53 protein-coding genes (1 of these 53 only partly in view) are annotated in these 56988 nt (G+C 69.5%); 39 read left to right on the top strand and 14 right to left on the bottom strand.

Annotated features, from left to right (window positions below; all coding sequences use genetic code 11):
• The 12 genes from uvrC to pgi all read left to right on the top strand — a co-directional run.
• Positions 1 to 1398, top strand: partial view of an excinuclease ABC subunit UvrC gene (gene uvrC, locus ACH4TV_RS00375; protein WP_398392667.1) — the 3' portion only. It extends 699 nt beyond the left edge of the window; 1398 of the gene's 2097 nt are visible here — the last part of the coding sequence; its start codon lies off the left edge, out of view; its stop codon occupies positions 1396 to 1398.
• Positions 1395 to 2447, top strand: a complete 1053-nt coding sequence (rapZ, locus tag ACH4TV_RS00370; protein ID WP_398392666.1) for an RNase adapter RapZ — start codon at positions 1395 to 1397, stop codon at positions 2445 to 2447. The genes uvrC and rapZ overlap by 4 nt, the downstream gene beginning before the upstream one ends.
• Positions 2444 to 3511: a uridine diphosphate-N-acetylglucosamine-binding protein YvcK gene (gene yvcK, locus ACH4TV_RS00365; protein ID WP_398392664.1), complete on the top strand. Its 1068-nt coding sequence runs from the start codon at positions 2444 to 2446 to the stop codon at positions 3509 to 3511. Before rapZ ends, yvcK begins: the two co-directional genes overlap by 4 nt.
• Positions 3502 to 4485: a DNA-binding protein WhiA gene (gene whiA / locus ACH4TV_RS00360; RefSeq protein ID WP_398392662.1), complete on the top strand. Its 984-nt coding sequence runs from the start codon at positions 3502 to 3504 to the stop codon at positions 4483 to 4485. The genes yvcK and whiA overlap by 10 nt, the downstream gene beginning before the upstream one ends.
• A 167-nt stretch (positions 4486 to 4652) precedes the next feature.
• Positions 4653 to 7604 (top strand): M14 family zinc carboxypeptidase, encoded by a 2952-nt coding sequence (locus tag ACH4TV_RS00355; protein ID WP_398392661.1) that lies wholly within the window; start codon positions 4653 to 4655, stop codon positions 7602 to 7604.
• 174 nt (positions 7605 to 7778) lie between these two features.
• Complete coding sequence (gene gap, locus ACH4TV_RS00350; protein ID WP_398392659.1) at positions 7779 to 8783, top strand: type I glyceraldehyde-3-phosphate dehydrogenase; 1005 nt, start codon at positions 7779 to 7781, stop codon at positions 8781 to 8783.
• Between the two features lie 132 nt (positions 8784 to 8915).
• A complete protein-coding gene (locus ACH4TV_RS00345; RefSeq protein ID WP_398392657.1) occupies positions 8916 to 10127 on the top strand; it encodes a phosphoglycerate kinase in 1212 nt (403 codons plus the stop codon).
• Positions 10128 to 10133: 6 nt separating this feature from the next.
• A complete protein-coding gene (tpiA, locus tag ACH4TV_RS00340; protein ID WP_398392655.1) occupies positions 10134 to 10910 on the top strand; it encodes a triose-phosphate isomerase in 777 nt (258 codons plus the stop codon).
• 104 nt (positions 10911 to 11014) lie between these two features.
• Positions 11015 to 11245, top strand: coding sequence for a preprotein translocase subunit SecG (gene secG, locus ACH4TV_RS00335; RefSeq protein ID WP_055529234.1), 231 nt, complete (start codon positions 11015 to 11017; stop codon positions 11243 to 11245).
• A gap of 244 nt (positions 11246 to 11489) precedes the next feature.
• Positions 11490 to 11825: an RNA polymerase-binding protein RbpA gene (locus ACH4TV_RS00330; protein ID WP_010352468.1), complete on the top strand. Its 336-nt coding sequence runs from the start codon at positions 11490 to 11492 to the stop codon at positions 11823 to 11825.
• A 133-nt stretch (positions 11826 to 11958) separates the two neighbouring features.
• On the top strand, positions 11959 to 13218 hold the full coding sequence (locus ACH4TV_RS00325) for an MFS transporter (protein WP_398392653.1): 1260 nt from the start codon (positions 11959 to 11961) through the stop codon (positions 13216 to 13218).
• A 44-nt stretch (positions 13219 to 13262) separates the two neighbouring features.
• Complete coding sequence (pgi, locus tag ACH4TV_RS00320) at positions 13263 to 14915, top strand: glucose-6-phosphate isomerase (RefSeq protein ID WP_398392651.1); 1653 nt, start codon at positions 13263 to 13265, stop codon at positions 14913 to 14915.
• 321 nt (positions 14916 to 15236) lie between these two features.
• On the opposite strand, the gene pgl is transcribed toward pgi, so the two are convergent.
• Genes pgl through tkt form a run of 5 tightly spaced genes read right to left on the bottom strand, consistent with a single transcriptional unit; the run spans position 15237 to position 21858 of the window.
• Positions 15237 to 15977, bottom strand: coding sequence for a 6-phosphogluconolactonase (pgl, locus tag ACH4TV_RS00315; protein WP_398395268.1), 741 nt, complete (start codon positions 15975 to 15977; stop codon positions 15237 to 15239).
• Between the two features lie 41 nt (positions 15978 to 16018).
• Complete coding sequence (gene opcA / locus ACH4TV_RS00310) at positions 16019 to 17092, bottom strand: glucose-6-phosphate dehydrogenase assembly protein OpcA (RefSeq protein WP_398392650.1); 1074 nt, start codon at positions 17090 to 17092, stop codon at positions 16019 to 16021.
• A complete protein-coding gene (gene zwf / locus ACH4TV_RS00305; protein ID WP_398392648.1) occupies positions 17089 to 18612 on the bottom strand; it encodes a glucose-6-phosphate dehydrogenase in 1524 nt (507 codons plus the stop codon). The genes opcA and zwf overlap by 4 nt, the downstream gene beginning before the upstream one ends.
• Before the next feature lie 4 nt (positions 18613 to 18616).
• Entirely contained in the window at positions 18617 to 19735 is a 1119-nt protein-coding gene (gene tal, locus ACH4TV_RS00300; protein WP_398392646.1) for a transaldolase, read from the bottom strand.
• 35 nt (positions 19736 to 19770) lie between these two features.
• Entirely contained in the window at positions 19771 to 21858 is a 2088-nt protein-coding gene (gene tkt / locus ACH4TV_RS00295; protein WP_398392644.1) for a transketolase, read from the bottom strand.
• 344 nt (positions 21859 to 22202) lie between these two features.
• Here tkt and ACH4TV_RS00290 point away from each other — a divergent pair, with 344 nt between their 5' ends.
• From ACH4TV_RS00290 to ACH4TV_RS00275, 4 genes are all read left to right on the top strand, one after another.
• Positions 22203 to 23171 carry a heme o synthase gene (locus tag ACH4TV_RS00290; protein WP_398392642.1) on the top strand — a complete coding sequence of 323 codons (969 nt, stop codon included), beginning with the start codon at positions 22203 to 22205 and terminating at the stop codon, positions 23169 to 23171.
• 139 nt (positions 23172 to 23310) lie between these two features.
• Complete coding sequence (locus tag ACH4TV_RS00285; protein ID WP_398392640.1) at positions 23311 to 23667, top strand: hypothetical protein; 357 nt, start codon at positions 23311 to 23313, stop codon at positions 23665 to 23667.
• Between the two features lie 213 nt (positions 23668 to 23880).
• Positions 23881 to 24987, top strand: a complete 1107-nt coding sequence (locus ACH4TV_RS00280) for an amidohydrolase family protein (RefSeq protein ID WP_398392638.1) — start codon at positions 23881 to 23883, stop codon at positions 24985 to 24987.
• A 19-nt stretch (positions 24988 to 25006) separates the two neighbouring features.
• A complete protein-coding gene (locus tag ACH4TV_RS00275; RefSeq protein WP_398392636.1) occupies positions 25007 to 25774 on the top strand; it encodes a nucleotidyltransferase domain-containing protein in 768 nt (255 codons plus the stop codon).
• Here ACH4TV_RS00275 and ACH4TV_RS00270 read toward each other — a convergent pair whose 3' ends face one another.
• The 3 genes from ACH4TV_RS00270 to ACH4TV_RS00260 form a co-directional block, all read right to left on the bottom strand.
• Positions 25775 to 26791: a heme A synthase gene (locus ACH4TV_RS00270; RefSeq protein WP_398392634.1), complete on the bottom strand. Its 1017-nt coding sequence runs from the start codon at positions 26789 to 26791 to the stop codon at positions 25775 to 25777.
• A gap of 69 nt (positions 26792 to 26860) precedes the next feature.
• On the bottom strand, positions 26861 to 27577 hold the full coding sequence (locus ACH4TV_RS00265) for an ABC transporter permease (RefSeq protein ID WP_398395266.1): 717 nt from the start codon (positions 27575 to 27577) through the stop codon (positions 26861 to 26863).
• Between the two features lie 62 nt (positions 27578 to 27639).
• Positions 27640 to 28563, bottom strand: coding sequence for an ABC transporter ATP-binding protein (locus ACH4TV_RS00260; protein WP_398392632.1), 924 nt, complete (start codon positions 28561 to 28563; stop codon positions 27640 to 27642).
• A gap of 228 nt (positions 28564 to 28791) precedes the next feature.
• Between ACH4TV_RS00260 and ACH4TV_RS00255 the strand changes: the two genes are divergently transcribed.
• From ACH4TV_RS00255 to ACH4TV_RS00220, 8 genes are read left to right on the top strand one after another with little or no spacing between them, the layout of a single operon-like run.
• Entirely contained in the window at positions 28792 to 29577 is a 786-nt protein-coding gene (locus tag ACH4TV_RS00255) for a helix-turn-helix transcriptional regulator (RefSeq protein WP_398392630.1), read from the top strand.
• Positions 29574 to 30998 (top strand): Fe-S cluster assembly protein SufB, encoded by a 1425-nt coding sequence (sufB, locus tag ACH4TV_RS00250; protein WP_398392628.1) that lies wholly within the window; start codon positions 29574 to 29576, stop codon positions 30996 to 30998. The genes ACH4TV_RS00255 and sufB overlap by 4 nt, the downstream gene beginning before the upstream one ends.
• 58 nt (positions 30999 to 31056) lie before the next feature.
• Positions 31057 to 32244 (top strand): Fe-S cluster assembly protein SufD, encoded by a 1188-nt coding sequence (gene sufD / locus ACH4TV_RS00245; RefSeq protein WP_398392626.1) that lies wholly within the window; start codon positions 31057 to 31059, stop codon positions 32242 to 32244.
• On the top strand, positions 32244 to 32573 hold the full coding sequence (locus ACH4TV_RS00240) for a non-heme iron oxygenase ferredoxin subunit (protein ID WP_398392624.1): 330 nt from the start codon (positions 32244 to 32246) through the stop codon (positions 32571 to 32573). The genes sufD and ACH4TV_RS00240 overlap by 1 nt, the downstream gene beginning before the upstream one ends.
• Positions 32574 to 32580: 7 nt before the next feature.
• Positions 32581 to 33348, top strand: a complete 768-nt coding sequence (gene sufC / locus ACH4TV_RS00235; RefSeq protein ID WP_398392623.1) for a Fe-S cluster assembly ATPase SufC — start codon at positions 32581 to 32583, stop codon at positions 33346 to 33348.
• Positions 33345 to 34601, top strand: a complete 1257-nt coding sequence (locus ACH4TV_RS00230) for a cysteine desulfurase (protein WP_398392621.1) — start codon at positions 33345 to 33347, stop codon at positions 34599 to 34601. The genes sufC and ACH4TV_RS00230 overlap by 4 nt, the downstream gene beginning before the upstream one ends.
• Before the next feature lie 15 nt (positions 34602 to 34616).
• Entirely contained in the window at positions 34617 to 35084 is a 468-nt protein-coding gene (sufU, locus tag ACH4TV_RS00225) for a Fe-S cluster assembly sulfur transfer protein SufU (RefSeq protein WP_398392619.1), read from the top strand.
• On the top strand, positions 35081 to 35413 hold the full coding sequence (locus ACH4TV_RS00220) for a metal-sulfur cluster assembly factor (RefSeq protein WP_107017666.1): 333 nt from the start codon (positions 35081 to 35083) through the stop codon (positions 35411 to 35413). The genes sufU and ACH4TV_RS00220 overlap by 4 nt, the downstream gene beginning before the upstream one ends.
• 107 nt (positions 35414 to 35520) lie before the next feature.
• Here ACH4TV_RS00220 and ACH4TV_RS00215 read toward each other — a convergent pair whose 3' ends face one another.
• Complete coding sequence (locus ACH4TV_RS00215; protein ID WP_398392617.1) at positions 35521 to 36384, bottom strand: AbfB domain-containing protein; 864 nt, start codon at positions 36382 to 36384, stop codon at positions 35521 to 35523.
• Positions 36385 to 36608: 224 nt separating this feature from the next.
• On the opposite strand from ACH4TV_RS00215, the gene ACH4TV_RS00210 reads away from it, so the two are divergent.
• The 4 genes from ACH4TV_RS00210 (at position 36609) to ACH4TV_RS00195 (ending at position 39109) form a co-directional block, all read left to right on the top strand.
• Positions 36609 to 36929: a DMT family transporter gene (locus ACH4TV_RS00210; RefSeq protein ID WP_398392615.1), complete on the top strand. Its 321-nt coding sequence runs from the start codon at positions 36609 to 36611 to the stop codon at positions 36927 to 36929.
• Positions 36929 to 37468, top strand: coding sequence for a TetR/AcrR family transcriptional regulator (locus ACH4TV_RS00205; RefSeq protein ID WP_398392613.1), 540 nt, complete (start codon positions 36929 to 36931; stop codon positions 37466 to 37468). The genes ACH4TV_RS00210 and ACH4TV_RS00205 overlap by 1 nt, the downstream gene beginning before the upstream one ends.
• Before the next feature lie 288 nt (positions 37469 to 37756).
• Positions 37757 to 38746 carry a 2,3,4,5-tetrahydropyridine-2,6-dicarboxylate N-succinyltransferase gene (gene dapD, locus ACH4TV_RS00200; protein ID WP_398392611.1) on the top strand — a complete coding sequence of 330 codons (990 nt, stop codon included), beginning with the start codon at positions 37757 to 37759 and terminating at the stop codon, positions 38744 to 38746.
• Positions 38747 to 38884: 138 nt separating this feature from the next.
• Positions 38885 to 39109 carry a hypothetical protein gene (locus ACH4TV_RS00195; protein WP_398392609.1) on the top strand — a complete coding sequence of 75 codons (225 nt, stop codon included), beginning with the start codon at positions 38885 to 38887 and terminating at the stop codon, positions 39107 to 39109.
• Positions 39110 to 39220: 111 nt separating this feature from the next.
• Here the strand turns inward: ACH4TV_RS00195 and dapA are convergent, their stop codons facing one another.
• Entirely contained in the window at positions 39221 to 40126 is a 906-nt protein-coding gene (dapA, locus tag ACH4TV_RS00190) for a 4-hydroxy-tetrahydrodipicolinate synthase (protein WP_398392607.1), read from the bottom strand.
• 172 nt (positions 40127 to 40298) lie between these two features.
• On the opposite strand from dapA, the gene ACH4TV_RS00185 reads away from it, so the two are divergent.
• From ACH4TV_RS00185 to ACH4TV_RS00165, 5 genes are all read left to right on the top strand, one after another.
• Positions 40299 to 40430, top strand: a complete 132-nt coding sequence (locus ACH4TV_RS00185; RefSeq protein WP_398392605.1) for a hypothetical protein — start codon at positions 40299 to 40301, stop codon at positions 40428 to 40430.
• Positions 40427 to 41122 carry a hypothetical protein gene (locus ACH4TV_RS00180; protein WP_398392603.1) on the top strand — a complete coding sequence of 232 codons (696 nt, stop codon included), beginning with the start codon at positions 40427 to 40429 and terminating at the stop codon, positions 41120 to 41122. Before ACH4TV_RS00185 ends, ACH4TV_RS00180 begins: the two co-directional genes overlap by 4 nt.
• A 92-nt stretch (positions 41123 to 41214) precedes the next feature.
• Entirely contained in the window at positions 41215 to 41919 is a 705-nt protein-coding gene (locus ACH4TV_RS00175) for an antibiotic biosynthesis monooxygenase (protein WP_398392601.1), read from the top strand.
• 92 nt (positions 41920 to 42011) lie between these two features.
• A complete protein-coding gene (locus tag ACH4TV_RS00170; RefSeq protein ID WP_398392599.1) occupies positions 42012 to 42665 on the top strand; it encodes an ArsR/SmtB family transcription factor in 654 nt (217 codons plus the stop codon).
• Between the two features lie 29 nt (positions 42666 to 42694).
• On the top strand, positions 42695 to 43435 hold the full coding sequence (locus ACH4TV_RS00165; RefSeq protein WP_398395264.1) for an SRPBCC domain-containing protein: 741 nt from the start codon (positions 42695 to 42697) through the stop codon (positions 43433 to 43435).
• Positions 43436 to 43485: 50 nt separating this feature from the next.
• Here the strand turns inward: ACH4TV_RS00165 and ACH4TV_RS00160 are convergent, their stop codons facing one another.
• The gene (locus tag ACH4TV_RS00160; RefSeq protein ID WP_398392597.1) at positions 43486 to 45315 is read right to left on the bottom strand and encodes an endonuclease/exonuclease/phosphatase family protein; all 1830 of its coding nucleotides are present in this window, start codon (positions 45313 to 45315) and stop codon (positions 43486 to 43488) included.
• A 492-nt stretch (positions 45316 to 45807) separates the two neighbouring features.
• On the opposite strand from ACH4TV_RS00160, the gene ACH4TV_RS00155 reads away from it, so the two are divergent.
• The 5 genes from ACH4TV_RS00155 (at position 45808) to ACH4TV_RS00135 (ending at position 53005) form a co-directional block, all read left to right on the top strand.
• A complete protein-coding gene (locus ACH4TV_RS00155; RefSeq protein ID WP_398392596.1) occupies positions 45808 to 47271 on the top strand; it encodes a hypothetical protein in 1464 nt (487 codons plus the stop codon).
• A 430-nt stretch (positions 47272 to 47701) separates the two neighbouring features.
• The gene (locus tag ACH4TV_RS00150; RefSeq protein ID WP_398392594.1) at positions 47702 to 49132 is read left to right on the top strand and encodes an alkaline phosphatase PhoX; all 1431 of its coding nucleotides are present in this window, start codon (positions 47702 to 47704) and stop codon (positions 49130 to 49132) included.
• A gap of 475 nt (positions 49133 to 49607) precedes the next feature.
• Positions 49608 to 51200, top strand: a complete 1593-nt coding sequence (locus ACH4TV_RS00145; protein WP_398392592.1) for a TROVE domain-containing protein — start codon at positions 49608 to 49610, stop codon at positions 51198 to 51200.
• A gap of 119 nt (positions 51201 to 51319) precedes the next feature.
• Complete coding sequence (locus ACH4TV_RS00140; protein ID WP_398392590.1) at positions 51320 to 51967, top strand: GntR family transcriptional regulator; 648 nt, start codon at positions 51320 to 51322, stop codon at positions 51965 to 51967.
• Positions 51968 to 51988: 21 nt separating this feature from the next.
• Positions 51989 to 53005: a 1-aminocyclopropane-1-carboxylate deaminase gene (locus ACH4TV_RS00135; RefSeq protein WP_398392588.1), complete on the top strand. Its 1017-nt coding sequence runs from the start codon at positions 51989 to 51991 to the stop codon at positions 53003 to 53005.
• A gap of 4 nt (positions 53006 to 53009) precedes the next feature.
• Here the strand turns inward: ACH4TV_RS00135 and ACH4TV_RS00130 are convergent, their stop codons facing one another.
• Together ACH4TV_RS00130 and ACH4TV_RS00125 are read right to left on the bottom strand one after the other, a co-directional pair.
• Entirely contained in the window at positions 53010 to 54284 is a 1275-nt protein-coding gene (locus ACH4TV_RS00130) for a GDSL-type esterase/lipase family protein (RefSeq protein ID WP_398392587.1), read from the bottom strand.
• 16 nt (positions 54285 to 54300) lie between these two features.
• Positions 54301 to 54924 carry a TetR/AcrR family transcriptional regulator gene (locus ACH4TV_RS00125; protein WP_398392585.1) on the bottom strand — a complete coding sequence of 208 codons (624 nt, stop codon included), beginning with the start codon at positions 54922 to 54924 and terminating at the stop codon, positions 54301 to 54303.
• 80 nt (positions 54925 to 55004) lie between these two features.
• Between ACH4TV_RS00125 and ACH4TV_RS00120 the strand changes: the two genes are divergently transcribed.
• Positions 55005 to 55496, top strand: coding sequence for an FBP domain-containing protein (locus ACH4TV_RS00120; RefSeq protein WP_398392583.1), 492 nt, complete (start codon positions 55005 to 55007; stop codon positions 55494 to 55496).
• Between the two features lie 74 nt (positions 55497 to 55570).
• Here ACH4TV_RS00120 and ACH4TV_RS00115 read toward each other — a convergent pair whose 3' ends face one another.
• Entirely contained in the window at positions 55571 to 56758 is a 1188-nt protein-coding gene (locus ACH4TV_RS00115; RefSeq protein ID WP_398395262.1) for a TerD family protein, read from the bottom strand.
• Positions 56759 to 56988 lie beyond the last annotated feature (230 nt).

Raw genomic sequence — 56988 nt, 5'->3', positions numbered from 1 at the left:
CGCGACGACATCGAGGCCCTGAAGAAGGCCATGGAGAAGAGCGCGGTCGTGCTCGCCGACGCGACCGACGCGGACCTGATCGCGGTCGCCGAGGACGAGCTGGAAGCGGCCGTGCAGATCTTCCACGTACGCGGTGGGCGGGTACGCGGCCAGCGGGGCTGGGTGACCGACAAGGTCGAGGAGATCACCACCAGCGCTCTCGTCGAGCACGCCCTCCAGCAGCTCTACGGGGAGGAGAAGGGCGACTCCGTACCCAAGGAGGTCCTCGTCCCCGCGTTGCCCGACCCTGTGGAGCCCGTCCAGGAGTGGCTGGCGGCGCGGCGCGGGTCGGGCGTCTCGCTGCGTATCCCGCAGCGCGGCGACAAGAAGGCCCTCATGGAGACCGTGCAGCGCAACGCCCAGCAGTCGCTCGTGCTGCACAAGACCAAGCGCGCCTCCGACCTCACCACCCGCTCGCGCGCGCTGGAGGAGATCGCCGAGGCCCTCGACCTGGACGGCGCCCCGCTGCGGATCGAGTGCTACGACATCTCCCATCTCCAGGGCGACGACGTGGTGGCCTCCATGGTCGTCTTCGAGGACGGCCTCCAGCGCAAGAGCGAGTACCGGCGCTTCCAGATCAAGGGCTTCGAGGGGCAGGACGATGTCCGGTCCATGCACGAGGTGATCGGCCGCCGCTTCAAGCGCTACATCGCGGAGAAGGAGAAGACCGGCGAATGGGCGGACGGCCAGGAACCCGGCCAGGAACCCGGCCAGGAACCCGGCGAGGAGCTGAAGGACGACGAGGGGCGGCCCAAGAGGTTCGCCTATCCGCCGCAGCTCGTCGTCGTCGACGGCGGGCAGCCGCAGGTCGCCGCCGCCCAGCGGGCGCTGGACGAGCTGGGCATCGACGACATCGCCGTCTGCGGCCTCGCCAAGCGCCTGGAGGAGGTCTGGCTGCCCGGTGACAACGACCCGGTGATCCTGCCCCGCACCAGCGAGGGCCTGTATCTGCTCCAGCGTGTGCGGGACGAGGCCCACCGCTTCGCGATCACCTACCAGCGCGTCAAACGGGCCAAGCGCTTCCGGGCGAGTCCCCTGGACGACGTGCCCGGACTTGGCGAAACCCGGAAACAGGCGCTGCTCAAGCATTTCGGCTCGGTGAAGAAGCTGCGGTCCGCCACAATCGACCAGATCCGCGAGGTTCCCGGCATAGGCCTCAAGACGGCCGAGACGATCGCCGTGGCCCTCGCACAGGCGGCCCCGGCCGCACCCGCCGTCAACACGGCGACCGGAGAGATCATGGAAGACACAGCAGGCACTGCGGACACGCAGAACGGGGAACCCGGGACGAGGACGGGTTCCGCGGGGGAGTCCGTGTCCGCGGGCGCCCCGGACGAGCGACGGGGGCAGGAGAGATGACCGAGCACGAGACGCCGAAGGCCGAGCACACAGCGGAAGGCCAGGCAGGTCACAAGGAAGCGGGCGACGATCGCTCGCGGCACGCCGAGGGCCCGGCACCGGGCGACACGGCAGGCCAGGAACCGCCGGGCCAGAAAGACGGAGAACAAGTGGGTACGGGCATCGAGACAGCAGGGGCACCCGAAGCGGCCATCCCCGAGCTGGTGATCATCTCCGGCATGTCCGGAGCCGGCCGCTCGACGGCCGCCAAGTGTCTGGAGGACCTCGGCTGGTTCGTCGTCGACAACCTGCCGCCCGCGCTGATCCCCACCATGGTGGAGCTCGGCGCCCGCTCCCAGGGCAACGTCGCCAGGATCGCGGTCGTCGTCGATGTACGCGGCAGGCGCTTCTTCGACAACCTCCGCGAGTCGCTCGCCGACCTGGCGACGAAGGGCGTCACCCGGCGGATCGTCTTCCTGGAGTCTTCGGACGACGCCCTGGTGCGCCGTTTCGAGTCGGTGCGCCGGCCGCATCCCCTCCAGGGGGACGGCCGCATCGTCGACGGCATCGACGCCGAACGCGAACTGCTGCGCGAGCTGCGCGGCGACGCCGACCTGGTGATCGACACCTCCAGCCTCAACGTGCACGAACTGCGCGCCAAGATGGACGCCCAGTTCGCCGGTGAGGAGGAGCCCGAGCTGCGGGCCACGGTGATGTCCTTCGGCTTCAAGTACGGCCTGCCCGTCGACGCCGATCTGGTCGTGGACATGCGGTTCCTGCCCAACCCGCACTGGGTGCCGGAGCTGCGCCCGTTCACCGGCCTCAACGAGGAGGTGTCGGCGTACGTTTTCAACCAGCCCGGCGCCAAGGAGTTCATCGACCGGTACGCGGAGCTGCTTCAGCTCATCGCCGCCGGGTACCGTCGCGAGGGCAAGCGCTATGTGACCATCGCGGTCGGCTGCACAGGCGGCAAGCACCGCTCGGTCGCCACCTCCGAGAAGCTCGCCGCCCGCCTTGCCTCGCAGGGCGTGGAGACCGTGATCGTGCACCGGGACATGGGACGGGAATGACGGGACGTACACCGCGGCTGAGCAGGCTGCGCCGGGTGACCCCCGAGAGCCGCGGAGGCCGGTCCGTCGAGGCCCGCGGGGCCAAGCCGCGCCGCCGGGGCGCCCAGCCCAAGGTCGTCGCCCTGGGCGGTGGCATGGGCCTGTCCGCCTCGCTCGCCGCACTGCGGCGGATCACCGGCGATCTGACCGCCGTCGTCACGGTGGCCGACGACGGCGGCTCCAGCGGCCGGCTGCGCGACGAGCTGGGCGTGCTGCCGCCCGGCGACCTGCGCAAGGCCCTGGCCGCGCTGTGCGGCGACGACGAATGGGGCCAGACCTGGGCCCGCGTCATCCAGCACCGCTTCCAGTCCAAGGGCGACCTGCACGACCACGCGGTCGGCAACCTGCTGATCGTCGCCCTGTGGGAGCAGATCGACGACCACGTCCAGGCCCTCGACCTGGTCGGCAGGCTCCTGGGCGCGCACGGCCGCGTCCTGCCGATGTCCGCCGTACCCCTGGAACTGCAGGCCCTGGTCAAGGGGCACGACCCGGAGCGGCCCGACGACGTCGACACCGTACGAGGGCAGGCGACCGTCGCGCTGACGCCCGGCGAGGTGCAGTCGGTGCACCTCGTGCCGCACGACCCGCCCGCTGTCCCGGAGGCGGTCGCCGCCGTCCTGGACGCCGACTGGGTGGTCCTCGGGCCGGGCTCCTGGTTCTCCTCGGTGATCCCGCACCTGCTGGTGCCGGAGCTGCTCGAAGCGCTCACCGAGACGAAGGCGCGGCGGGTACTCTCGCTGAACCTCGCGCCGCAACCCGGAGAAACCGATGGCTTCTCTCCGCAGCGTCATTTGGAGGTTTTGGGACGACACGCCCCTAAACTCGCCCTGGACGTGGTGCTGGCCGACGAGGCTGCCGTGCCCGACCGCGACTTGCTGACCGATGCCGCCAAGCGGCTCGGCGCCGCGGTCGAGCTGGCGCCGGTGGCCCGGCCCGACGGATCTCCACGGCACGATACGGAGCTGTTGGCCGCCGCGTACGACCGTATTTTTCGGATGCATGGAAGGATCGGCCCATGGCGATGACGGCAGCGGTGAAGGACGAGATTTCCCGGCTCCCCGTCACCCGTACCTGCTGCAGGAAGGCGGAGGTCTCTGCCATTCTGCGGTTCGCCGGCGGCCTCCACCTGGTGAGTGGGCGCATCGTGATCGAGGCGGAGCTGGACACCGCGATGGCGGCGCGCCGCCTCAAGCGGGACATCCTGGAGATTTTCGGCCACAGCTCGGAACTGATCGTGATGGCACCCGGCGGACTGCGCCGCGGCTCCCGTTACGTCGTCCGGGTGGTCGCCGGCGGCGACCAGCTGGCCCGCCAGACAGGGCTCGTGGACGGCCGTGGGCGCCCGATCAGAGGGCTGCCCCCACAGGTGGTCTCCGGGGCCACCTGCGACGCGGAGGCGGCCTGGAGAGGGGCCTTCCTGGCCCACGGCTCGCTGACCGAGCCAGGACGTTCCTCGTCCCTCGAGGTGACCTGCCCGGGCCCCGAGGCCGCGCTCGCCCTGGTCGGCGCCGCCCGCCGCCTGTCGATCGCCGCCAAGGCCCGCGAGGTGCGGGGCGTCGACCGGGTAGTCGTCCGGGACGGGGACGCGATCGGCGCCCTCCTCACCCGGCTCGGCGCGCACGAGTCCGTGATGGCCTGGGAGGAGCGGCGGATGCGCCGCGAGGTCCGCGCCACGGCGAACCGGCTCGCCAACTTCGACGACGCCAACCTGCGTCGCTCCGCGCGCGCGGCCGTCGCCGCCGGCGCCCGCGTCCAGCGCGCGCTGGAGATCCTCGCCGACGACGTGCCCGAGCACCTCGCGGCGGCCGGCCGGCTGCGTATGGACCACAAGCAGGCCTCCCTGGAGGAGCTCGGCGCCCTCGCCGACCCGCCGCTGACCAAGGACGCCGTCGCGGGCCGTATCCGCCGGCTGCTCGCCATGGCCGACAAGCGCGCCCAGGACCTCGGCATTCCGGGGACGGAGTCCAGCCTCTCCGAGGAGATGGCCGACGTGGGCTGACGAAGCCTCAAGGAAGGCTGACGGACCCTCAACACGCCGGTGCCGGTACCCGCTTCGGGTACCGGCACCGGCGTTTGTCCGGCCTCGGTGCCCCCTTGACTGGATCATGAACTGTCATGAGCCTGGCATCTGTCCGCCATTGTGGCGGGTCATCGCTAGGGGGGTTCATGAGACGAAGAGCGAGAACGATCCTCGCTGTCGGCGCACTCATGCTGGGCGGCGCGGGACTCGCGCCCATCGCCGTGGCCGCGGAGGACGCCGGTACACCCGACGCCGAAGAGGTCAAGGTCTTCCGCGCCGAGGTCACGAAGGAGCAGATACCCCTGCTCCTCGCGACCGGCCAGGACGGCCACGAACTCGGGGAACAGGCACCGGAGAAGGGCACGGCCACGGTCGAGGTCTACCTCACCGACAAGCAGGCCGAGCAGCTGGAGGACAAGGGCGTCGACCTCACGGAACACACGCTCACGGCGAAGGCACGCGCGCGCGTGGCCGCCGCCGGCGACGGCGTCTTCCGGCCGTACAGCGGCGCCGGCAACCTCCAGGAGGAGATCCTGCGGACCGCGCAGGAGAACCCCTCCCTCACCAAGGTCGTCTCCATCGGCAAGACCCTTCAGGGCCAGGACATCCTCGCGCTCAAACTGACCAAGGGCGCGAAGAAGACCAAGGACGGCGCCAAGCCGTCCGTCCTGTACCTGTCCAACCAGCACGCGCGTGAATGGATCACGCCGGAGATGACCCGGCGCCTGATGCACCACTACTTGGACAACTACTCCAAGGACCAGCGCATCAAGAAGGTCGTCGACACGACCGAACTGTGGTTCGTCCTCTCCGCGAATCCCGACGGCTACGACTTCTCGCACCAGGCCGACGGCGACCGCCAGTGGCGCAAGAACATGCGGGACGTCAACGGCGACGGCACCACCACCATCGGCGACGGCGTCGACCTCAACCGCAACTTCGCCTACCAGTGGGGCTACGACGACGAGGGTTCGTCCCCGTTCCCCACCAGCCAGACCTACCGCGGCGCCGGCCCCAACTCGGAGCCCGAGACCCAGGCACTGGACGCCTTCGAGAGGCGCATCGGCTTCGAGTACGGCATCAACTACCACTCCGCCGCCGAACTCCTCCTCTACGGGGTCGGCTGGCAGGTGGCGACGCCGAGCCCCGACGACGTCCTCTACGAGGCGCTCGCCGGGACACCGGAGAACTCCGCGATCCCCGGTTACCACCCGCAGCTCTCCTCCGAGCTGTACACCACCAACGGCGAGGCGGACGGCCACGCGGCCAACGTCAACGGCACGGCCATGTTCACCCCGGAGATGTCGACCTGCCAGACGGTGTCGAACCTCTATCCGGACGACGCCTGGAACGCGGCCGACTGCGCCTCGGTCTTCACCTTCCCGGACGACGAGAAGCTGATCCAGCAGGAGTTCGCCAAGAACATCCCGTTCGCCCTGTCGCTCGCCGAGTCCGCGGCCAGGCCCGACCAGCCGAAGTCCGCGGTCGGCATCGAGGCCCCGGACTTCACCCCGGCACCCTTCACCACCTCGTACTCGCGCGGCGCCGACCAGGAGATCTCGGTCGTCGCACGCAAGTCCGTACGCGACAAGGAGCTCAGGTACCGCGTCAACGGCGGCCGTACCGAGGACATGGCGCTCAAGGCGTGGAAGGGCGGCGAGACCTTCGGCGGTGACGACAACCTGTACTTCGACGAGTACCGCGCCAAGGTCGCCGACGGCGACCCGGGCGACAAGGTCGAGGTCTGGTTCACCGGCGAGACGAAGGCCGGCAAGCCCACCGAGAGCACGCACTTCACGTACACGGTCGCCGAGCGGCCGCGCGCCGACACACTCGTCGTCGCAGAGGAGGGCGCGACCGCCACGCAGGCGCAGGCCTACGTCGACGCGCTGAAGGCCAACGGCAGGAAGCCGCTCGTCTGGGACGTCGCCGCACTGGGCGCGCCCGACGCGCTCGGCGTGCTCGACCACTTCAAGACGGTCGTCCACTACACGGGCGCTGTACGGCCGGGCAACGCCACCCAGCTCCAGCTGCGCGCCTACCTCAACGAGGGCGGCAAGCTGGTCGAGGCCGGCGAGAGTGCGGGAGGCTCCGTCGACCTCGGCGGGGGCACCCTTTCGAATGACTTCAGCCAGTACTACCTGGGCGCGTACTCCCGTACGACCACGCCGTCGGTCACCTCGTTCAACGGCTCCGGGAAGCTCACCGGCTTCGCGGGCCCCCTCGGCGACGCGCCGGGCAACCCGCTGAACACGGCCGGATCGTTCGGCGTCACCTCGGACACCCTGCCCGTGGAGACGTACCCGCAGTTCGAGAGCGCGGGTGCGGGTCAGTACCCGGGGACGGTCAACCCGTACGGACCGTTCGAAGGCACCTCCATGGCGGCCGTCACGCACACCGACTACGCCTGGAACCGGCTCACCCGCACCATCGACCTCACCGGGGTGAGCGCGGCCCAGGCGCCGGTCTTCCGTACCCAGCTGCTGTGGGACACGGAGGAGGCGTACGACCACGCGATCCTGGAAGCGCACACCGCGGGGGCCGACGACTGGACCACGCTCCCTGAGGTGGGCGGTGCCACCAGTGCCGCTCCGCCGATCGAGTGCGAGGCCGGGTACTTCATCGCGTCCCACCCCGCCCTCACCCGCTATCTGACCCTGGGCGACGGCGCCTGCACGCCCACCGGCACCAGCGGCTCCTGGAACAGCTTCACCGGGGCGTCGGACGGCTGGCAGGAGGTCGGCTTCGACCTCTCCGCCTATGCGGGCAGGACCGTGGAGATCTCGCTCAGCTACCTCACCGACCCCGGCTCCGGCGGTCACGGCGTGCTCGCCGACAACGCCTCCGTCGTGATCGGCGGCACGGCCGTCGAGACCGAGGGCTTCGAGACGTCCCTGGGCGCCTGGAGCACTCCCGGACCGCCCGCGGGCAGCCCCGCGGTCATCAGGGACTGGGGTCTGTCGGGCGAGCTGTTCAAGACGTACGGAGCGGTCACCACCGGTGACAGCGTGCTGCTGGGCTTCGGCCTGGAGCATGTCACCGCGGCGGCCGACCGGACGGCACTCCTCGGCAAGGCACTGGCCGCGCTGAAGGACTGAGCTGCAGGACCAGGGCGGTCCGTACCCCTACTGGCGGGTACGGACCGCCCTGCCGCGTATGGGGCATCTCGATGTCACCACCGGGGCCGCAGAGAGGTAGGGTCGTAGGCGGTCGGGGACATCCCATACAACTCGCCGGCACGTAAGCCGGCGTACCAACGAGGAGATCGGTTCGTGACGATCCGCGTAGGCATCAACGGCTTTGGCCGCATCGGTCGTAACTACTTCCGCGCGCTGCTGGAGCAGGGTGCTGACATCGAGATCGTGGCTGTCAACGACCTGGGTGACACCGCGACCACTGCTCACCTTCTGAAGTACGACACCATCCTGGGCCGACTCAAGGCCGAGGTGTCGCACACCGCCGACACGATCACCGTCGACGGTCACACCATCAAGGTTCTCTCCGAGCGCGACCCGGCCGACATCCCGTGGGGCGAGCTGGGCGTCGACATCGTCATCGAGTCGACCGGCATCTTCACCAAGAAGGCCGACGCCGCGAAGCACATCGCCGGCGGCGCCAAGAAGGTCCTCATCTCGGCTCCGGCCTCGGACGAGGACATCACGATCGTTCTCGGCGTCAACGAGGACAAGTACGACGCGGCGAACCACCACATCATCTCCAACGCGTCCTGCACCACCAACTGTGTGGCGCCGATGGCCAAGGTTCTCCTGGAGAACTTCGGCGTCGTCTCGGGCCTGATGACCACGGTGCACGCCTACACCAGCGACCAGCGTCTCCAGGACTTCCCGCACAAGGACCTGCGCCGCGCCCGCGCCGCCGCCGAGAACATCATTCCGGCGAGCACCGGTGCGGCCAAGGCTCTCGGCGTGGTCATCCCGGAGCTGGCGGGCAAGCTCAACGGCATGGCGATGCGGGTGCCGGTCCCGACGGGATCCGTCACCGACCTGGTCGTCGAGACGGAGCGCGTGGTGACCAAGGAAGAGGTCAACGCCGCGTTCCAGAAGGCCGCCCAGGGCGAGCTGAAGGGCTACCTGGACTACACCGAGGACGCGATCGTCTCCTCGGACATCGTCGGCTGGGCGGCCTCCTGCACCTTCGACTCCTCGCTGACCATGGTGCAGGGCAACAGCGTGAAGATCATCGGCTGGTACGACAACGAGTGGGGCTACTCCAACCGCCTCGTCGACCTCACGGTCTTCGTCGGCAACCAGCTCTGAGTACCGGAGCAGGCACTTCGATGTGAGCACAGGGCTCGGGCAACGCAACGCGGCGTTGCCCGAGCCCTGTGGCACGTGCTGATCGATCCAGCCCCTCCCGGACAAAAGAGCCCTCCCTAGGAGTCCCCTTTCATGAAGACGATCGACGAACTCCTCGCCGAAGGAGTCGACGGCAAGCGGGTCCTCGTCCGCGCCGACCTGAACGTGCCGCTGGCCGAGGGCCGCATCACCGACGACGGCCGCATCCGGGCCGTCCTGCCCACCGTCAAGGCCCTCGCGGACGCCGGCGCCAAGGTCGTCGTCGCCTCTCACCTGGGCCGCCCCAAGGGCGCCCCGGACCCTGTCTTCTCCCTGCTGCCCGCCGCCGAGCGCCTCGGTGAACTCCTGGACGCCCCCGTGGCCTTCGCCCAGGACACCGTCGGCCCCGCCGCCCACGACGCGGTGAACGGCCTCCAGCCGGGCCAGGTCGCCGTGATCGAGAACCTGCGCTTCAACGCCGGTGAGACGTCGAAGGACGACACCGAGCGCGGCGAGTTCGCCGATCAGCTGGCCGCCCTCGCCGATGTCTACGTGAGCGACGGTTTCGGTGCGGTGCACCGGCGGCACGCCTCGGTCTTCGACCTGCCGGCCCGCCTGCCGCACTACGCCGGCTACCTCATCGCCACCGAGGTCGGCGTCCTGAAGAAGCTCACCGAGGACGTCAAGCGTCCGTACGTCGTCGTGCTGGGCGGAGCCAAGGTCTCCGACAAGCTCGCCGTCATCGACCAGCTGCTCGGCAAGGCGGACCGCATCCTCATCGGCGGCGGCATGGTGTTCACCTTCCTCAAGGCCAAGGGGTACGAGATCGGTGCCTCCCTCGTCCAGGAGGACCAGCTTCCGGCCGTCCAGGAGTACGTCGAGCGCGCGGAGAAGAACGGCGTCGAGCTGGTCCTCCCGGTCGACGTGCTGGTCGGTTCCGCGTTCCCGGACCTGAAGACCAAGGCTCCCGCGAACCCGACCACCGTCGCCGCGGACGCGATGCCCGCCGACCAGATGGGCCTGGACATCGGTCCGGAGTCCAGCACGCTGTACGCCTCGAAGCTCGCCGACGCCGCCACCGTCTTCTGGAACGGCCCCATGGGCGTCTTCGAGCACCCCGACTACGCCGAGGGCACCAGGGCCGTCGCCCAGGCCCTCCTCGACTCCCCGGCCTTCACGGTCGTCGGCGGCGGCGACTCCGCCGCGGCCGTGCGCATCCTGGGCTTCGACGAGAACGCATTCGGCCACATCTCGACCGGCGGCGGTGCCTCCCTCGAATACCTTGAGGGCAAGACGCTCCCCGGTCTCGCCGCACTGGAGGACTGACCCCGCATGACCACTCGTACGCCGCTGATGGCGGGCAACTGGAAGATGAACCTCAACCACCTCGAGGCCATCGCCCACGTCCAGAAGCTCGCTTTCGCCCTCGCGGACAAGGACTACGAGGCCTGTGAGGTCGCGGTCCTGCCGCCCTTCACCGACCTGCGCTCGGTACAGACCCTGGTCGACGGCGACAAGCTCAAGATCAAGTACGGCGCCCAGGACATCTCGGCACACGACTCGGGCGCCTACACGGGCGAGATCTCGGGCGCGATGCTGGCCAAGCTCAAGTGCACCTACGCGGTGATCGGCCACTCCGAGCGCCGCCAGTACCACAACGAGACCGACGAGCTCGTCAACGCCAAGGTGAAGGCCGCCTACAAGTACGGCCTCACCCCGATCCTGTGCGTCGGCGAGGAACTGGAGGTCCGCGAGGCGGGCAACCACGTCTCCCACACGCTCGCGCAGGTCGAGGGCGGTCTCAAGGACCTCCCGGCCGAGCAGGCCGAGACCGTCGTGATCGCGTACGAGCCCGTCTGGGCCATCGGCACCGGCAAGGTCTGCGGCTCCGACGACGCCCAGGAAGTCTGCGGGGCGATCCGCGCGAAGCTCGCCGAGCTCTACTCCCAGGACGTGGCCGACGCCGTACGTATCCAGTACGGCGGTTCGGTGAAGTCCGGGAACGTCGCCGAGATCATGGCGAAGCCCGACATCGACGGCGCACTGGTCGGCGGTGCCTCGCTGGACACCGACGAGTTCGTCAAGATCGTTCGGTTCCGCGACCAGTGAGTAGGCCGTAGCGGAGATCCGTCGTACCCTGACGGGGACACGGTGGCTTGCCACCGTGTCCCCGTCGTCCATCAGAATCCGAGGAAGTTGGTCCAGCCGTGGTTTTGGGGTTCTCGATCGCCCTGATCGTCTTCAGCCTGCTGCTGATGCTGCTCGTGCTGATGCACAAGGGAAAGGGCGGCGGCCTCTCCGACATGTTCGGTGGCGGCATGCAGTCGTCCGTCGGTGGCTCCTCGGTCGCCGAGCGCAACCTCGACCGCATCACCGTGGTGCTCGGTCTGCTGTGGTTCGCGTGCATCGTGGTGCTCGGCATCCTGATGAAGGTGAACAACTGATCAGTGGCTGACACCGGTCGTCAAATACCGGTACGACAGCACATTACGCACGCACATTCCGCACGTAAGGCCCCATGTTCGGTACGCCCCGCCAAGGGCGGCCTATCATGGGGCTTGCGTCTAGGTGTGGAAGCGGTAACTCCAAGCACTGGACGCGCGTTGGGCCTTACGTAGACTGAGGCGCTCGCAACGAAGCGAAAACGCCGACTCGCTTCGCGGCACCATCACGCAGGGAGTTACGACCGTGGCAAGTGGCAACGCGATCCGAGGAAGCCGGGTCGGGGCGGGGCCGATGGGCGAGGCTGAGCGTGGCGAGTCCGCGCCGCGGCTGCGCATCTCCTTCTGGTGCTCCAACGGGCACGAGACGCAGCCCAGCTTCGCCAGCGACGCGCAGGTGCCCGATACCTGGGACTGCCCGCGCTGCGGCTTTCCGGCCGGACAGGACCGGGACAACCCGCCGGCCCCGCCGCGCACCGAGCCGTACAAGACGCACCTGGCGTACGTACGGGAACGGCGCAGCGACGCGGACGGCGAGGCGATCCTCGCCGAGGCGCTCGCCAAACTGCGGGGCGAGATCTAGAAGTTGACGGCCGGCCAGGCACCGAGAGGTGCCTGGCCGGACCCGTTCGACGGGGCGCCGCACAACTGCTCCCCGACCGATTGTCAGTGGTGCCCTCTACGGTTTGTGAATCGGCGAACCGCGAGGGGGAGTTGTGACGACGGTCGAGATGGCGGGAGCGTGCGCGCCCAGGTGGCGCGGGGGATTCGGGCGGCTGTGGAGCGCCGCCGTGCTCTCCAGTTTCGGCGACGCGCTGCGCACGGCCGCACTGCCCCTGCTCGCCACGACCCTCACCGACCAACCCCTGCTCATCGCCTCGGTGACGGCCTGCGGATATCTGCCGTGGCTCGTCTTCGGACTCCTCGGAGGGGCCGTCGCCGACCGCGTGGACCAGCGGCGCGCCATGTGGATGGTGGATGCGGTACGAGGGCTGCTGGTCGCCTGCTTCGCCGTGGCCGTCGCCCTCGGGCACGCCTCGATCGGCCTGCTCATCGCGCTCGCCCTCGCGCTGACCACGCTTCAGACCCTCTTCGACAACGCCGCGACGGCGCTGCTGCCGACCCTCGTGGACAAGGAAGCCCTCGGCAGCGCGAACACGCGCCTGATGACCGGCCAGCGCATCGCGGGCGGCCTGTTGGCCGGGCCGGTGGTGCCCGTACTGATCGTGCTGGGCGTGGCCGTCCCCTTCGCGGCCGACGCTGTGACCTTCCTGGTCGGGGCGGCTCTGGTCGCTTCGCTGCGGCCCGACGCGCCCGAGCGGGCTCCGAGATCCGCGGGCAGCACCCTGCGCGGTGAGATCGCCGCGGGCCTGCGCACGCTGTGGCGCGACGGCCCCTTGCGCGGACTGTGCGCGGCCACGGCACTGTGCAACATCGGTATGGGCGCCCTCATCGCCACGATGGTGCTGCTGGTGACCCGCTGGCTGGACGCGGGCAACGCAGGCTACGCGGCGGCGATGACCGCGTACACGGTCGGCAGCCTCGCCGGCGGTGTGCTGAACAGCCGGCTCGTGGACCGGCTCGGGCGCATACGGGCCGTACTGCTCGCCGGGACGGTGCAGACCGGCGCGCTGGTCGTCATGGGCTCGGTGCGCAGCCTGGCCGCGCTGGTGGGCGCCCTGGCGGTGTTCGGGCTCATGGGGATGGTGTGGAACGTCAACACGACCACCCTGATGCAGCGCCGCAGCCCCGCCGAGATGCTGGGCCGGGTCAGCTCGGCCTTCCGCACCCTGGCGATCGCCGGAGCGCCTCTGGGTGCGCTGCTGGGCGGAGCCGTCGCCACGGCCTGGGGACTCGACACCCCGGCGCTGCTCGCCGCCGGTTTCTTCGTCCTGGCGGTCATGGCACTGATACCCGCGCTCAGGTCGGACGTATCTGTGGACGACGACAGCTCGCACAACGCGCTGATCAATTAGGTTGGGACCGGCAGCGCAGGCAGGGAAAGAGGCGGAAGTCCGAGATGAACGCAGACAGCCGTAGCAGGCTCAACCAGACACCCGAGTGGACCGCTCTGGCCAAGCACCGTGAGGAGTTGGCGGACACCCATCTGCGGGACCTGTTCGCGAACGACCCCGGGCGCGGCGCCGGGTACACGCTCCAGGTCGGTGATCTGCACATCGACTACTCCAAGCACCTGGTCACCGACGGGACGCTGCGGCTGCTGCGCGAGCTGGCCGCCGCGACGGACGTGTTCGGGCTGCGGGACGCCATGTTCCGGGGCGACCGGATCAACATCACCGAGGACCGGGCGGTGCTGCACACCGCGCTGCGCGCGCCGCGGGACGCGGTGGTCGAGGTCGACGGGGAGAACGTCGTACCGGCCGTGCACGCCGTGCTCGACAAGATGGCCGGCTTCGCCGGGAAGGTCCGCTCGGGCGAGTGGACCGGGCACACGGGCAAGCGCATCAAGAACGTCGTCAACATCGGCATCGGCGGCTCGGATCTCGGTCCGGCGATGGCGTACGAGGCGCTGCGGGCGTTCACCGCGCGGGAGTTGACGTTCCGGTTCGTGTCGAATGTCGACGGGGCGGATCTGCACGAGGCGGTGCGGGACCTGGATCCGGCGGAGACGCTGTTCATCGTCGCGTCCAAGACGTTCACGACCATCGAGACGATCAGCAACGCGACCTCGGCCCGTTCCTGGCTCCTGGCGGGGCTGGGTGGCGACGAGAAGGCGGTCGCCAGGCACTTCGTGGCGCTGTCGACGAACGGGGAGAAGGTCGCCGGCTTCGGTATCGACACGGCGAACATGTTCGAGTTCTGGGACTGGGTCGGCGGACGCTACTCGTACGATTCGGCGATCGGCCTGTCGCTGATGATCGCGATCGGCCCGGAGCGGTTCCGGGAGATGCTGGACGGGTTCGCGCTGGTCGACGAGCACTTCCGGACGGCTCCGGCGGAGGCCAACGCACCTTTGCTGCTGGGGCTGTTGGGCATCTGGTACGGCAACTTCCTAGGTGCGCAGTCGCACGCCGTGCTGCCCTACTCGCACTATCTGTCCAAGTTCACGGCGTACTTGCAGCAGCTGGACATGGAGTCCAACGGCAAGTCGGTGGGGCGCGACGGGGTGCCGGTGGAGTGGGAGACGGGGCCGGTGGTGTGGGGTACGCCCGGTACCAACGGGCAGCACGCGTACTACCAGTTGATCCACCAGGGGACGAAGCTGATCCCGGCGGACTTCATCGGGTTCGCGGAGCCGGTGGGGGAGTTGAGTGATGGGCTGAGGGCGCAGCACGACCTGTTGATGGCCAACTTCTTCGCGCAGACGCAGGCGCTGGCGTTCGGTAAGACGCCGGAGGAGGTGCGGGCGGAGGGGGTGCCGGAGGAGTTGGTGGCCCACAAGACGTTCCGGGGGAATCATCCGACGACGACTGTGCTGGCGCGTGAGCTGACTCCGTCGGTGCTGGGGCAGTTGATCGCGCTGTATGAGCACAAGGTGTTCGTGCAGGGCGCCGTGTGGAACATCGACTCGTTCGACCAGTGGGGGGTCGAGCTGGGCAAGGTGCTGGCGAAGCGGGTTGAGCCGGCGTTGACGGAGGGGGTGGAGGTGGCGGGGTTGGATGCGTCCACTGTGGCGCTGGTTGCCAGGTATCGGGAGTTGCGCGGGAGGTAGGGGGATTGTTTCTCGCCCCCGCCGCCCCTACCCGTCCCATCCCTGGGGCTGCCGCCCCAGACCCCGCTACGGCCCTGAACGGGCCTTGTCCTCAAACGCCGGACGGGCTGAAGATGCCGGATCGCACGGTGGGGGCGGGTGGGTGGGGAAGAAGCTGGGGCTGAAGGGGGCTTGTCCTTGGGCGCCGCCGGTCGGGGCTGGTATGTCAGCCTCTCCGGCGTTTGAGGAGCGGGGGTTCGGGGGCGGAGCCCTCGAGGATGGGAACGGGTAGGGGCGGCGGGGGCGAAACAACTCGCCCCCGCCGCCCCTGTTCCACGTCGCTCAGGAGGACGCCGGTGGGTACAGCGCCCTCGGGAGTTGGGATGCTGCCGCCGCGTCCAGTAGCCACAGGGTGCGCTGTCTGCCGTACGCGCCGGCTGCCGGGGCCTGGATCTCGCCCGCGCCCGACAGGGCTATGGCCGCTGCCCCCGCCTTGTCCTCGCCCGCCGCCAGCAGCCATACCTCACGGGCCGCGCGGATCGCGGGCAACGTGAGGGTGACTCGGGTCGGTGGGGGCTTCGGGGCGCCGTGGACGCCCACCACCGTGCGGTCCGTTTCCCGTACCGCCGGCAGTTCCGGGAACAGTGACGCCACGTGCGTGTCCGGGCCCACGCCCAGCATCAGGACGTCGAAGGTGGGAACGGGGCCGTGGTTCTCCGGGCCCGCCGACTTGGCCAGTTCCGCCGCGTACGCCTCCGCCGCCGCGTCCACGTCGGAGCCGTACGGGCCGTCCGACGCGGGCATGGCGTGCACGCGGGTGGGGTCGAGAGGCACCGCGTCCAGCAGTGCCGCCTTCGCCTGCGTGACATTGCGGTCCGGGTCGCCCTCGGGCAGGAAGCGTTCGTCGCCCCACCACAGGTCGAGCCGGGTCCAGTCGATGGCGTCCCGGGCCGGTGCGGCGGCCAGGGCGGCCAGCAGGCCGTTGCCGTTGCGGCCGCCGGTGAGGACGATTGACGCCGATCCCCTTGAGGCCTGCGCGTCCACGATCTTCGTGATCAGGCGGGCCGCGGCGGCCTCGGCCATCAGCTCCTTGTCGCGGTGGACGACGAGCTGCGGTGCCGTACTCAAGGGGCCGCCTTCTTCACCGGTGGCATCTTGGCCGGTGTCACCCTGTTCGGGTCCTCCGCCGGGGTCGCCTTCCTCGCGGGTGCCAGGGCAAGCGCAGGTACCAGTGGCTGTGGCCACGCCGGTGCCGGCGTCTCGGGCGCCGCCGAAGCGTTCAGCCGCTCCACTCCGTACCGCAGCGCCGACGCGTACGTGTCGTCCGGGTCCAGGCGGCGCAGTTCCTCCGCCATCAGCTCGGCCGTCTCACGGCGCTTGAGCGCCACCGCTCGGTCGGGCTGGCCCTGGATGGAGAGGGTCGCCAGGGTGCCGTCGGCGCGGTCCAGGGTGATGGGGCCCGTGCTGGTTCGCATGCGCACCGCCGTCAGGCCCGGGCCCGAGGACAGGGAACGCTTCACCGGGACGTCCAGGCGGTCCGCCAGCCACATCGCCAGCAGTTCGCAGCTCGGGTTGAACTCCTCGCCCTCCACCTCGACCGCGTCCACCTCGCAGGTGACCTGGTCAAGGGCTGCCGCCAGCATCGAGCGCCACGGGGTGATCCGGGTCCAGGAGAGGTCCGTGTCGCCCGGCGTGTACGCGTCCGCGCGCGCCGCCAGTTCCCGTACCGGCTGCTCGGCCGCGTACGTGTCGGTCACCCTGCGCTGTGCCAGGGCGCCCAGCGGGTCCTTCGCCGGGTCCAGCGGGGCGTTCACCGGCCACCAGACGACCACCGGGGCGTCCGGCAGCAGCAGGGGCAGGACCACCGAGTCGGCGTGGTCGACGACCTCGCCATACAGGCGCAGGACGACCGTCTCGCCGGTGCCCGCGTCCACGCCGACCCTGACCTCGGCGTCGAGGCGGGACGTCGTGCGGTCGCGGGGGGAGCGGGAGACGCGCTTGACGACCACCAGGGTGCGTGAGGGGTGCTCGCGCGAGGCGTCGTTCGCCGCCTTCAGGGCGTCGTACGCGTTCTCCTCGTCGGTGACGATGACGAGGGTCAGGACCATGCCGACGGCCGGTGTGCCGATGGCCCGGCGGCCTTGTACCAGCGCCTTGTTGACCTTGCTGGCCGTGGTGTCCGTGAGGTCTGTTTTCATGGGCGACGCCAGCTCCGTCCGTCTCGTTCGAGCATTTCGTCCGCCTCGACGGGACCCCAGGTGCCGGACTGGTACTGCGCCGGCTTGCCGTGCTTGTCCCAGTACTGCTCGATCGGGTCGAGGATCCGCCAGGACAGTTCGACCTCCTCGGTACGCGGGAAGAGGTTCGAGTCGCCCAGGAGGACGTCCAGGATCAGACGCTCGTACGCCTCGGGGCTGGACTCCGTGAAGGACTCGCCGTACGCGAAGTCCATGGACACGTCCCGGATCTCCATCGAGGTGCCGGGCACCTTGGATCCGAAGCGGACCGTGATGCCCTCGTCGGGCTGGACGCGGATGACGATCGCGTTCTGGCCCAGCTCCTCCGTCGCCGTGTGGTCGAAGGGGGAGTGCGGCGCCCGCTGGAAGACGACCGCGATCTCGGTCACCCGGCGGCCCAGGCGCTTGCCTGTGCGCAGGTAGAAGGGGACGCCCGCCCAGCGGCGGTTGTCGACCTCGACCTTGATCGCCGCGTAGGTGTCGGTCTTCGACTTGGGGTCGATACCGTCTTCCTGGAGGTAGCCGATGGCCTTCTCGCCGCCCTGCCAGCCCGCCGCGTACTGTCCGCGCACGGTGTTGGCGCCCAGGTCCTGCGGCAGCTTGACCGCGCCGAGGACCTTGGTCTTCTCGGCGGCCAGCGCGTCCGCGTCGAAGGACGCCGGCTCCTCCATGGCCGTCAGGGCCATCAGCTGGAGGAGGTGGTTCTGGATGACGTCACGGGCCGCGCCGATGCCGTCGTAGTAGCCGGCCCGGCCGCCGATGCCGATGTCCTCGGCCATCGTGATCTGTACGTGGTCGACGTACGACCGGTTCCAGATCGGCTCGAACATCTGGTTGGCGAAGCGGAGCGCCAGGATGTTCTGGACGGTCTCCTTGCCCAGGTAGTGGTCGATGCGGAAGACCTGGTCCGGGGCGAAGACCTCCTCGACGGTTGCGTTGAGCTCCTCGGCCGACTTCAGGTCGTGGCCGAAGGGCTTCTCGATGACCGCGCGCCGCCAGGAACCGTTGTCCTGGTCCGCCAGACCGTGCTTCTTCAGCTGCTTGATGACCACCGGGAAGGCGGACGGCGGCACGGAGAGGTAGAAGGCGAAGTTGCCGCCCGTCCCCTGCGCCTTGTCCAGCTCGTCGATCGTCGAGCGCAGTCGCTCGAAGGACTCGTCGTCGTCGAAGGTGCCCTGGACGAAGCGCATCCCCTGGATGAGCTGCTGCCAGACCTCCTCACGGAACGGCGTACGGGCGTGCTCCTTGACGGCGTCGTGGACCTCCGCCGCGAAGTCCTCGTGCGCCCACTCGCGCCGGGCGAAGCCGACGAGGGAGAAGCCTGGTGGCAGCAACCCGCGGTTGGCAAGGTCGTACACGGCAGGCATCAGCTTTTTGCGTGACAGGTCGCCGGTGACCCCGAAGATGACCAGGCCCGACGGCCCCGCGATACGCGGGAGCCGTCGGTCTGCGGGGTCACGCAGCGGGTTGCTGCTTGACAAGGTTTCAGCCCTCCGAGGGGGCGAGGCGCGCCAGTTCCGCCTCTGTCGACTTGAGCAGGTCGGTCCAGGACGCCTCGAACTTCTCGACGCCCTCGTCCTCCAGCAACTGGACCACGTCGTCGTACGAGATCCCGAGCTTCTCGACCGCGTCGAGTTCGGCGCGGGACTGCTCGTACGTACCGGCGATGGTGTTGCCGGTGATCTGCCCGTGGTCCTCGGCGGCGAACAGGGTCGCCTCCGGCATGGTGTTCACCGTGTTCGGCGCGACCAGGTCGTCGACGTACAGGGTGTCCTTGTACGCCTTGTCCTTGACGCCGGTCGAGGCCCACAGCGGACGCTGCTTGTTGGCCTGCGCCTTGTCGAGGGCGGCCCAGCGGTCGGAACCGAAGACCTCCTCGTACGCCTGGTAGGCGAGCCGCGCGTTGGCCAGGCCGGCCTTGCCGCGGGCGGCCTTGGCCTGGTCGGTGCCCAGCGCGTCGATCCGCTTGTCGATCTCGGTGTCCACGCGGGACACGAAGAAGGAGGCGACGGAGTGGATCTTCGCGAGGTCCAGGCCGCGCTCCTTGGCCTTCTCCAGACCGGCCAGGTAGGCGTCCATGACCTCGCGGTAGCGCTCCAGCGAGAAGATCAGCGTGACGTTGACGCTGATACCGAGGCCGATGACCTCGGTGATCGCCGGCAGACCCGCCTTGGTGGCCGGGATCTTGATGAGCGTGTTGGGGCGGTCCACGAGCCAGGCCAGCTGCTTGGCCTCGGCGATGGTCGCGGTGGTGTTGTGGGCGAGACGGGGGTCGACCTCGATCGACACCCGGCCGTCCTGGCCCTGCGTCGAGTCGTAGACGGGACGCAGGATGTCGGCGGCGTCACGGACGTCCACCGTCGTGATCATGCGGACGGCCTCTTCGACGGTGACCTTGCGGGCGGCGAGGTCGGTGAGCTGCTGCTCGTAACCGTCACCGCTGCTGATCGCCTTCTGGAAGATCGACGGGTTGGTCGTGACGCCCACGACGTGCTGCTGGTCGATCAGTTCGGCGAGGTTGCCGGACGTGATCCGCTGGCGCGACAGGTCGTCCAGCCAGATCGCGACGCCTTCCTCGGAGAGGCGCTTGAGTGCGTCTGTCATGGAAAATACATCTCCTACGTGTCGTTATGTCAGCGTCAGCGCTGGGCTGCGGCGATCGATTCCCGGGCTACGGATGCGACGTTCTCGGCAGTGAAGCCGAATTCCTGGAAGAGGACCTTGCCGTCGGCCGACGCACCGAAGTGCTCCAGGGAAACGATGCGCCCCGCGTCCCCGACGTAACGGTGCCAGGTGAGACCGATGCCGGCCTCGACCGCGACGCGCGCCTTGACGGACGGCGGCAGAACGCTGTCCCGGTACCCCTGCTCCTGCTCCTCGAACCACTCCACGGACGGCATGGACACGACCCGTGTCGGCACACCCTCGGCCTGGAGCTGCTCACGCGCCCCGACGGCCACATGGACCTCGGAACCGGTGGCGATGAGGATGACCTCGGGCGCGCCGCCTTCGGCCTCGAAGAGGACGTAACCGCCCTTCGCCGCATCCTCGTTGGCCTCGTACGTCGGCACGCCCTGGCGGGTCAGCGCGAGGCCGTGCGGGGCGCCCTTGCCGAAGACCTTCGTCCAGCGCTTGAGGATCTCGCGCCAGGCGATGGCCGTCTCGTTGGCGTCGGCCGGGCGCACGACGTTCAGGCCCGGGATGGCGCGCAGCGACGCGATGTGTTCGACCGGCTGGTGCGTCGGGCCGTCCTCGCCGAGGCCGATGGAGTCGTGCGTCCACACGTACGTCACCGGCACGTGCATCAGCGCGGAGAGGCGTACCGCGTTGCGCATGTAGTCGGAGAAGACGAGGAAAGTCCCGCCGTAGATACGGGTGTTGCCGTGCAGCGCGATGCCGTTCATCTCGGCGGCCATCGAGTGCTCGCGGATGCCGAAGTGGATCGTGCGGCCGTACGGGTCCGCCTCCGGCAGCGGGTTGTCCGCCGGGAGGAAGGAGGACGTCTTGTCGATGGTGGTGTTGTTCGAGCCGGCCAGGTCGGCCGAGCCGCCCCACAGCTCCGGGATGACCGCACCCAGCGCCTGCAGGACCTTGCCGGACGCGGCACGCGTGGCGACGCCCTTGCCCGCCTCGAAGACCGGGAGCTTCTCCTCCCAGCCCTTGGGGAGCTCACCCGCGGCGATACGGTCGAACTCGGCGGCGCGCTCGGCGTTGCTGTTGCGCCACTCCTGGAACGACTTCTCCCACTCGGCCTTCGCCTGGCGCCCGCGCTCCAGCGCCTCGCGCGTGTGATGGAGAACCGCGTCCGAGACCTCGAAGGACTGCTCCGGGTCGAAACCGAGGACACGCTTGGTGGCCGCGACCTCGTCGTCGCCGAGCGCCGAGCCGTGTGCCGCCTCGGTGTTCTGGGCGTTCGGGGCGGGCCAGGCGATGATCGAGCGCATCGCGATGAAGGACGGCTTGTCCGTGACCTTCTTGGCGGCCTGGACGGCGTTGTAGATGGCGTGCGGGTCGAGGTCGCCGTCCGGCTTCGGGGCGATCCGCTGCACATGCCAGCCGTACGCCTCGTACCGCTTGGCGACGTCCTCGGAGACGGCCGTCTCGGTGTCGCCCTCGATCGAGATGTGGTTGTCGTCCCACAAAAGGACCAGGTTGCCGAGCTTCTGGTGACCGGCCAGCGAGGACGCCTCCGCGGAGATGCCCTCCTGCAGACACCCGTCACCGGCGATCGCGAAGATGAAGTGGTCGAACGGGGACTCCCCTACGGGTGCCTCCGGGTCGAACAGACCGCGCTCGTAGCGGGCCGCCATCGCCATGCCCACCGCGTTGGCGACACCCTGGCCGAGCGGACCGGTCGTCGTCTCGACGCCCGTCGTGTGCCCGTACTCCGGGTGGCCGGGGGTCTTCGAACCCCACGTCCGGAACGCCTTCAGGTCATCCAGCTCCAGGCCGAAACCGGCCAGGTACAGCTGGGTGTAGAGGGTCAGGGACGAGTGGCCGGCGGACAGGACGAAACGGTCGCGCCCGACCCAGTCGGCGTCCGCCGGGTCGTGCCGCATCACCTTCTGGAAGAGGGTGTACGCGGCGGGGGCCAGGCTCATCGCCGTACCGGGATGGCCGTTACCGACCTTCTGTACGGCATCGGCGGCCAGGACGCGGGCGGTGTCGACGGCCCGCTGGTCCAACTCGGTCCACTCGAGGTCTGTGGTGGTCGGCTTGGTGCTCACCCTGGGTCAGGGCTCCTCTCCACATGTCTAATGCCGGCGTCCTCGGTGTCCACCGGCTGCCGAGGGCTGACACCCTCGGCCTTTGTCGAGCCTACCCTCGTAAGAACGTGCAGTATTTCGAGTCATTCCAGACTGCCGGGACCGCTTCGCATCCGCCTCCCGACCGCTGCCGGACTGCAATACGAAGCGGGCCGTCCGAGCGCTCAATCGAGCCCCGTCGCGCCCGTCACAAAGCACCCCTCAACACGACCCCACCCCCGCGAAGGACGGGGTCTGGGCAACGTCTACAGTGGCGTGGTAAGCGCGAGCCTTTACCGGGACTTCACGGCCGGGGGCTTGTTGGAATGTCTCTGTCAGGGGTGTGCGTGACGGCCGTTGAATCCCGTCCAGCGGGGATTATCGGGACGAGTCAGAACCCGAGCCGACGGCCGTTCGGGGCCCGGGTCATGGCGTTCGTAGCTCTCACAAAGCCGCGGATCATCGAGCTGCTGCTCATCACCACCGTTCCGGTGATGTTCCTGGCGGAGCAGGGTGTACCGGACCTGGGACTGGTCCTCCTCACCTGCCTCGGCGGCTATCTCTCCGCGGGCGGCGCCAACGCCCTCAACATGTACATCGACCGCGACATCGACGCGCTCATGGACCGCACCTCGCAGCGCCCGCTGGTCACCGGCATGGTCAGCCCGCGCGAGTGCCTGGCCTTCGGCATCGCCCTCGCCGTCGCCTCCACCCTCCTCTTCGGCCTGACGGTCAACTGGCTGTCGGCCTGGCTGGCGCTGGGCGCGCTCCTCTTTTACGTGGTCGTTTACACGATGATCCTCAAGCGGCGTACGTCGCAGAACATCGTGTGGGGCGGCATCGCGGGCTGCATGCCGGTCCTCATCGGCTGGTCCGCCGTCACGAACTCGCTCTCCTGGGCGCCGGTCATCCTCTTCCTGGTCATGTTCTTCTGGACCCCGCCGCACTACTGGCCGCTGTCCATGAAAGTGCGGGACGACTACGCGCGCGTGGGCGTGCCGATGCTCCCGGTCGTCGCCTCCAACAAGACGGTCGCCCGGCAGATCGTGGCGTACAGCTGGGCGATGGTCGCGGTCTCGCTGCTGCTGACTCCGCTCGGCTACACCGGCTGGTTCTACACGACGGTCGCGCTGGCGGCGGGCGGTTGGTGGCTGTGGGAGGCGCACGCGTTGCAGGGTCGCGCGCGGGCTGAGGAGGCGGGCGGCAAGCTGAAGGAGATGCGGCTGTTCCACTGGTCGATCACCTATGTGTCGCTGCTGTTCGTGGCTGTCGCGGTGGATCCCTTCTTGCGCTGAGGTTCCGTGCGGGTCCGTAGTCCGCTGCGGGCCGGTGGGGGCTGGTCGCGCAGTTCCCCGCGCCCCTTACAGGGCGCGTGGCCAAGGCCACTTGGCCCTGGCGTCGCCGGCTGGTGTACCCGTCGGTAGCATCCTGGGCATGGCAGATACGCAGCAGGTTGACGAGACCGCCGACGCCAAGCAGGCCGCGAAGGCGGAGCGCAGGGCGGCCAAGCTCGCCAAGCAGATCGACGGGTTCGCCAAGCAGCACGGTGGTGCTGAGGCGCAGGTGGCGTACATCGGGGAGCGTGGGGCCCGGATCGTGCTCGTCGGCGAGGACGGCGGGTGGGGCGACCTCGTGGCCCCCACGTACGCGATCGCCCAGCAGGCCGTCGAGAAGGCCGGCATCACCGTCCATGAGGACTTCGACGGCGAGTTCGCGGCCAAGGTCACGACCGGGCCGTACGAATGGACGCGTATGGCGGGGATCCAGGTCGGAGGGCCGTCCAACGGCTGAGTGACCGGCCCCAGGGGCGCGGGGCTGCATCCATGTGCGGCTCCGCCGCGTGGGCGCGACAAGCCACAGACGACCCGCACCTTGTCCGAAACCCGCACCTCCTTCCGGCTTTACCCGCGGCGCGCTTCCCACGGGGTGTGTGACAGCAACACCTGACAGCCGGTTCACCCGTTAGGACCTTAGGAACACACGGTCCAGCCACGGGGAGCCCGGATGATCGAAACGCCGTCCCTCGTGGACCAGTACTGCCACGGCGTACTGAGAACAGAGCTGGGCCTGGGCACCTTCGAGGCCCAGCTCGCGCGTACCGAGGGCCCGCCCGCCGCGGGGACGACCCTCTTCGACACCCAGACCGGATTCGCCGTACGCCGCTGGTGCCCCCCGCTGCTCGGCCTGGAACCGCACGCCGCCCCCGCCAGCTATCTCGCCCGGCGCCGTGAACTCGGCGTACTGGAATCGGGCCGGCGGCTGCTGCGGGGCAGCGGAATCACGACATATCTGGTCGACGCCGGGCTGCCCGGCGACCTCACCGGGCCCGCCGAGATGGCCTCCGCGGGGGCCGCCGAAGCCCGTGAGATCGTCCGGCTCGAACTCCTCGCCGAACAGGTCGCCGACACCTCCGGCACCGTCGAGTCCTTCCTCGCCAACCTCGCCGAGTCGGTGCACGGCGCCGCCGGGAGTGCCGTGGCCTTCACCTCCGTGGCCGGCGTACGGCACGGACTGGCGCTCGCGCCCGATCCGCCGGGGCCGGGGGAGGTGCGGGGCGCGGCGGGCCGCTGGCTGGCCGGGCGCCGGGTCGGTGGCCCGCTCAGCGACCCGGTGCTGCTGCGCCACCTGCTGTGGATCGCGGTCGCCTCGGGCCTGCCGCTCCAACTCCACGCCGGGCTGGGCGAACCCGGCCTGCGCATCGACCGCACCGACCCGGTCCTGCTCACCGACTTCGTCCGCGCGACGGCCGGGCTGGGCACGGACCTGGTGCTGCTCCACGGGTATCCGTACCACCGGCACGCGGCCCACCTCGCCGGTGTCTTCCCGCACGTGTACGCCGACCTGGGCGCCGCCATGGTCCGCACCGGTGCCCGGGCCGCCGCCGTCCTCGCCGAGATCCTCGAACTCGCCCCGTTCGGCAAGATCCTCTTCTCCAGCGGTGCCCAGGGGCTGCCCGAACTCCATGTGGTGGGCGCCCGGTTGTTCCGCGACGCCCTCAGCCGTGTCCTCGGCGGCTGGGTCGCCGAGGGGGCGTGGTCCCTGGGGGACGCGCAGCGGGTGGCGGGGCTGATCGCGGCCGGGAACGCGCGGCGCGTGTACGGGCTGGGGTGAGGTGTGGAGAGACTGAGGCATGACGACACAGGGGACGCGGACGGACGCCTTGACCGAAGCCCTACTGGAGCGCTTCCTCGGTGAGTTGCGGGCGTTCGACCCGGTCGCGGTCTGGGCCCACGGATCGCTGGCCGGCGGCGACTACCAGGAGGGCCGGAGCGACCTCGACCTGATCGCCGTCCTGGACGGGCCGATCGGGCTGGGTACCGCGTGGAACGTGGCAGAGCTGCACGCCCGCCTCCGCGCCGACCCGCTCGCCCCGCAGCTGCACTGCTCCTACCTGACGTCGGAGACCACGGCCGACCCTGAGCGTCGGCACCTCACCTGGGCGCACAGTGAGCTGTTCAGGCGGACCGTCACCCCGGTGACCCGGCGTGAACTGCACACCTTCGGGCGCGTGCTGCAGGGGAAGGCGCCCGGGGAGTTGCTTCCGGCGGTGCCGGACCGGCAGCTGGCCGACTTCGTCGTACGCGACCAGCGCGACTTCCTGCGGCCCGCCGTGGACAAGGCCCGGCTCTGGACGCAGGACGTCTGGGTCGACCACGGGCTGGTCACCTTCGCCCGGGCGACGGTGACCCTGAGGGAGGGCAGCCTGATCTCCAAACGGGCGGCACTGGACCTGCTGCCCGAGCTGGGAGCCCCTGTGGAAGTAGTCGAGGACATCGTGCGCCGACGGTACGGACAGGGTCCCGCGGTGGTCACCGAGGGGTGGCTCGACCGGCGTGCCGAGCTGACGCGGGACTACCTGAGGGCTGCGATCGACGGCCTGGTGACCTCGTACACGTGACTACGCGCGCGTGCCGACCGTTGCCTCGGTCGCCGGGCCGGGGACATCCGCCAGGACGGGGGTCTCCGGGCGCTCGCGCAGGGACAGCAGGACGCGCAGGACGGCGATCCACACCAGCGCCGAGCCGAACATGTGCAGGCCGACCAGGACTTCGGGGAGGTTCGTGAAGTACTGGATGTACCCGAGGACACCCTGGGCGAGGAGGATCAGGAACAGGTCCCGGGTGCGGTCCAGTGGGCCCTTGGGAGCTTCGACGGCCTTGAGGACGAACCACAGGGCGAACGTCAGTGTCACCACGATCCAGGCGAGCACCGCGTGCAGCTTGCTGACGTTCTCCCAGTTCAGCGGCATGCGCTCGATCTCGCTGGAGTCACCCGCGTGCGGGCCCGAGCCGGTCACCACCGTGCCGACCGCGATCAGCAGCACCGAGGCGACGACCAGGAACCACACCAGTTGCCGCACGGCCTTGCCGACCAGCGGGTGGGGAGTCTCGTCGCCCTCCCGTGTGCGCTGCCACGTCACCGTGGCGACCGCGATCAGGGCCGAGGAGAGCAGGAAGTGGGCCGCGACCGTGTACGGGTTCAGACCGACCAGGACGACGACGCCGCCCAGGATCGCGTTGCCCATGACGACCCAGAACTGGGCCCAGCCGAGCCGGGTCAGGCTGCGCCGGTACGGCTTCTCGGAGCGGGCGGCGATGATCGCCCAGCCGACCGCCGCGCACAGGACGTACGTCAGCATGCGGTTGGTGAACTCGATGACGCCGTGCACGCCCATGGCGCTCGTCGTCGTCAGCGAGTCGTCGGTGCACTTGGGCCAGGTCGGGCAGCCGAGGCCCGATCCGGTGAGCCGTACGGCACCGCCGGTGACCACGATGACCACCGACATCACGAGTGCGGCGAGGGCCGCGCGCCGCACGGTCCGGGGGGTCGGCGTCCAGCGGGCGGCGATGAAGGCGAGCGGGTTCCGCGCGGCGGACACGGCGTCGGCGGGGGTCATCTTTGGCACGCGCCCCATCGTAGGCGGCCGCTTGTGCACGCTTTCACGAGGGGTCCCGGTCCCGGGAGCGGACCCGCGCCGACCCGGTCACTCCCAGCGGAAGAACCGGCCCGCCGCCGCCAGTCCCACGACCGCCCACACCGCGAGAATCCCCAGGTCGCCCCAGGGCATCCCCGCGCCGTGCTGCAACACGTCCCGCAACCCGTCCGACAGGGCCGAGATCGGGAGCAGGGCCAGTACGTCCTGGGCGCCGGGCGGGAACTTGTCCAGCGGGACGATCACCCCGCCGCCCACCAGGAGCAGCAGGAAGACGAGGTTCGCGGCGGCCAGCGTGGCCTCCGCCTTCAGAGTGCCCGCCATCAGCAGGCCGAGGCCCGAGAAGGCGGCCGTGCCGAGGAGGAGCAGGAGGAGTACGGCGAAGGGGTTGCCGTGCGGGGACCAGCCGAGCGCGAAGGCGATCACCGTCAGCAGGGCGACCTGGAGGACCTCGGTGACCAGGACCGACGCCGTCTTCGCCGTCATCAGGGCCCAGCGGGGGAGCGGGGAGGAGGCGAGCCTCTTCAGGACGCCGTAACGGCGCTCGAAGCCTGTCGCGATCGCCTGGCCGGTGAAAGCCGTGGACATGACCGCGAGCGCGAGGATGCCGGGGGCGAGGAAGTCGACCGCCTTGCCCGCTCCCGTGTCGACGATGTCCACCGAGCCGAACAGCAGCAGGAGCAGCGTGGGGATGGCCACCGTCAGCAGCAGCTGCTCGCCGTTGCGCAGCAGCATCTTCGTCTCCAGGGCCGTCTGGGCCCCGATCATGCGGGGGAGCGGGGCCGCGCCGGGCTTCGGTGTGTACGCGCCCGTACCGGTCGTCGTGGTGGTCACGAGCGCAACTCCTTGCCTGTGAGCTCCAGGAAAACGTCTTCCAGGGTGTGCCGTTCCACCGAGATCCGGTCCGGCATCACCCCGTGCTGGGCGCACCAGGACGTCACCGTCGCGAGGAGCTGCGGGTTGACCTTGCCGCCGACGCGGTAGGCGCCCGGGGTCAGTTCGGCGGCGGTGCAGTCCGCCGGGAGGGCCTTCAGCAGGGAGGCCACGTCCAGACCCGGCCGGCCCGTGAAGCGCAGGGTGTTCTCGGCGCCGCCGCGGCACAGCTGTTCGGGGCTGCCCTGGGCGATGACCTTGCCGGCGTCGATGATCGCGACGTCGTCCGCGAGCTGTTCGGCCTCGTCCATGTGATGGGTGGTGAGGATGACCGAGACGCCGTCGCTTCGCAGATCCCGTACGAGATCCCAGGTCGCCCGGCGGGCCTGGGGGTCGAGGCCGGCGGTCGGCTCGTCCAGGAACACCAGTTCCGGGCGGCCGACGACGGCCATCGCGAGCGCCAGGCGCTGCTGCTGGCCCCCGGAGAGGCGGCGGTACGTGGTCCGGCCGCAGCTGCCCAGGCCGAGGCGTTCGATGAGGGTGTCCACGTCCAGCGGGTGCGCGTGCAGCTTGGCCACGTGGCGGAGCATCTCGTCGGCGCGGGCGCCCGAGTAGACGCCGCCGGACTGGAGCATCACGCCGACCCGTGGACGCAGGGCGGCGGTTTCCCGTACCGGGTCGAGGCCCAGGACACGGACCGTCCCGGAGTCCGGTTTCCGGTATCCCTCGCAGGTCTCGACGGTGGTCGTCTTGCCCGCGCCGTTCGGACCGAGTACGGCGGTGATGCCCGCCAGGGCCACCAGGTCGAGGCCGTCCACCGCGGTCTTCGTGCCGTACCGCTTCACCAGGGCCTGGACCTGGACCACGGGCTCACTTCGCATGGGTCCAGAGTCTAGGTACGGGAGGGGCCGCTCAGGTGCGCGGGGGCCGGTCGGGCCCCCGCTCCGGCCGCGCTCCGGGTGTGCTCCCGTGCTGCTCGGGACCGGTCTGCTGATCGATCAAAGATCGTTTTCGCAGGTCAGGTTAGGTGAGCCTAAGTGATGCAGGGCACCGTCGAGCGGACGGGACGCGGCTTGCCCCACTCTGAGGAATTACGCAACAATGGTGTTGTGAAATACGTCGGCGAGGATCGGGAGGCCCCCATGGGCGGCCCCCAGGAGGAGCTCGCGACCGGAGTGCGCTCGGATCATTCGACGCGCAACCGGGTCGCGCGGTCCATCCTGGACCACGGTCCGTCCACCGTCGCCGAGCTCGCCGGGCGACTGGGCCTGACCCATGCGGCCGTACGGCGTCACCTTGACGCGCTGGCCGCGGAGGACGTCGTACAGGCGCGTGAGCAACGGGTCTACGGGGCGCGTACCCGTGGCCGGCCCGCCAAGGCCTTCGCGCTCACCGACTGCGGACGCGACGCGTTCGACCAGTCGTACGACAAGCTCGCCGCGGACGCGCTGCGCTGGATCGCCGCGCGTGAGGGCGGCGACGACGCGGTTCTCGCCTTCGCACGCGCCCGGTTCGCCGAGCAGGCCGAGGGCTACCGCCAGGCGATCGAGGCCGCCGGCCCCGAAGAACGCGCCGAAGCCCTGGCCAAGGCCCTGAGTGCGGACGGGTACGCTGCTACGGCGCGCAGCGCACCGGTCGGAGAACAGCTCTGCCAGCACCACTGCCCGGTGGTCCACGTCGCGGAAAAGTTCCCGCAGCTCTGCGAGGCGGAGACCGAGATCTTCTCCCAGCTGCTCGGAACGCATGTCCAGCGGCTCGCGACCATCGCCCACGGCGACGGTGTGTGCACGACGTTCATCCCCAAGGCCTCGCACGCCGGAGCCTCGCCAGCCCCACAGCTGTCCACTGCCACCCATAAAGCATCCGCAAGTACCGCCGGGAGGAACCCAGCATGACGCTCCCCATCGAGGAGACTGCCCACCCCGAGCTCGACGGCCTGGGCACGTACGAATACGGCTGGGCCGACTCCGACGTGGCCGGTGCCTCTGCCAAGCGCGGTATCAACGAGGACGTCGTCCGCGACATCTCCTCGAAGAAGTCCGAGCCGGAGTGGATGACCAAGCTCCGCCTCAAGGGCCTGCGCCTGTTCGACAAGAAGCCCATGCCGAACTGGGGCTCCGACCTGTCGGGCATCGACTTCGACAACATCAAGTACTTCGTGCGTTCCACGGAGAAGCAGGCGGAGTCCTGGGAGGACCTGCCCGAGGACATCAAGAACACCTACGACAGGCTCGGCATCCCCGAGGCGGAGAAGCAGCGCCTGGTCGCCGGTGTCGCCGCGCAGTACGAGTCGGAGGTCGTCTACCACCAGATCCGCGAGGACCTGGAGGAGCAGGGCGTCATCTTCCTCGACACCGACACCGCGCTGAAGAAGCACCCGGAGCTCTTCAAGGAGTACTTCGGGACGGTCATCCCGGTCGGCGACAACAAGTTCGCGTCGCTGAACTCGGCGGTGTGGTCGGGCGGCTCCTTCATCTACGTGCCGAAGGGCGTGCAGGTCGAGATCCCGCTCCAGGCCTACTTCCGTATCAACACGGAGAACATGGGCCAGTTCGAGCGGACCCTGATCATCGTCGACGAGGGTGCGTACGTGCACTACGTCGAGGGTTGTACGGCCCCGATCTACAAGTCGGACTCGCTGCACAGCGCGGTCGTCGAGATCATCGTCAAGAAGAACGCCCGCTGCCGTTACACGACCATCCAGAACTGGTCGAACAACGTCTACAACCTGGTCACCAAGCGCGCCGTGGCGTACGAGGGCGCGACCATGGAGTGGATCGACGGCAACATCGGCTCCAAGGTGACGATGAAGTACCCGGCCGTCTACCTGATGGGCGAGCACGCCAAGGGCGAGACCCTCTCCATCGCCTTCGCGGGTGAGGGCCAGCACCAGGACGCCGGCTCCAAGATGGTCCACATGGCGCCGAACACCTCCTCCAACATCGTGTCGAAGTCCGTGGCGCGCGGAGGCGGCCGTACGTCCTACCGCGGTCTCGTCGAGATCAACGAGGGCGCCCACGGCTCCAAGTCCAACGTGCTGTGCGACGCGCTGCTGGTGGACACCATCTCCCGCTCCGACACGTACCCGTACGTCGACGTCCGCGAGGACGACGTGTCCATGGGCCACGAGGCGACCGTCTCCAAGGTCTCCGACGACCAGCTCTTCTACCTGATGAGCCGCGGTATGTCCGAGTTCGAGGCGATGGCGATGATCGTGCGCGGCTTCGTCGAGCCGATCGCCAAGGAACTGCCCATGGAGTACGCGCTGGAACTCAACCGGCTGATCGAGCTCCAGATGGAAGGCTCGGTCGGCTAAGCGCCGGCCGTCGCCCCCATCACGTCACTTACGCAGGAAAGAGAGCAGACCGACAGCCATGGCTGAGGCTCAGAACATTCCGGTGGGCAGCACCACCGCCGGCGCGATCGCGGTTGCTGCCGCGGCCGAGTCGACCGTCGCCACGCGCATGAGCGCGCCCCCCTCCTTCGACGTGGCGGACTTCCCCGTCCCCCACGGCCGCGAGGAGGAGTGGCGCTTCACCCCGCTGGAGCGGCTGCGCGGGCTGCACGACGGCACCGCCGTCGCCACCGGCACCGGCGTCAAGGTGGACGTCCAGGCACCCGAGGGCGTCACCGTCGAGGCCGTCGGCCGTGACGACAAGCGACTCGGGCGGGCCGGCGTCCCCGTGGACCGCGTCGCCGCCCAGGCGTACAGCTCCTTCGAGGTGGCCGGTGTGATCACCGTCCCCAAGGAGACGGTCCTCGCCGAGCCGATCCGCGTCGCCGTCCACGGCGAGGGCGGTGTGGCCTACGGCCACCAGGTCATCGAGCTGGGCGCCTTCGCCGAAGCCGTCGTGATCATCGATCACACCGGTGACGCGGTGCTCGCCGCCAACGTCGAGTACGTCCTCGGCGACGGCGCCAAGCTCACCGTCGTCTCCGTCCAGGACTGGGACGACAAGGCCGTGCACGTCGCCCAGCACAACGCGCTGATCGGCCGCGACGCCACCTTCAAGTCCTTCGTGGTCACCTTCGGCGGCGACCTCGTACGGCTGCACCCGCGCGTCACCTACGCCGGCACCGGTGGCGAGGCCGAGCTGTTCGGCCTGTACTTCACGGACGCCGGCCAGCACCAGGAGCACCGCCTCCTCGTCGACCACAACACCCCGCACTGCAAGTCGAACGCCGTCTACAAGGGCGCGCTCCAGGGCGAGGGCGCCCACGCGGTGTGGATCGGCGACGTGCTGATCGAGGCCAAGGCCGAGGGCACCGACACGTACGAGATGAACCGCAACCTGGTCCTCACGGACGGGGCGCGCGTGGACTCCGTACCGAATCTCGAGATCGAGACCGGTGAGATCGTCGGCGCCGGGCACGCGAGTGCCACCGGACGGTTCGACGACGAGCAGCTGTTCTATCTGATGGCCCGCGGCATCCCGGCCGACGAGGCCCGCCGACTGGTCGTCCGCGGCTTCTTCGCCGAACTGGTCCAGCAGATCGGTGTCGACGACATCGAGCAGCGCCTTCTCACGAAGATCGACGAGGAGCTGGAGGCGTCCGTCTGATGGCTGCCTCTTCGACGTTCGTACGCGCCTGCGGGCTGAGCGAGCTGGAGGACGACACCCCGAAGCGGGTGGAACTCGACGGCACGCCGGTCTCGGTCGTCCGTACCGAGGGTGAGGTGTTCGCGATCCACGACATCTGCTCGCACGCGAACGTCTCGCTCTCCGAGGGCGAGGTGGAGGACTGCCAGATCGAGTGCTGGCTGCACGGCTCCAGCTTCGACCTCCGCACCGGTAAGCCGTCCGGCCTTCCCGCGACGCGCCCCGTCCCCGTATATCCCGTAAAGATCGAAGGGGACGACGTGCTCGTCTCCCTCACCCAGGAGTCCTGAGGTACCCATGGCAACGCTTGAAATCCACGACCTGCACGTCACCGTCGAGGCCGACAACGCCACGAAGGAGATCCTCAAGGGCGTCGACCTGACCGTGAAGCAGGGCGAGACGCACGCCATCATGGGCCCCAACGGCTCCGGCAAGTCGACCCTCGCCTACTCCCTCGCGGGCCACCCGAAGTACACGATCACCGGCGGCACCGTCACCCTCGACGGCGAGAACGTCCTGGAGATGTCCGTCGACGAGCGCGCCCGCGCGGGCCTGTTCCTGGCGATGCAGTACCCGGTCGAGATCCCCGGCGTCTCCGTCTCCAACTTCCTTCGTACGTCCGCCACCGCCATCCGCGGTGAGGCGCCGAAGCTGCGCCTCTGGGTGAAGGAGGTCAAGGAGACCATGCAGCGTCTCTCCATGGACCCGTCCTTCGCCGAGCGCAACGTCAACGAGGGCTTCTCCGGCGGTGAGAAGAAGCGCCACGAGATCCTCCAGCTGGAGCTCCTCAAGCCGAAGATCGCGATCCTCGACGAGACCGACTCCGGCCTGGACGTCGACGCCCTGCGCGTCGTCTCCGAGGGCGTCAACCGCGTCCGCGAGACGGGCGAGGTCGGCACCCTGCTGATCACGCACTACACGCGCATCCTGCGTTACATCAAGCCCGACTTCGTCCACGTCTTCTCCGACGGCCGGATCGCCGAGTCCGGCGGCGCCGAACTCGCCGACAAGCTGGAGAACGAGGGCTACGAGGCTTACACCACGAAGGGTGGCGTATCAGCGTGACTCAGCTGCCGGGCCTCCTCGACACCGAGGCGATCCGTAAGGACTTCCCGATCCTCGATCGGGTGATCCACGACGGCAAGAAGCTCGTGTACCTGGACAACGCGGCGACCTCTCAGACGCCCCGCCAGGTGATCGACACTCTCTCCGAGTACTACGAGCAGCACAACGCCAACGTGCACCGGGGCATCCATGTGCTCGCCGAGGAGGCCACGGCGCTGTACGAGGGCGCGCGCGACAAGGTCGCCGCGTTCATCAACGCGCCCAGCCGCGACGAGGTGATCTTCACCAAGAACGCCTCTGAGTCGCTCAACCTCGTGGCCAACATGCTGGGCTGGGCCGACGAGCCCTACCGGGTCGACCACGAGACCGAGATCGTCATCACGGAGATGGAGCACCACTCCAACATCGTGCCGTGGCAGCTGCTCTCGCAGCGCACGGGCGCGAAGCTGAAGTGGTTCGGCCTCACCGACGACGGCCGGCTCGACCTCTCGAACATAGACGAGGTCATCACGGAGAAGACGAAGATCGTCTCCTTCGTGCTGGTGTCCAACATCCTGGGCACGGTCAACCCGGTCGAGAAGATCGTGCGCCGGGCGCAGGAGGTCGGGGCCCTGGTCCTGATCGACGCCTCGCAGGCCGCCCCGCACATGCCCATGGACGTACAGGCCCTCCAGGCCGACTTCGTGGCCTTCACCGGCCACAAGATGTGCGGCCCGACGGGCATCGGGGTGCTGTGGGGCCGCCAGGAGCTCCTGGAGGACCTGCCGCCGTTCCTGGGCGGCGGCGAGATGATCGAGACCGTGTCGATGCACTCGTCGACCTATGCTCCCGCCCCGCACAAGTTCGAGGCGGGTACGCCGCCGATCGCACAGGCGGTCGGCCTCGGTGCGGCGATCGACTATCTGTCGGCCATCGGCATGGACAAGATCCTCGCCCATGAGCACGCGCTCACCGAGTACGCGGTGAAGCGGCTCGGCGACGTCCCCGGCCTGCGGATCATCGGTCCGGCCACGGCCGAGGACCGGGGCGCGGCGATCTCCTTCACGCTCGGTGACATCCACCCGCACGACGTGGGCCAGGTCCTCGACGAGCAGGGCATCGCCGTCCGGGTCGGCCACCACTGCGCCCGCCCGGTCTGCCTGCGGTACGGAATTCCTGCGACCACGCGAGCGTCGTTCTATCTGTACTCCACGCCGGCCGAGATCGATGCTCTGGTCGACGGACTGGAGCACGTACGGAACTTCTTCGGCTGAGGAGCTGGCTGAGTCGTGAAGCTTGATTCGATGTACCAGGAAGTCATCCTGGACCACTACAAGCACCCGCACGGGCGGGGCTTGCGGGATGGCGACGCCGAGGTGCACCACGTCAACCCGACGTGCGGCGACGAGATCACCCTGCGCGTGAAGTACGACGGCACGACGATCAGCGATGTCTCATACGAGGGTCAGGGCTGCTCGATCAGTCAGGCCTCGGCCTCCGTGCTGAACGAGCTGCTGGTCGGCAAGGAACTGTCCGAGGCGCAGAAGATCCAGGAGACCTTCCTGGAGCTGATGCAGTCCAAGGGCCGGATCGAGCCGGACGACTCGATGGAGGAGGTGCTGGAGGACGCGGTCGCGTTCGCCGGTGTCTCCAAGTACCCGGCCCGGGTGAAGTGCGCGCTGCTGAGTTGGATGGCGTGGAAGGACGCGACGGCCCAGGCTCTGGGCTCGGACGCCGCCGAAAGGAAGACGGCATGAGCGAGACCATCGAGATGAAGCCGGCCTCTGAGGAAGAGGTTCGCGAGGCGCTGTACGACGTCGTCGACCCCGAACTGGGCATCGACGTCGTCAACCTGGGCCTGATCTACGGCATCCACATCGACGACGCGAACATCGCGACGATCGACATGACCCTGACGTCCGCGGCCTGCCCGCTCACGGACGTCATCGAGGACCAGGCCAAGTCCGCCACGGACGGCATCGTCAACGAGCTCCGCATCAACTGGGTGTGGATGCCGCCGTGGGGCCCGGACAAGATCACGGACGACGGACGGGACCAGCTGCGGGCGTTGGGCTTCAACGTCTGAGGTTCTGTCCTCTCCGGCACAGCGCACCACGCACCACTCGTTACGCATACGAAAGCGGCGGCACCCGAGCAGGGTGCCGCCGCTTTCGTATGCGTCTCAGGCCGGTCTCAGGCCAGCGGGGCGACCACGCGGAAGGAGAAGTCCTGCCGGTTGGTCGTGTTGTAGCCGTACGGGTCCAGGCGCAGCTGGAAGTTCTTGTGGCGCAGTGCGTAGTTGGGGTAGTTCACGGACGTGAGTACTGCCGCGCCCGTGTAGCCCGAGTAGCCGCCGCAGAAGGTGGCGTCCTGCCTGAACAGCGAGGAGCCGTCGTTGCGTTCGGCGCGCAGGATGAACTCACGGTGGCGCAGGTACTTGCCGTCGTGCGTCTTGAACGAGTAGCAGGAGCTGTCGGACAGTCCCTTGACCATGCTGAAGGTGGAGTCCTCGCGGGATTCCGATCCGCCGACCGGATCGAGCTTCACCAGGCCGTCTGACACGTGCCAGTAGCGGCCGGGGTAGCTGGCCGCCTCGATGGACCTCAGGGAGGTGTCCGGCTTCGCGGGAGCGGCCGGGGGCTTGCTGGGGGACGGGGAAGCGGCGGGCTTCTCGGGTGCTTCCGCAGCGGGGGCCGAGGCGGAGCCCTTGGCACCCGGAGCGGGCAGGGTTGCGGCGACAGCCGGTGCGGCGGGCGGCGCCGACGCCAGGTCGCTTTTTCCGCTCGGCGGCGCGGTTCCGCCGGCCGTAGGGGAGGCGAACGTGAGCAGACCGGGGTACGTCGAGCCGGCCGACGGCGCGGCGGCCTTCGTCGTGGGCGTCTGCTGCTCGGCCTGCCGCTCCGTGACGATGATCGCCGTCACACAGGCGGCCACGACCGACAGGGCCAGGGTGCCCGCCATCCAGAGCCGCCGCGTCCCGGGCACGCGCGAGGTGTCCGGGGCCCAGCCGTTCTCCCACGGTTGATTTGGGATGAGCCGGGGCTTTTCTTCTGTCATGCGCTGTTCCTCCGGCGTCGCCTGTGGCGAACGTGTGAACGAGTGGTTGAAACAGTAATGGACGCGAGGCTAGGTGACGTCCAGTGCCCTGAGAAGGATTGTTTCCTCAATGAGACCGGAGGGCGGGGGAGTTGATGACCGAGTGCGGAGAGGGGGTGGATTTGGGCGGGTGCGGTGCCGGGCGGTGTGTACGAGTGTACGCATCGATGCGTACACTCGTACACATGGGATATCTGCTGCTGGTCGGAGCCATCGTCGCCGAGGTGGGCGCCACGACCGCCATGAAGTACAGCGACGGTTTCAGCAGGCTGTGGCCCTCTTTGCTGACCGGACTGGGCTATGCCGTCGCGTTCGCGCTGCTGGCCCAGACGCTGAAGACCGTGTCCGTCGGCACGGCGTACGCGATCTGGGCGGGGGTCGGGACCGCGGCCGTCGCGACGATCGGCGTCGTGTTCCTCGGGGAGGGCATGAATGTGGCCAAGGTCGCAGGGATCGCGCTCATCATCGGCGGGGTCGTCGTGCTCAACATGGGCGGTGCGCACTGATGGGGCGGCGGTACGACCCCGAGCGGCGCCAGCGGATCATCGACGCGGCGATCAGAGTGGTGGGGGACAAGGGCATCGCCGGGCTGAGTCATCGGTCGGTCGCCGCGGAGGCGGATGTGCCGCTCGGGTCGACGACCTATCACTTCAGGACGCTGGACGAGCTGCTCGTCGCCGCACTGCGGCAGGCGAACGAGGGGTTCGCGAAGGTGGTTGCCGCGCGGGGTGGGTTCCAGGACGACCGGGCCGACCTGGCCGGGGAGCTCGCCGGGTTGTTGGGGGAGTGGCTCGCGGGGGACCGGGCGGGGGTGGAGCTGGAGTGCGAGTTGTATCTGGCGGCGCTTCGGCGGCCCGCGCTGCGGCCTGTCGCCGCCGAGTGGGCCGAGGGGGTCGTCGAGTTGCTGGACGGGCGTACGGATGCGGCGACGGCGCGGGCGTTGGTCGCGGTGATGGACGGGATCTGCCTGCAGGTGCTGCTTACCGGGGGTGCGTACGACGAGGGGTTCGCGCGGGAGGTGTTCGGGCGGGTGCTGCGGGTTTGACGGGGTGTTTTCTCGCCCCCGCCGCCCCTACCCGTCCCATCCCCAGGGGCTCTGCCCCTTCGACCCCGCTGGGGCTGCCGCCCCAGACCCCGCTTCGGCCTGAACGGCCTCGTCCTCAAGCGCCGGGCGGGCTGGGGGTGCGGGTCGGCCTCGTCCTCAAACGCCGGACGGGCTGGGGGTGCGGGTCGGCCTCGTCCTCGAACGCCGGGCGGGCTGGATTGTGCCCGGCACTTGAGACGGTCCCGTGCCGGTTCGCCCGGGTGGGGGCGCTCAAGTTAGGTTCGGTCCATGACCGACACGACTGCTTCTCGTACCACCGGCGCCGTGGCCGCCGGGCTTGCCACCGTCGCCGCTGACGGCACCGTTCTCGACACCTGGTTCCCCGCGCCCGAACTGGACGCCGAGGCCGGCCCGTCCGGCACCGAGCGGCTGGACCTGAAGCGGGCCGTCGAACTGCTCGGTGCCAACGCCGCCAAGGCCGTCGGTCATGACGCCCGCCGGGGCGTGGAGATCGTCGCGGTCCGCACGGTCATCTCCTCCCTCGACGACAAGCCGATCGACACGCACGACGCCTACCTGCGCCTCCACCTGCTCTCCCACCGCCTGGTCAAGCCGCACGGCCAGAGCCTGGACGGCGTCTTCGGCCTCCTCGCCAACGTCGCCTGGACCTCGCTCGGTCCGGTCGCCGTCGACGACATCGAGAAGGTGCGGCTGAACGCCCGCGCCGAGGGCCTGCACCTCCAGGTGACGTCCGTCGACAAGTTCCCCCGCATGACGGACTACGTGGCCCCCAAGGGCGTCCGCATCGCCGACGCCGACCGGGTCCGCCTCGGTGCGCACCTCGCCGAGGGCACGACCGTCATGCACGAGGGCTTCGTCAACTTCAACGCGGGCACCCTCGGTACGTCGATGGTCGAGGGCCGTATCTCCGCCGGTGTCGTGGTCGGCGACGGTTCCGACATCGGTGGCGGTGCCTCGACGATGGGCACGCTGTCGGGTGGCGGCCAGGTCCGTATCACCATCGGCGAGCGCTGCCTGGTCGGCGCCGAGGCGGGCGTGGGGATCGCGCTCGGCGACGAGTGCGTGGTCGAGGCCGGGCTCTACGTCACCGCCGGCACCCGCGTCACCATGCCCGACGGCCAGATCGTCAAGGCCCGTGAGCTCTCCGGCGTCTCGAACATCCTCTTCCGACGCAACTCGGTCACCGGCACGGTCGAGGCCCGGCCGAACAACGCGGTCTGGGGCGGGCTGAACGAGGTCCTGCACAGCCACAACTGACGTACCCGTACGGGTTGCGGCGCCGACGCCCAAGATCACGTACGGGTTACTCCGCGTGACCTCGCTGGGGTTCAGGCAGATGAACGGGTGGACACAGGGTCCGATCAGATGCCGAACCGCGAGACGAGGGGCTGAGCAATGACGAACAAGGGGACGAGGGCTGCGGCACGCTGGCTGACGGGGGCGGTCACGGCGGCCGTGGTCTGCGGGGTCTCCGCGGGGACGGCGTACGCGGACGAGACCAACACGGGTTCGCACAACGGTCCCCGGGTCGGGCTCATCAATGTCGGCCAGGTCGACGACCCGATGGAGGACGTGCTGGAGCACTTCCTGCTCTTCGGCGACGGATATCTCTGGAGCTGATCGGTTGGCCGGATTGCCGGTTGGCCTGCTGGCAGGCAGCTTCGAAAGGGCTGGGCCCGTACCGCGCGTTGAAGCGACGGTAGGGGCCCGGCCCTTTTCCGGCAGGCGGCGCTACGTGGTCAACTCCTCGTACGCCGCCAGCAGTCCGTCCGTCGCCTCCCGGCCCGCCGATCGCAGCGGCGACCGTACCGGCCCTCCGGGCAGGCCCAGCGCGCCGAGCAGGGCCTTGGCCGTGACCGCGCCGGGCAGCCCCGACGCCATCATCAACTCGGTGAGGGGGAGCGTCTGTCGCTGGAGGTGGGCCGCCTCGCCGGTCTCGCCGGCGTCGAACGCGTCGATGACCGACCGGAAGTGACGAGGGATCACATTCGCGACGGTGCTGATGTAGCCGGCGCCGCCCACCGCGTACAACGCCAGTACGTATTCGTCGCAGCCCGTGTAGTACGCCAAGTCGGTCCGGGACATGACCTTCTGAGTGCCCATCAGGTCGTACGCGCAGTCCTTCACGGCGACGATCCTCGGGTGCGCGGCGAGGCGGAGCATCGTCTCCGGTTCGATGCGGACGCCGGTGCGGCCCGGGATGTCGTACAGCGCGAGGGGCAGGCCTGAGGCATCCGCGAGCTCCAGGAAGTGGGCCTCCAGGGCGTCCTGCGGGGGCCGGCTGTAGTAGGGCGCGACCACCAACAGGCCGTCCGCGCCCGCCTTTTCGGCCGCCAGGGCCAGTTCGACGGTGTGCCGGGTGTCCGCGGTGCCGACGCCCGCCACGATCGACGCCCGCTCGCCGACCGCCTCCCGTACCGCCCGCACCAGCGCCGACTTCTCGGCGTCCGTCGTGGTCGGGGACTCGCCCGTCGTGCCGGAGAGGACGAGGCCGTCGCAGCCTCCGGTCACCAGCCGGTCGGCGAGGCGCTGGGCGCCGTCGAGGTCGAGGGCACCGTCCGCGGTGAAGGGGGTGACCATCGCGCACAGGGCGCGGCCGAAGGGCGGGGCGGGAGGTGTCTTGGTGCGTGGCGTCATGTGCGTAGTCTCGGTGAGTCGTCTGTGAAGCTCTACTTAATTCTTCTGTAGTGTATTGGTAAGTAATGCTGGAATGAGCTGGAGGTGGGAGAGCGAGGCGCTGGTGCCAACTCGGGGTCCTATGGGTCACCATGGCCGGGACGGTCACCGAACAGCAGTCATGGGAGGCGTCATGAGGCTCGGCAAAGCGCTCGCCACCGGTGTCGCGGAGGAGCAAAGCCCCGTCCCGGAGGAGGAACTCCAACTCCCCGAAGAGGTGCAGGAGTTGGAAGGCTCCGTCGAAGAGGTTCCGGTCGTCCGATGAGGCTGCGGCTCCCCGAGGAACGTCCGGCGGAGCCGCCGACCGGATACAAGATCGCCCACCCGGTGCTGTCCCAGGACGGCACCCGGGCCGGGTTCACCGGGGTGTCGCTGGGCGGCGCGCTGCCGTACGGAGTCCTCGCCGACGCGTCCTGCGTCTACGGCCTGCGCCACCGTGCGCCGTACCGCCGCTGCGACTGCGGCTTCCACTGCGTGCACGACCGTACGACCGCCGAGGGGCTGCTGTGCACCGCCGAGCACCGGGCGGCCGTCCTGCTCGACGTCACCGTCCTCGGCGCCTACATCCGCTTCGAGCTCGGCTTCCGGTACGCCCGTCAGCGGGTGCGGACCGCGACCGTCGGGCCCTGCGGCTGCGGCGCGATCGCCGTCGCGCTCGCCGACGCCGGCTGGGGCAGACCCGGCTGGCACGGCCTGGCCGCCGCCTGCGCGGGGTGCCTGCGAGGGCGTACGTCCGTGTCGCTCGCCGGATTCGCGCGGCTGGGCGGGGACGGGCTGCGGGTCGTGGCGGGAAGCGGCGGTGCTGTCGTGGGCGCTGATCGGCCGGCCGCGTCCGAGGGGTTCGGGGTGCCCGAACTCGTTGCCGAGGCCGCGCTGTTGCAGGCCCGGCTCGACTGGTTCCAGAGCCAGTTGGCGCGACTCGACGAGCACGGGCCGGGTAACGGGCCCAAGGGGTAGGGCAGTTCGGGGACGGGCGCGCTTGACCTCAACTCCGGTCGAGGTCGGAGGCTGGTCGGCGTACACACCGATGCCGACCAACGGAGGCTGTCATGGCCCGTCGTACCGACGCACACCCCGACCTCACCCGCCCGGACGTCGAAACGCCCTTCTTCAGCACCTGGCGGGTCGGCACGCCCGAACGGCAGCGGAAGACGGTCGACGCCATCGCCGCGACCTGGGAGCGTCGGGCCTGGCCGGCGGAGGGAGGGCTCGGCTACTACGTCTACACCGGGCACGACGGGACCACTCTCCTCCACCATTCCCAGTGGGCCCGCGAGCAGGACTACGAGGCCTTCGTCAAGACCCAGCGGCAGGAGCGCGTCGACGAGATCGACACCGCCGTACCGGGGATCGAACGGGTCGCCCTCGACCGGTACCGGCGGTACCGGAGTCGTGAGCGGGCCGTCGGTGACACGCGGACGGCCGGGCTCGTCGTGCTCGTCCGCATCGACTTCGAGGAGGGGACCGCGGAGCAGCGGCGCCTGTGGGTCGACATGGTGCTCGATGCCCTCGTCGAGCCGCCGGAGAGCGACCGCGGGCTCATCTCCGCGCACTTCCACCTGAGCCAGGACGGCACCCACGTTCTGAACTACGCCGAGTGGGAGAGCGCGGAGTCCTACGACGAGGCCATCGCCGCGCCGGGGGAGGGCATCGGCTCGCCCGACCCGGAGTGGGAGCGGGTGCGGACGTACCCGGCGGTGAAGGCGTTCACGGCTGCCCGGTACTCGTACGCCCTGGGGCTCGTCCCTGAATGATCCGGGGCTCTCAATGATCCGGGGCTCCGGGATCTCTTACCGAATACTCTTTTGTTCTGGACAAAAAAAGTGTTCGGTGAGACGGTGGAGTCATGCTTGATGTGACCGTGATCGAGGACCCGGCGGCAGCCGCCGTCTCGCTGGACCCCATACGGGGCCGGCTGCTCGCCGAGCTGGCCGCCGGGCCCGCGTCGGCCGCCATGCTGGCCGGCAAGGTCGGACTGCCCCGGCAGAAGGTGAACTACCACCTGAAGGCGCTGGAGCGGCACGGCCTGGTCGAGCTGGCCGGGGAGCGCCGCAAGGGCAATGTCACCGAGCGGCTGATGCGGGCCACCGCCGCGTCGTACGTCATCTCGCCGCTCGCCCTGGCCGCCGTACAGCCCGATCCCGACCGTTTCCGGGACCAGCTCTCCGCGCGCTGGCTGCTGGCGGTCGGGGCGCGACTGGTGCGGGACGTGGGCACGCTGATCACCGGCGCCGACCGGGCCCGTAAGCGGCTCGCCACCTATGCGCTCGACGGCGAGGTGAGCTTCGCGTCGGCCGCCGACCGGGCCGCGTTCATCGAGGAGTTGACGGCGGGAGTCAGCGCGCTGGTGCGCAAGTACGACTCGCCCGATGCCGAGGGCGGGCGCCCTCACCGGATCGTCGTGGCCGTGCATCCGACGGTCAAGTCCCCGGCCGGCGAATCGACTTCAAGCACGACAGACACCGCAGATATCGCAGACACCGCAGAAATTCAGGAGTGAGCGCCATGTCCGAGGACGTGTCCAAGGCAGTGCCCAGGGAATTCGAGATCGCGCGGGAGTTCGAGGTCGACGCGAGCCCCGAGGAGGTGTGGGAGGCGATCACCGCCGGGACCGGAGGGTATCTGTGGCCGATGGAGCCGCCGGAGCCACGGGTCGGCGGCAAGGGGCCCTTCGGGTCCACGGTCACCGCCTGGGACCCGCCGCTCCGCTACACCAACCGCGTCGAGGACGTCGAGGGCATCTCCGAGCAGACTGCGAACCAGCTCGACTACACCATCGAACCGCGCGACGACGGCCGGCGCGCCTGGGTGCGGTACGTACACAGCGGGATCTTCGTCGACGACTGGGACAACCAGTACGACGGTGCCGCCAAGCACACCGACTTCTATCTGCACACCCTGCGCGAGTACCTCACCCACTTCGCGCCCCGGCCGGCCGCCTTCGCGACCTTCGACGGTCCCGAGGCCTCGAAGGCGCCCGATGCCCTCGCTGTCGTGGCGCGGGCGCTCGGTCTCGGGGAGGGCGTGACCGCCGGTGCGCGGGTGACGGTCCAGGGGCCCGACACGTTCGACACCGTGGTCGACTTCCGCGACCCGTACTTCATCGGGCTGCGGACGGACCGGGGGCTCACCCGCATCTTCGGGCGCAACCACTGGGGCTACCCGGTCGGCATCTCCCTGCACGACTTCGCGCCGGGCGCCGACGCCGAGATCAAGGAGTGCGAGAAAGCCTGGCAGGACTGGCTGAACGGTGTGTTCAACCAGTCCTGATCCAGCGGGAGTTGCAGTGCTGAGAACTACGGCACCACGGCCCTGGGGAACTACGGCTTGAAGCGCAGTACCTGCGGGTCGTGGTCGCTGATCTGGTCGTTGAACTCCGAGTTGGTGTGCACGGAGTCGTAGTCGAACTCGCAGCCGCGGCTGATTGACGGGCTGACCAGGATCTGGTCCAGGACCTGGCTGTTGCCCTGGTAGTCGTACGTGTAACGCTCGCTCTTCGGCAGCGACTTGATCGCCGACCACAGCGCGCCGCCGTTCTCCAGCAGCTTGGTGGTGTCGGAGAACTCGAAGTCGTTGATGTCGCCGAGCGTGATCACGTGCGCGTTCTTCTGGACCTTGAGGATGTCCTTGACGAACGTGTTCACCGCCGTCGCCTGGAGGTGACGCTGGGTCTCCGAGCTGCGCGCCGGCGGCTGGAACTGCGAGTGCAGACCCTGGTCGCCGCCCTTCGAGGAGAAGTGGTTGGCGATCAGGATGACGGTCTTGCCGCGGAAGACGAACTCGCCCGCGAGCGGCTTGCGGCTGTTCGTCCAGGCCGCGTTGGCCGGGTCGACGCGACCCGGCGAGACCGTGAGGGCCGCCTTGCCGTACTCCTTGGTGACACCGGCGGCCGTCGTGGCGTCGCCGCCCGCGCGGTCGGTGAAGGAGACCCGCGCCGGGTTGAACAGGAACACCTGACGGATGTTGCCGCCGGGCTCGCCGCCGTCCGCGAGGTCGGCCGGGTCGATGGAGCGCCAGTCGTACGCCGGGCCGCCCGCCGCCACGATGGCGTCGATCAGCTTCTTGACCGTCTGGTCGGCGGCGACCGTGCCGTCCTTCGTCGCGCCGTTGTTGTCCTGGATCTCCTCCAGGGACAGGATGTCGGGCGACTGGAGGTTGTGCACGATCGCGGCGGCGTGGTCCGCGAACGTGGCGTCGGACGGGTCGAGGTTCTCGACGTTGTACGTCGCCACCGCGAGCTCGCTCCGCGACTGCTTGCGGGTCGTCTCGCGCTCCAGGCCGCCCTGCTTCAGGGTGCCTATCTGGTTGGCGACGAGGGTGTACCCGCCGAACTGGTTGTAGTCCAGCGGACCGGCGGTGGTGCCGGTGAGGCTGTCGCCGACGTTCGCCTTCGGGAAGTCGGCGACCGCGCCCAGGGACTGGATCTGGATCCGGCCGGTGTTCTGCGAGGTGTACGCGCCGTACACCGTGCCGCCGCGGCGGTTGGCGTTCTCACGCGGCTTCACCGTGACCCACAGCTCGGTGAACGGGTCGGTGGCGGTGACCACGCGGGCGTCCTTGACCTGGACGTTCATGCCCTCAAGGGACTCGTAGTAGTCCAGGGCGTACTTCTTGGGCAGCAGCGTCAGCGCGTTCACCGAGCCGCTCGCGGCGGTGTCGCCGGCCGGGGCGTAGGCCGCCGGGACGGACCTGGCGTCGACGACCGTCGCGGCCGGGACCGCGTTGCCGCTGGAGACGACGGTGACCGTCGGCTTGACGATCTCCGTCACCGACTGGTTGCCGGACGCGGCGCCGCCGGGCACGAACTCCGAGATGGAGCCGGTGACGGTGACCGAGTCGCCGACGGCGACGGTCGGCTTGGAACTGGTGAAGACGAAGACGCCCTCACTGGTGGCCGGGTCGGCGTCGGGGGCCGTGTCCTGGATCCAGAAACCGCGCGACGAACCGTAGGTACGGACGCCGGTGACGATTCCCGCCACGTCCGTGACCTTCTCACCCGCGAGCGGGGACAGACGCGTGGTGCCCTGGATGTCATGAATACGCACGGGGTCGGCCTGCGCGGACGACGGAATCACCACCAGGGTGACGACCGTGGAACAGACGGCGGCGACAGTGAGCGCGCCGAGGCGCACTGAGGTCTTGCTCGGCAACGGGATCCCTCCGGGGACAAACATGAGTGCCGGGACGAGGGTGATGAGGGTGGTAAAGGTGGTGCAGTGGGGGGAACGCGACCTGCTGGGCAGATGGTTACGCGCGTAGACATCCGGTGAACACTCGGTACAGAAAGCTCCGCACCGAAGGTTCGGCACCGGGTGATCGGCAGTGAACGCCCGGCTTGGGGGAACAGTGAACACGATGGGACACGACGGACCGCCAGGGGGATGCGGTGAATCGGCACCCCCTCGACTTCTACGCGCGTCAATCTCCTGCCTGCTCAGGCCACTTGTCAAGGTTTCAGCCATGTCCCACGCCTGACAGGTTCATGAACCGGGCGGCATGGTGCCAAATCCGTCTAGGGTGAGCGGCTGAGTCGTACGGCCTTCAACTCGACGCCGTACGGTCGTCAGACGCCGTCGTCGGACTCCGGGCGCTTACCGGGTGCCGTCGTACGGCCTTTCGGGCGCCTGAGGAGAAAACAGCCGATGTCAGACAGCTCCCCCCTGCCGCCGGTGCGACTGCACTCCGAAGCGGAACTGGCGCGGGACGCGCTCGCCGCCCCGCTCGTCTCCCGCGCCGCCCGGCTCGCTCGCTGGGCCGGACCGGACACCCGGGTCGGGGCCGGCGGCGAACTCGTCGAGGAGCAACTGCCGGCGGCAGCGGAGACGCTCGGGCTGATCACCGACGGGACCGCCGGGGACGGGCTCACGGTCGAGGACGCGCTCGCCTACGCGAGTGAGGCGTGGCGGGTCGCCGTGGACACGGGGCTCGTCGAGGTCGTCGACGAGGACGCGGGGACGGTCACGGTCGGTGAGGACCTCGTGCTGCTCACCTCCGGGGCGCCGCACGACGTGCTCGCGGTGTGGCTCGCGGCGCTGGAGACCGTTCTCGCCGACGCGAGCGTGCCCGACCTCGACGATCTCGTCGACGCCATGGACGACGCCACCGAGGTCGACTTCTCCCAGCTGGACTGGGACCCCGAGGCGGAGGCCGACTTCCTCGACGGTGTGCTCGCCAACCTCTACCTCCTGAGCGTCAGCGAGGGCGGCCCCGCCGACGGCCCGGTGCCGTTGCCCGCGCTGGCGGCGTCCATGGTCGTACCGGGCGACATGAGCGAGCCCACCAACGACGTCCTGGAGCAGGTCTCGGACACGATGATGCGCCTCGACGACCAGTTCCGGCTGCTCGAACCCATCGGGCTCGTCGCCTACCGGCCCGTCGACGAGGCGCTGATGGCGGACACCGACGACCCCGCCGGGGGCGCGTCGGAGGGCGACGACACCGACGTCTCCCGCTACGGGATGGTGCGGCTGACCCCGCTCGGCCTGTACGGCGTACGGGCCCGGCTGCTGGAGTCCGGCTTCGAGGCGCCCGCCGTCGGAGACCTCGCCGACAAGGGCGCGGACGCGCTGCTCGACGGCACGGCCGCCTTCCCGGCGACGGCCGCGCAGGCGGAGACCGAGCAGTGGCTGGCCCGCCGCGAACCCCTCGCCGCGGCACGGGAGTTGCTCTCGGCGGCCCGGGGCGGCGACGCCGGTGCGCCGCTGCGCCGGCTGCTCTGCCAGCAGGCCCTGTCCCTCGTCGGCGCCGAGGCTGAGCCCGCGCTGCGGGAGGTCCTCGACGACGCCGAACTGGGCGGCCTCGCCCGCGTCTGGCTCAGCGAGCACGGCGCGCCGGACGTGCCGCCGCCGTCCGAGGCGATGGTGTTCTGGCTGACCATCGACACGGTGGCCGCCCAACTGGCGGCCGAGGGCAACTCGGCGGAGTTGCGTGGACTGGTGGAGGGGCTGGCGCAGCAGCACGGGGCGTTCTTCGAGGCGGCCTGGCGCGTCGAGCACCCGGCTACGGCGGATGTGCTGGAGGCGATGGGGCGGCTGCATCCGGACAAGCGGGTGGCGAAGGAGGCGCGGAAGGCCGCGTTCAAGGCGCGGTCTCAGCAAGGGGGTTGAGCAAGGGGGTGGGCAGGGGGTGCGCGTGGCAGGGTTTCGCCCCCGCCGCCCCTACCCGTCCCATCCCTGGGGGCTGTGCCCCCAGGCCCCCCTGTTTTCGCGCTGGACGCGCTCGTCCTCAAGCGCCGGACGGGCTGGAGGGGGCGGGCCTGGGTGGGTGGGTAGAGGGAGGGCTGGACGTGCTTGTTCTCAAGCGCGGGACGGGCTGGAGGGGGTGGGCCTGGGTGGGTGGGTAGAGGGAGGGCTGGACGTGCTTGTTCTCAAGCGCCGGACGGGCTGGAGGGGGTGGGCCTGGGTGGGTGGGTAGAAAGAGGGCTGGACGTGCTCGTCCTCAAACGCCGGACGGGCTGAAGACGCTCCCCGTTCAGCTCGCGTTCAGGGCCGGGCGGGACGGTGGCGCCACGTCCCGCCCACCGTCACAGGAGACACCATGTCGCTCACCCGCAGGGACTTCACCTCGGCCGGGGTCGTGCTGGCCGGCAGTGTCGGTGCCCTCGCCACCGCGCCCAACGCCCTCGCGTCCACGGAGACGGCTGAGTCGGCGGACCGGCACGGGGACGGGCACCACGGAGTCGGCTACGGCCCGCTCCTGCCCGACCCCAAGGGTCTGCTGGCCCTCCCCGCCGGATTCTCGTACCGCGTCATCACGTACAGCGGGAAGACCAAGCTGGAGTCCGGCGAGATCACCCCGTCCAACCATGACGGCACCGCCGCCTTCGCGGGCCCGCGTGGCACCACCCTCCTCGTCAACAACCACGAGCTGAAGGGCCCGCGCGCCAACTGGAAGTACCCGGTGCCGCTCACCGAGGGTCTCGTCTACGACCCCGCCGCGTCCGGCGGTTGCACGGTCGTCGAGGTGCGTCCCGGCGGCCAGGTCGCCGAGTGGGTGGGCATCGCCGGTACCTCCACCAACTGCGCGGGTGGCAGCACCCCTTGGGGTACGTGGCTCACCTGCGAGGAGAACTCCGACCGCGCCGGCGTCAACGGTATGACCAAGGACCACGGGTACGTCTTCGAGGTCGACCCCTGCGACAAGCGCGCCAACCAGAACCCCAAACCCCTGAAGTTCTTCGGGCGTTACGACCACGAAGCCGTCGTCGTCGACCCCAAGCGCGGCCACGCCTACCTCACCGAGGACGCCGCCGCCCCCAACGGCCTCCTCTACCGCTGGACTCCGCCGCAGCACTTCCACTACGGCCACGGAACCTTCCGCACCCTCTCCGACACCGCGGGCACCCTCCAGGCGCCCAAGTGCTTCGACTCCGCGGGCCAGTTCGTCGACGACCTCTCCCGCGCCACGAAGATCGGCACGGTGTACGGCGTCGACTGGATCGACGTTCCCGAACGCGACGGCAGGACCGTCGACGTGCGCAAGCAGTTCGGCGCCGGCGAGATCACCCGCGCCCGCAAGCTCGAGGGCATGTGGTGGGGCGACGGCGGCACCTACATCGTCTCCTCGTACGCCCGCGCCGAGAGCCCCGTCCAGCACGACGGCCAGGTCTGGTTCTACGACCCCAAGCGCCGCACGCTCACCCTGAAGGTCCTGCTGGGCGTCAACCCCGACCCGTCGGTCGACGGCGCTTACGACAGCCCCGACAACATCACCGTCTCCCCGTACGGCGGCCTGATCATCGCCGAGGACGGCGAAGGCATCCAGCACCTGTTCGGCGCGACGGACAGCGGTCGTACGTATCCGATCGCCCGCAACGAACTCAACGTCGGCACCGAAGAGGAGCCCGAATACAGCGAGTTCGCCGGCGTCACCTTCTCGCCCGACGGGAAGACGCTGTACGCGAACATCCAGAAGCCCGGGATCCTGCTGGCGATCACGGGGCCGTGGAAGCGGCAGAAGCGCGGATAATTAATTCGGTCGCTCGTCCCGCGGTACGCCTCCTAGAGTGATGAACGTCCAGGTGCGAAGGCAGGACCTACTTCCACTCATAATGGGGCGGCCGCGGGTTCGAGTCCCGTCACCGGTACAACGCGCCGGTGTAGCTCAGGGGTTAGAGCACCTACGTCGGTTCCGCCGGCTTCGATCTCTGGACACCTAAAACTTCATGCACCTCCCGGTGCGCGATTCTGATCTCGGGGAGGCGCAGCAGATGGTGGGTGCCCGGTGCGCAGGCAGCGGATACTTCGGGAACTGGTGAGGATAAAACCTCGTGCGGGTTCAAATCCCGTCATCGACCCAGGGTCGGTGTGGCGGAACGGAAGACGCGCCAGTGATAAGCAACCGTCGCCGACTTCGACCTCGGGCACCCTCCTTTTGCTGCGCCTCCCTCCGAAACAACCAATATGCACGCACGAAGTGCCGGCGAATTGGGGGGAAATTCATCATGGCGCGATTCAACACCAAGGCCGCCAAGGCGCAGCCCACTTCGCGGGTCACCTCGACGGGGCGTGTGCTCCGTACGTACCAGGGCGGCCGTGGCCGTGAGCGGGACGAGCGCTCGGAACTGTTCCTGCTGTCGATTGCCAACTTCGTCGCGCAGAAGACCTTCCACGAGAGCGGCGAGGACCGGGACGACCGGTTCGCCGCGCTCGTACGCCGGCTCGCCGTCACCGACCCGGCGTGGACGGCCGGCCTGCTCGGCTGGCTGCGTGGCGAGGGCAACCTCCGTACGGCCGCCATCGTGGGCGCCGCCGAGTACGTGAAGGCGCGCCTCGACGCGGGGGTCACGGAGGCCACGGACGGCCCGTCCAACCGGCAGGTCATCGACTCCGTACTGCGCCGCCCGGACGAGCCCGGCGAACTGCTCGCCTACTGGACCTCCCGGTACGGCCGCAACATCCCCAAGCCCGTCAAGCGAGGTATCGCCGACGCCGTACGACGGCTCTACAGCGGCAAGTCGCTGCTGAAGTACGACACCGCGTCCAAGGGGTACCGCTTCGGCGACATCCTCAACCTCGTGCACGCGGCGCCGGATCCGGCCAAGCCGTGGCAGGGCGAGCTGTTCCAGTACGCGCTGGACCGGCGCCACAACCCGGACACGGCCGTCGTCCCCAAGTCGCTGCCCGTGCTCGCCGCACACCGTGACCTGATGGCGCTGCGGCCCGCGAAGCGGCGCAAGGTCGTGACCGGAGCGAGCGGCGCCGAACGCCTGGCGGACGCGGGCATGACCTGGGAGGCACTGGCCGGCTGGCTGCAGGGGCCGATGGACAGGGCGGCCTGGGAGGCGGTCATTCCCTCCATGGGGGCGATGGCGCTCGTTCGCAACCTGCGGAACTTCGACGAGGCAGGGGTGAGTGACGAGGTGGCGGCGCGGGTCGCCGCGAAGATCAGCGACCCCGCCGAGGTCGCGCGCTCGCGGCAGTTCCCCTTCCGCTACCTCGCCGCGTACCGGCACGCGCCCTCGCTGCGCTGGTCGTACCCGCTGGAGCAGGCGCTGGGGCACTCGCTGGCCAATGTGCCGGTGCTGTCCGGGCGGACGCTCGTCCTCGTCGACCGTTCGGGTTCGATGTTCTACTCCCGGCTGTCGGAGCGCTCGGAACTGACCAGGGCCGACGCGGCGGCGATCTTCGGCTCGGCGCTCGCGCTGCGGGCGGCGGACGCGGATCTCGTCGAGTTCGGTACGTCGAGCAACCGCGTGAAGTACCGCAAGGGCGAGTCGGTGCTGAAGGTTCTGGACCGCTTCGGCGATCTGGGCGGCACCGACACGACCGAGGCGGTCCGGCGCCACTACCGGCGGCACGACCGGGTGCTGATCGTCACTGACGAGCAGTACGCCTACAGCCGGCACGGCGACCCGACCGAGCAGGTGCCGTCCGACGTGCCGGTCTACACCTGGAACCTCGCCGGGTACCAGGCCGGCCACGGCCCCTCGGGAGCGGGGAACCGGCACACGTTCGGAGGGCTCTCGGACGCGGCCTTCCGGATGGTCCCGCTGCTGGAAGGCGCTCGGGACGCGGACTGGCCCTGGGCCGGCTGAGGCGGTTGAAGTGAGCTGAATTGGGGTGTGGCCCGTACTTCGGTGCGGGCCACACTCTTGTGCGCTGTCCTTGAGTTCCGTCTTGCGCTCCATGGAATCTGACATCTAACATTTCAGTTGTGGAAGCGATGCGACCCGTGCCCCGGACCCTGCTCAGGGACCGGGCGTACGAAGCGATCCGGGACGCCATCGTCGCCGGGGAGATCGAGCCCGGCGCGGTGGTGCGTGACGCCGAACTCGCCGAGCGGCTCGGGCTGTCCCGGGCGCCGGTGCGGGAGGCGTTCGCGCGGCTGGTCGACGAAGGGCTGCTGGAGAGCAAGCCGCAGAGCTATACGAAGGTGACGCCGGTCGTGGCCGCCGACGTGCGCGACGCGGCGGCCGTGGTCGGGGCCATGCACGAGCTGGTCACGCGGGCCGCCGTGCCCCGGCTGTTCGCCGCGGACGTCGAGGCGATGCGCGCGGCCAACGAGCGGTTCGTGACCGCCGTCCGTGCCGGGCACGTGGACTTCGCCCTGCGCGCCGATGACCAACTGCACGACGTCCTCGTCCGGGTCAGCGGCAATCGCGCGGCAGCCGCCACCGCCGCCCGCTACACCCCGCTCATCCGCCGCTTGGAGCGACGACGCTTCAGTGAGGGCAGCAACTGCCGTTCGGCCGACCTGCACGACCGGCTCATCGAGGCCTGCGCGGCGGGAGACGTGGACGAAGCGGTCCGTGTCACCGCGGAGATCTGGCGTGGGCTCGCCGAGCTCGCCGACAGCGACTGATCCCGGGAGGAACCGAACCCCATGTCCCTTGCCTCGTACGAGCGTTACCCCCTTCTCTTCGGGCCCTCGCCCGTTCATCCCCTTGAGCGGCTCACCGCGCATCTCGGCGGCGCCGCTCTCTGGGCGAAGCGGGAGGACTGCAACTCCGGTGTCGCGTACGGCGGCAACAAGACCCGCAAGCTGGAGTACCTCGTCGCCGATGCGCTGGCCAAGGGGTGCGACACGCTCGTCTCGATCGGCGGAGTGCAGTCCAACCACACCCGGCAGGTCGCCGCCTGTGCCGCCCGGGCCGGGCTCAAGTGCGTGCTCGTGCAGGAGAGTTGGGTCGAGTGGCCCGACTCCGTGTACGACAAGGTCGGCAACATCCTGATCAGTCGGCTCGCCGGCGCGGATGTGCGGCTGGTGCGGGCCGGTTTCGGTATCGGCTTCAAGGAGAGCTGGGAGCTGGCGCTGCGGGAGGTGGAGGAAGGGGGCGGTAAGCCGTACGCCATCCCCGCCGGTGCCTCCGACCATCCGCTGGGCGGGCTGGGTTTCGCCGGGTGGGCTTATGAAGTCGCCGAGCAGGAACGGGAGTTGGGGGTCTTCTTCGACACCGTGGTGGTGTGCTCGGTGACCGGGTCGACCCAGGCGGGCATGGTCGCCGGGTTCGCGGCGCTGGAGGAGGCGGGCGGGCGGGAGCGGCGCGTGCTCGGGATCGACGCGTCGGCGGCGCCCGCCCGGACGAAGGAGCAGATCGCGCGGATCGCCCACAACACCGGCCAACTGATCGGTGTCAAGCGGGAGTTGACGCAGGACGACGTCGAGCTGGACGGGCGTTACCACGCGGGTACGTACGGGATTCCCGACGACACGACCCTGGACGCGATGCGGCTCGCCGCCCGTACGGAGGGGATGGTCACCGATCCCGTGTACGAGGGGAAGTCGATGGCCGGGATGGTCGACCTGGTGGCACGCGGGGAGATCGGGCGGGAGTCCACGGTGCTGTACGCGCACTTGGGCGGGCAGCCCGCGCTGAACGCGTACAGCGCGTTGTTCTAGTTGGTTAGAGGGGGTTCCGGACGGCCGGTGCCGCCGGTTCCGGTGGTTCCGTGTTCCGGAAGAGCGGTTCTGGTGAGGTGAAGGCGAGTTCGGCGAAGCGTTCGCCGATGCGGCGGTGGGTGGCGGCGTCCGGGTGGAGGTCGTCGGGCAGGGGGAGTTCGGCGGAGTCGGTGTCGCCGTAGAGGTCGCGGCCGTCGAGGTGGTACAGGTTCGGGTCCTCAGGTGCCCGCTGTTCCACGATCCGGGCGAGTTCGTCCCGGATGACTCGCAGGGTCAGTTTGCCGTCGGCCTGTTCCGCCGGATCGCCCATGGCCCGGAACCGCAGTTGCCCCTTGCCGAGGTCGGCGAGGTCCAGGACGCTCGGGCCGGGCGTCTCCTCGTGGATGGGGCACAGGATCGGGGAGACGACCAGCAGCGGTGCGGTGGGATGGCCCTCGCGGATGGTGTCGAGGAAGCCGTGGACCGCGGGACCGAAGGCCCTCAGGCGCATCAGGTCGGTGTTGACCAGGTTGATGCCGATCTTGACGCTGATCAGGTCGGCGGGAGTGTCGCGCATCGCGCGGGCGGTGAACGGGTCGAGGAGGGCGCTGCCGCCCAGGCCCAGGTTGATCAGTTCCACGTCGCCGAGTGACGCGGCGAGCGCGGGCCAGGTGGTGGTGGGGCTCGCGGCGTCCGAGCCGTGGCTGATCGAACTGCCGTGGTGCAGCCAGACCCTGCGGCCCCGGTCGGGCGTGGGCTCGACGGGGGCGTCGGTGCGCAGGGCGACGAGTTCGGTCGTCTCGTTGTGCGGCAGCCAGATCTCGATGTCCTTCACACGGTTCGGCAGACCGGTGAAACGGAGGGTGCCGACCGGGCCCGGCCGGCTCTCGGCGGTCCCTGCGGTCATGTCGATGGTGACGGTGTTGCCGCCCGTCACGCTGCCCTGACCGGCGAGGCTGCCGTCGACGAGCAGGTCGTACACGCCGTCGGGCCGGAACGGGGCGCCCACGTAGATCCGCTTGGTGGGCCGCGTATCCAGTTCGACGACGCCGGCCCGGGTGCGGAAGACCAGTCGTACGCCGGAGGGCTGGGACTCGGCCATGGCCAGCTGGCCGTCGGCGCACTGGGCGCGGGCCCGGGCCGGCAGCCGGTGCGGTATGACGCCGTGCTCGGTGCGCTCCAGGTCGAGGGCGCCGCGCAGGAGGTCCGCGGTGATGAGTGTGGTGATGGGCGGGATGGCCTGCGGGGTGACGGGTGGGGTGACCGGCGGGGTGGGCCGGTCGTGCTCGGCGGGCTGCATGTCCTCGGCCTTTCGGTCAAAGGGTGGGAGGAGTGAGGGTGGTGGGGGTGGCGGGGGTGGTGTGAGTGGTGGCGTGCGCGGGCCAGTTGCGCAGCAGGGCGTCGAGGGCGTCCAGGATCCGGGTCCAGGATTCCTGCGGGTCGGGAGCGCTGTGGCTGAAGCCGCCTGCCGTCTCCAAGCTGACGTACCCATGGAAGACGCTGCCCATCAGTCGGATCGCGTGGGTCTGGTCCGGCTCCGTCAGGTCGTAGCCGCGCAGGATCGCGCGCGTCATCTGGGCGTGCCGGACGCCCGCACTGGCGGCCGCCGTCTCGGGGTCGAGCCTCAGTCGTGCGGCGGCGGCGCGGCCGGAGTGCTCCAGGGCGTAGTCGCGGTAGGCGTTCGCGAAGGCGGCCAGGGCGTCCTTGCCGGCCCGCCCGGCCACCGCGTCGGCGGCCCGGTCGGCGAGCTCCTCCAGGGCGAACAGGGCGATCCGGGTCTTGAGGTCCTGGGTGCTCTTCACATGCGAGTACAGACTCGCGACCTTGACGTCGAACCGGCGGGCGAGTTCCGAGGCGGTCACCTGGTCGAAGCCGACCTCGTCGGCGAGTTCGGCTCCGGCTCTGGTCAGGCGTGCTGTGGTCAGTCCTGCGCGTGCCATGACCTTCCCCTCCTCCTGTGTTGCGTGGCTAAGGGAATTATGGGTTTGCCTAAGAGCTTTAGGCAAATTAGCCTGACGTTATGGAGCCGCTGACTGAGCAAGAGATACGTGCCGCGTTCGTGAACTGCACCAAGGGTGAGGCGCAGCGCCTGTCCGTTCCGCGCGATCTGGCCGACCGGCCCTGGGGGGATCTGGACTATCTGGGATGGCGAGATCCGCAGGCGCCCGACCGTGCCTACCTCGTCGCCGAGCTGGACGGCCGGGTGGTCGGCCTGGCGCTGCGGAGTTCCGCGCCCGCCTTCGGGCGGACGCGGCGCAGTATGTGCTCGATGTGCCTGACCACGCACACCGGTGGCGTCTCCCTGATGGTCGCGCCGAGGGCGGGGAAGGCAGGGAAGCAGGGCAACTCGGTGGGGGCCTATGTATGCGGCGACCTCTGCTGCTCGCTGTATGTGCGGGGCAGGAAGGACGCGGGAGCCGGGGCGCGGCTGCACGAGACGATCACTCTGGAGGAGAAGATCCAGCGGACCGTGGGGAACATCGCCGCGTTCGTCGCCAAGGTGACGGGTTGACCCCACGGTCCGTTGTGCTGGTGTTTGGGAGTATTTGTGCCTAGTTGCGTGTGGTTGTGCGCCGTTGTGCGTGGTTACAGCGCCTGGGCCGCGGGCTTCACCATGCCCCTGACTGTGCGGGACTTGACGAAGTCGCCGATCGCCGTCATCTCCCACTCGCCCGAGAACTGCTTGATCATCTTCGCCATCATCACGCCCGTCTGCGCTTCGGCGCTGGTCAGGTCGAAGCGGACCAGTTCCTCGCCCGTCGCGGCGTCCAGGAGACGGCAGTACGCCTTCGCGACCTCCGTGAACTTCTGGCCGGAGAAGGAGTTGACCGTGAAGACCAGGCCGGTGACCTCCTGGGGGAGGCGGCCCAGGTCGACCACGATGACCTCGTCGTCGCCTCCGCCCTCGCCCGTGAGGTTGTCGCCGGAGTGCTTGATCGCGCCGTTCACGATGGAGAGCTTGCCGAAGTAGCAGCTGTCGATGTGGTTGCGCTGCGGGCCGTACGCGATGACCGACGCGTCCAGGTCGATGTCCTTGCCGCGGAACGCCGGTTCCCAGCCGAGGCCCATCTTGACCTGGGAGAGGAGGGGCTTGCCGCCCTTGACCAGGGACACGGTCTGGTTCTTCTGGAGGCTTACGCGGCCCTTGTCGAGGTTGATCTTGCCGGCGCCGAGGACCGGGGCGGGGGGCGCCGGGGGTGCGGCGGGCGGGGGCGGCGGGGTCTGTACGGCGGGCGTGGGGACGGGTGCGGGCGTCGGTACGGGCTGGGGGGCCGGTGCCGGTTCCTCCACGCTCACGCCGAAGTCCGTGGCGATGCCGGCAAGGCCGTTCGCGTACCCCTGGCCCACCGCTCGGGCCTTCCAGGCGCCGTTGCGGAGGTAGATCTCGACGATCACCAGTGCCGTTTCCGCACCGAGCTGCGGGGGTGTGAACGTGGCCAGTACGGAGCTGTCGGCTGCGTTGCGGATCGTGGCCGTCGGTTCGATGCCCTGGAAGGACTGGCCCGCGGCGTCCGGGCTCGCCGTGACGACGATCTTCTCGATGCCCGGGGGGAGGGCGGCGGTGTCGACGGTGATCGAGTCGGGGGCCGTGCCGCCGCCGGAGCGGTAGGTGATGCCTGGGCCTGTGGCCTGGTTGTAGAAGATGAAGTCGTCGTCGGAGCGCACCTTGCCGTCGGCGGTGAGCAGCAGGCCCGATACGTCTAGCCGCACGGGAGCGGTGACGTCGACCGCCACGCGGGTGACGGGGAGAGGGATGTTCGAGCCGGGGGTCATAGCTGTCATGGCCTGTGAACGACCGGGGCCGTTTTACCGTTCCCTTACTCGGCGTCCGATTGGGGGGTGGGGGTGGATGCGGGTTTTTCGCCCCCGCCGCCCCTACCCGTCCCATCCCTGGGGCTGCCGCCCCAGACCCCGCTCCGGCCCTGGACGGGCCTTGTCCTCAAACGCCGGACGGGCTGGGGTGCCTGGGCCTGGGCTGTAGAAGCGGCGGGGGCGGGTGGGTG

Origin of the sequence: Streptomyces sp. NPDC020898 (assembly GCF_044333925.1) — a bacterium.
Taxonomy (GTDB): domain Bacteria; phylum Actinomycetota; class Actinomycetes; order Streptomycetales; family Streptomycetaceae; genus Streptomyces.
This window is presented reverse-complemented; position numbering and strand designations above follow the sequence as displayed.

Coding starts and splice junctions, on each gene's coding strand:
- ACH4TV_RS00120 (WP_398392583.1), top strand. CDS start 55,005: ATGGAGCCGCTGACTGAGCAAGAGATACGTGCCGCGTTCGTGAACTGC.
- whiA (WP_398392662.1), top strand. CDS start 3,502: ATGGCGATGACGGCAGCGGTGAAGGACGAGATTTCCCGGCTCCCCGTC.
- ACH4TV_RS00270 (WP_398392634.1), bottom strand. CDS start 26,791: ATGGGGCGCGTGCCAAAGATGACCCCCGCCGACGCCGTGTCCGCCGCG.
- ACH4TV_RS00170 (WP_398392599.1), top strand. CDS start 42,012: ATGCTTGATGTGACCGTGATCGAGGACCCGGCGGCAGCCGCCGTCTCG.
- dapA (WP_398392607.1), bottom strand. CDS start 40,126: ATGACGCCACGCACCAAGACACCTCCCGCCCCGCCCTTCGGCCGCGCC.
- ACH4TV_RS00145 (WP_398392592.1), top strand. CDS start 49,608: ATGGCGCGATTCAACACCAAGGCCGCCAAGGCGCAGCCCACTTCGCGG.
- tal (WP_398392646.1), bottom strand. CDS start 19,735: ATGACAGACGCACTCAAGCGCCTCTCCGAGGAAGGCGTCGCGATCTGG.
- ACH4TV_RS00115 (WP_398395262.1), bottom strand. CDS start 56,758: ATGACCCCCGGCTCGAACATCCCTCTCCCCGTCACCCGCGTGGCGGTC.
- ACH4TV_RS00130 (WP_398392587.1), bottom strand. CDS start 54,284: ATGCAGCCCGCCGAGCACGACCGGCCCACCCCGCCGGTCACCCCACCC.
- ACH4TV_RS00205 (WP_398392613.1), top strand. CDS start 36,929: ATGGGGCGGCGGTACGACCCCGAGCGGCGCCAGCGGATCATCGACGCG.
- dapD (WP_398392611.1), top strand. CDS start 37,757: ATGACCGACACGACTGCTTCTCGTACCACCGGCGCCGTGGCCGCCGGG.
- ACH4TV_RS00265 (WP_398395266.1), bottom strand. CDS start 27,577: ATGATCGGGGCCCAGACGGCCCTGGAGACGAAGATGCTGCTGCGCAAC.
- sufD (WP_398392626.1), top strand. CDS start 31,057: ATGGCTGAGGCTCAGAACATTCCGGTGGGCAGCACCACCGCCGGCGCG.
- ACH4TV_RS00180 (WP_398392603.1), top strand. CDS start 40,427: ATGAGGCTGCGGCTCCCCGAGGAACGTCCGGCGGAGCCGCCGACCGGA.
- yvcK (WP_398392664.1), top strand. CDS start 2,444: ATGACGGGACGTACACCGCGGCTGAGCAGGCTGCGCCGGGTGACCCCC.
- ACH4TV_RS00285 (WP_398392640.1), top strand. CDS start 23,311: ATGGCAGATACGCAGCAGGTTGACGAGACCGCCGACGCCAAGCAGGCC.
- rapZ (WP_398392666.1), top strand. CDS start 1,395: ATGACCGAGCACGAGACGCCGAAGGCCGAGCACACAGCGGAAGGCCAG.
- ACH4TV_RS00260 (WP_398392632.1), bottom strand. CDS start 28,563: ATGCGAAGTGAGCCCGTGGTCCAGGTCCAGGCCCTGGTGAAGCGGTAC.
- pgi (WP_398392651.1), top strand. CDS start 13,263: ATGAACGCAGACAGCCGTAGCAGGCTCAACCAGACACCCGAGTGGACC.
- ACH4TV_RS00210 (WP_398392615.1), top strand. CDS start 36,609: ATGGGATATCTGCTGCTGGTCGGAGCCATCGTCGCCGAGGTGGGCGCC.
- ACH4TV_RS00185 (WP_398392605.1), top strand. CDS start 40,299: ATGAGGCTCGGCAAAGCGCTCGCCACCGGTGTCGCGGAGGAGCAAAGC.
- ACH4TV_RS00155 (WP_398392596.1), top strand. CDS start 45,808: ATGTCAGACAGCTCCCCCCTGCCGCCGGTGCGACTGCACTCCGAAGCG.
- ACH4TV_RS00135 (WP_398392588.1), top strand. CDS start 51,989: ATGTCCCTTGCCTCGTACGAGCGTTACCCCCTTCTCTTCGGGCCCTCG.
- opcA (WP_398392650.1), bottom strand. CDS start 17,092: ATGAAAACAGACCTCACGGACACCACGGCCAGCAAGGTCAACAAGGCG.
- ACH4TV_RS00125 (WP_398392585.1), bottom strand. CDS start 54,924: ATGGCACGCGCAGGACTGACCACAGCACGCCTGACCAGAGCCGGAGCC.
- ACH4TV_RS00280 (WP_398392638.1), top strand. CDS start 23,881: ATGATCGAAACGCCGTCCCTCGTGGACCAGTACTGCCACGGCGTACTG.
- pgl (WP_398395268.1), bottom strand. CDS start 15,977: ATGGCCGAGGCCGCCGCGGCCCGCCTGATCACGAAGATCGTGGACGCG.
- sufC (WP_398392623.1), top strand. CDS start 32,581: ATGGCAACGCTTGAAATCCACGACCTGCACGTCACCGTCGAGGCCGAC.
- ACH4TV_RS00355 (WP_398392661.1), top strand. CDS start 4,653: ATGAGACGAAGAGCGAGAACGATCCTCGCTGTCGGCGCACTCATGCTG.
- ACH4TV_RS00240 (WP_398392624.1), top strand. CDS start 32,244: ATGGCTGCCTCTTCGACGTTCGTACGCGCCTGCGGGCTGAGCGAGCTG.
- ACH4TV_RS00345 (WP_398392657.1), top strand. CDS start 8,916: ATGAAGACGATCGACGAACTCCTCGCCGAAGGAGTCGACGGCAAGCGG.
- sufB (WP_398392628.1), top strand. CDS start 29,574: ATGACGCTCCCCATCGAGGAGACTGCCCACCCCGAGCTCGACGGCCTG.
- ACH4TV_RS00220 (WP_107017666.1), top strand. CDS start 35,081: ATGAGCGAGACCATCGAGATGAAGCCGGCCTCTGAGGAAGAGGTTCGC.
- ACH4TV_RS00290 (WP_398392642.1), top strand. CDS start 22,203: ATGTCTCTGTCAGGGGTGTGCGTGACGGCCGTTGAATCCCGTCCAGCG.
- ACH4TV_RS00195 (WP_398392609.1), top strand. CDS start 38,885: ATGACGAACAAGGGGACGAGGGCTGCGGCACGCTGGCTGACGGGGGCG.
- ACH4TV_RS00275 (WP_398392636.1), top strand. CDS start 25,007: ATGACGACACAGGGGACGCGGACGGACGCCTTGACCGAAGCCCTACTG.
- ACH4TV_RS00215 (WP_398392617.1), bottom strand. CDS start 36,384: ATGACAGAAGAAAAGCCCCGGCTCATCCCAAATCAACCGTGGGAGAAC.
- tpiA (WP_398392655.1), top strand. CDS start 10,134: ATGACCACTCGTACGCCGCTGATGGCGGGCAACTGGAAGATGAACCTC.
- ACH4TV_RS00175 (WP_398392601.1), top strand. CDS start 41,215: ATGGCCCGTCGTACCGACGCACACCCCGACCTCACCCGCCCGGACGTC.
- ACH4TV_RS00150 (WP_398392594.1), top strand. CDS start 47,702: ATGTCGCTCACCCGCAGGGACTTCACCTCGGCCGGGGTCGTGCTGGCC.